We start from the raw sequence: 57,476 nt of genomic DNA on the forward strand, positions 1-57,476 counted from the left end.
ACCACGGGAATTTCTGCGCAGTCGGGTATCACAACCCTAAGCGGGAAAAAGTGTCTGGATCTATGGGGTCAAATCCAGACCGGACCCTTAGCCATTGTGCCACCAGCGTTAATTACCATCCTTCAAATCTTTTGTCGGTTGGGCTCAATTTCTTTCTGCGCACCCCCTCAACCCCCTCCATAGACTGGCCATGAATCATCCACCTCGTAGGAGAACACCATGAACAAGCGTATCAGTGCACAGCCCTTCGATTTCACCTTCGACCCGGCCACCACAGCCCTCATCGTGATCGACATGCAGCGTGATTTCGTCGAACCAAATGGATTTGGTCATGCCCTCGGTAACGATGTTTCCCTCGTGCGCCGGGCTATCGAGCCCTGCCGCAAAGTACTGGATGCGGCTCGAGCCAAAGGCATGTTGGTCATCCACACACGTGAAGGTCATCGTCCAGATCTGACCGACTGTCTGCCTGCCAAGCTGGTCCGTGGCGGCAAGCGTTTCATCGGGGAGCCAGGCGCCATGGGTCGCATCCTGGTGCAAGGTGAAGCGGGCCACGACATTATCCCCGAGCTCTACCCCATCGCTGGCGAACCGGTGATCGACAAGCCGGGCAAGGGGGCGTTTTACTCCACCGACCTGCACCTGATCTTGCAAGCCCGCGGCATTCGCTCCCTCATCATCTGCGGCGTCACCACCGAGGTCTGTGTGCAGACCACCGCCCGTGAAGCCAACGACCGTGGCTATGAGTTGGTGATCCCGGCAGATTGCTGCGCGTCCTACTTCCCCGAATTCCACAGGATCACCCTCGAGATGATCCAGGCCCAAGGCGCCATCGTCGGCTGGGTTAGCGACGCAGAACAACTGGTCGCAGCCCTAAAAGACTGACCCCCGGGGCCTATCGCCCCACCTTCTATTGACTGACAGAAGGCCCGTGACCGGGTCAGGGCCTTCTGCACCCGTTTACTACGGAAACGCTGACATGTTGCACTACAAAATCTATTCAAATCTCTACAAGGACTCTGTCTCGCTGATGCAGGTCTCCTCCCGTCTGAGTGGACTGGAGGGCGTGCGTCAGGCCTCCGTCGCTATGGCAACCGATGCCAACCTCGATCGGATGCGCGATGCAGGAATGGCGATCACTGTTGCGGCCAAACCCAGCGATCTGCTGATCGCCCTGCTGGCCGATGAGGCCGTTGGCGAACAGGCGCTGGCACTGGCCGACGAACTGCTGCGCCCTGCACCGGTTGACGACACCCCTGGAGCTGTCGGCCAGCGGCCTGCCACCGCTCTGGCCATGGGCAAGGAGCGTGACAACGACGCCAACCTCGCCCTCATCTCGGTACCCGGTCGTTACGCTGCCGCCGAAGCACTCAAGGCACTGCACCTTGGCATGAACGTCATGCTGTTTTCCGACAACGTGCCCGAAGCACAAGAGCTCGCCATCAAGGCGTTCGCCGCGCAGCGCGACTTGCTAGTGATGGGTCCCGACTGCGGCACCGCCATCGTTAATGGCATGCCGCTGGGGTTTGCCAATGTGGTACGCCGCGGCACCATTGGCCTGGTAGCGGCATCCGGCACAGGCCTGCAAGAGGTGAGCTGTCGCATTCATCATCTAGGCGAAGGAGTCTCCCAGGCACTCGGCACCGGAGGGCGCGACCTGCATGAAGAGATCGGCGGCCTGAGCATGCAACAGGCGATCCGGATACTGGCCGCCGATCCCGGCACCCGCCTTATCGTCCTGATATCCAAGCCGCCCTCAGAAGCCGTGAGCCAACAGGTGCTGACCCTGGCCCGTGAGTGCGGCAAGCCGGTGGTGGTGCATTTCCTTGGTGCCGACTGTACCGCCCTGGCAGAACAAGGCGTCCTCCCCGCCACCAGCCTGCAACATGCGGCCGATATGGCCGTGGCCACCCTGCATGGTGAGGTACTGCCCCCCTCTGCCTGCCTCGATGATGTGGCTCTTGAACAGGCGCAAAGTACCCTCGGCGCAATGACGCAAGGTCAGCGGGATATTCGCGGCATCTTTGCCGGCGGCACCTTCTGCTACGAAGCACAACTTGCCCTCATCGCTGCCGGTCTCGAGTGTGAATCCAACGCGCCGGTTAAAGGTGCCTCTGTGCTGCAAGATCCCACCCGTGGTTATGGCCACAGCTTGGTGGACATGGGTGATGACGAGTTCACCCAAGGCCGCCCTCACCCCATGATCGACCCAACCCTGCGCAACGCACGTCTGTTGCAGGAGGCCGCCGATCCCACTACCGCCATCTTGCTCTTTGATGTGGTACTGGGCTATGGCGCGAGCCTCGATCCCACTGGCGAACTACTCACCACGCTGGCGCATGCACGCCATAAGGCCGGGCAGGCTGGACGCCAATTCATCGCTATCGCCCACGTCTGCGGCACTGAGCTCGATCCCCAACCGCGCCAGCAGCAGATCGATCGTCTGCGCGAGGGGGGCGTGCTGATCGCCCAAAGCAACATGCAAGCCGCCCAGCTTGCCGCCCGACTGGCCCTGCAACTGAAGTGAGAACCAAGATGATCATTCAATCCGCCAACCCCCTGTTTCAACAACCGCTCCGGGTACTGGGTCTGGGCCTGCAGAGCTTTTCCGACAACCTGACCGATGCCGGCGGTCAAGTGCTGCATCTGGCCTGGCAACCGGTCGCCGAAGGAGATGATGCCGCCAACTGGACGCTGGCCACCCTACTGGAAGATCCGCGCATTCAGGCTGCCAACGAGCAGGCAATGCAACGCTACCTCGAAGCCCAACCCACCCTGATCGGCGTGAGCGTCGCCAGCCGAGAAATATCAGCCCTGAATGGCAAACGCCGCATCCTGCACGCTGGCCCTCCCATCGACTGGAGTGACATGTGCGGCCCGATGCAGGGCGCCATCGCAGGTGCCATTGTGTTCGAAGGCTGGGCCAGGGATGCCGACAGCGCCATGGACATGGCCGCACGGGGCGATATCGCACTCGAGCCCTGCCACCACTATCAGGCCGTCGGCCCCATGTCCGGCATCATCAGTCCTTCTATGCCCGTCTGGGTGGTAGAGAATCGTGCCCACGGCAACCGTGCGTTTTGCAACTTCAACGAAGGGCTCGGCAAGGTCCTGCGCTTTGGAGCCAACAGTGATGAGGTGCTGAACCGCCTGCGCTGGATGGGGGACGTACTGGCCCCGACCCTGGCCGCTGCACTCGAGCAATGCGGCGAAATTGAACTCAAGCCTCTAATCGCCCAAGCCTTGCATATGGGGGACGAGTGCCATAACCGTAATGCGGCAGCCAGCGGCCTGCTGTTCAAGCGCCTTGCTCCGACCCTTGCCAGACTTGATCGTGGACCAGAGGTGCTGGAGTTCATCGCTGCCAACGATCACTTCTTCCTCAACCTCTCGATGGCCGCCTGCAAGGTGATGCTCGATGCGGCGCACGGCGTGCCTCACAGCACCATGGTGACCGTGATGGCCCGTAACGGCGTCAACTTCGGCATCCGCCTCTCCGGCACTGGCGATCGCTGGTTCCAGGCTCCGGCCAACCCGGTAAACGGCCTCTTCTTCCCCGGCTACGGTGTCGATGACGCGGCCGCCGACCTCGGCGATTCCGCCATTACCGAAACGGCAGGGATCGGCGGGTTCGCCATGGCCGCTTCACCTGCCATCGTCAAGTTTGTCGGCGGTATCCCGGCTGATGCCATCGGTCACAGCATGGCGATGCAGCAGATCACGCTGACCCAGCATCCAGCCTTTACCCTGCCGGCACTCAACTTTTCCGGTTCAGCAACCTGTATCGATGCCCGCAAGGTCGTGGATCGCAACATCCTGCCTGTCATCAACACCGGCATCGCTCACAAGCAGGCTGGCGTTGGCCAGATTGGTGCAGGGATCACCACAGCCCCGCTCGCCTGCTTTGTCAGCGCTCTCTCGGCCATCGCCGGCAATCTGGAGGAATAAGCATGCAGAAGAAGAAACTTGCAGTCGTTGCTGTTGGCGGCAATGCCCTGATCCGAAGCAGTGACGAAGTATCACTCGACCAGCAATACGATGCGGTAGTCGAAACAGCACGCCATGTGGCGGACCTGATTGCTGCGGGCTGGCAGGTGGTGTTGACCCACGGCAATGGACCACAGGTGGGCTTTATCCTGCGCCGAAGCGAGCTGGCCAGTGCGCAAGTGCCGACCGTGCCGCTCGAGTACGCCGTTGGCGATACCCAGGGCGCTATTGGTTTTATGTTCCAAAACGCCCTCGGTAACGAGTTGCGGCGCCGCGGACTGGCAGACACCAAGGTCATCACGCTGGTCACCCAGACCCTGATCGATCGCTGCGACCCGGCCTTTACTCATCCCGACAAACCCATCGGTGCGCACATGAGTCAGCCGATCGCCGAGCAGCTAGCCGCAGAGCAGGGGTGGCAGATTGCCGAAGATGCCGGGCGCGGCTGGCGACGAGTGGTCGCCTCCCCAGCACCACTTGGCATCGTTGAAACTCCCACCATACGAGTCCTACTCGAGCAGGATGCGCTTGTCATTGCCTGTGGCGGTGGCGGCATTCCTGTGGTTAGGGAAAAAGACGGTTCCCTGCAGGCCGCACAAGCGGTCATCGACAAAGATCGCGCCTCAGCCCTGCTCGCGATCGAGCTGCAAGCCGACATGCTGTTAATTCCGACCGGTGTCGAACAGGTCGCCATCCATTTCGAAACACCAGAACAACGCTGGCTCGAGACCCTGAACCTTGCAGAGGCAACTCAACTGCTAGCCGACGGCCACTTCGGTGCCGGCAGCATGGGCCCCAAAGTAGAAGCCATGTTGAGGTACCTCAAGGGATGTCCTGATGGAGTGGGTCTTATCACTAATCCGCCTTCCATGGGCAAGGCTGTGCTTGGCCTCGCCGGAACCCGTTTTCTGGGTCACTGATGACAAGCGGGGCTGGGTGCCCCGCTGCAAGAAACACATCACCACGTTATTTAAGGAGTACTCATGTCTGACAACAAGGTTCTGCTCGCAGTCAACGGCACGCTGATGCGCGGCTTTGAACTGAATCCCAACATGCTGGCCGTCGACGCCGAGTTTGTCGCCGAGTCAACCACCACCGCGGATTACCGCTGCTGGAGCATCGGCGATCGCCACCCCGGCATGATCCGCTTCCCTGGTGAAGGTGCCGAGATTGCACTGGAGCTTTGGGCCGTACCGCCCGCAGGGCTTGGCAACATCCTGCAAAAAGAGCCGGCGGGCCTCTCGATTGGCAAAGTCACCCTCAAAGATGGTCAGGAAGTGCTGGGCGTGCTGGCTGAGCCTTGGCTAGTTGAGGGCGAACGGGAGATCACCGAAACCGGCGGCTGGCGTAATTACACAGGTCACCACCACATCAACTAAGCAAAGGAGAGCATCATGCGCAAAACCGAAACGAGCCCGGGAACGGCATCCGGCCTGCATATCACCATGATCCTGCTGGGTATCGCGATGACCCCAGTGCTACTCTCATCATCCAGCTTGGGTAACCAGTTGCTGGAGGGGCAGCTGATAAGTGTTGTGGCGTTGGGGGGCGCTATCCTGGCCATCCTCTCCGCCATCACCATCAGCGTGGGAGAAAAGGCCCGACTACCAACCTATGGCATAGTCAAATTTTCTTTTGGCAATAAGGGCGCCATTGCCATCAACATTCTGATGGCCATCAGCCTGTTTGGTTGGATCTCGGTCACCGCCAACATGTTTGGACATTCGGTACAAGATCTGCTCGCCCAGCAGGGCCTGTCGGTCCCGGCTCCTCTGCTGGTCGCGATGGGATGTGTGATCTTCACCGTATCGACTGCTTTCGGTTTTGCCGTGCTTGGCAAGGTGGCTCAGTTGGCCGTGCCTGTGATTGCACTGATGCTCTGCTATATCCTCAGCGTGGTACTCGATACCCCGCCTGCACCGCTGACCTCGGCCCTGAGCGGTATGGAGACCGGTGTCGCAGTGTCGAGTGTGGTAGGCACCATCATAGTGTTGGTGGCGACCCTGCCCGATTTCGGCAGCTTCGTACATAACCGCAAGCATGCCCTGATCGCCGCAGCACTCACCTTTATGGTTGCCTACCCGCTCCTGTTCTGGGCCGGGGCTACCCCGAGCAACATCACCGGGCAAGGTTCCATGCTGGGTGCGATGGCGCCGCTCGGGGCAGCGCTGCCTGCGGCCCTACTGCTGATCTTTGCCTGCGTCACCGGTAACGCCGGCAATATGTTCCAGGGCACACTGGTCGTCTCAACCCTGCTTGAGCGTATCCCCAAATGGCAGATATCCATCGCTCTGGGCGTGCTGGCAACGCTGGTTGGAAGCATGGACATTATGAGCTGGTTTATCCCTTTCCTGCTCTTCTTGGGTATCGCAACACCGCCGGTGGCCGGCATCTACATCGCCGACTTCCTGCGCTATCGCAGCCAGGGGTATGACGAGCGACTGCTGGCCCAAGAGCCGGCGATCAAATGGATCACCTTTGTAGTCTGGATCCTCGGCTCGCTAGTCGGCTTTTTGACCGCCAACAGCGTCATCACACTGACCATGATCCCGTCGCTGGACTCCATACTGGTCGCCAGTCTGGGTTACCTGGCCCTGAGCCGCCGTCCGGCCCTCATGGTCAGCAAGCGGACAAGCTGAGTTCCGCATATAGTCAAAAGGCCGCATCTGCGGCCTTTTTTATGAACAGATCGGCACTAGCCAAGTGGCCCAAGCAAGCCTTGCAGCAAGGCCGGATCGCGTAATTGCTGTAACCACCAGCTAAAACAGGGGCGCGTGTGCTGACGCTGCCAGGCCAGGAACAGAGGCGTGGATTGCTTCGGAGATTCCACCGTCATCACCTGCAGGCGACCATCATCAATCAACGGCTGGCCAAAATGACGCGGCACAAAACCAATACCAACCCCTTCTGATTGCAGAGTGAGCTTGCTATGAAAATCGGGCACCTGCAGCGCTTTCTGGCCACGCAGTAGCCAAGCCTCTTGGGGTTTGAGCTGGACTGAGGTATCTCGAATGCAAATTGCCGGATAACGACGCAGGTTGCGATCCGTCAGGGGCTGGGGCAAATTGGCCACCGGATGACTCGGGCTCACAGCAAAGACCCACTCCACCATTCCCATCGGTTCTGCACCTATTTCACTATTGGCAATCACCTGGTTGGGCGCACCTACAGCAATATCGGCACGTTTGCCCAACAGGGCATCCCACACCCCATCGTGAACATCAATGGCGAGCTGAATTTCAGTTTGGGGGAAAAGCCGCTCGCATTCATGCAGCAAGGGGGTGAGCGGCGCCAGCGAGAGGATGTTGTTAAAAGAGAGGCGGATCGAGGGCTCAACTCCCATGGCAATCAGGCGAGTCGAGTCTTCAAGACTGTTAAGTTCTCCCAAGATCAACTCACCACGTTTGATAAAGTGGTAGCCTGCCTCCGTAAGCACCAACTGCTTTCCCTGACGTTCGAACAGACTGACACCGAGAGAGTCTTCAAGTTTGTGCAGGGTGTAACTGAGCGCGCTCGGTACCTTGTGCAGTTCTTGGGAGGCGGCGGCAAAGCTGCCACAGCGGGCAATGACAATAACAACTTTGATCGCGTCGGCAGTGATTACCATGAAGTACAGCTCCTTTTTGGGGATGCATTGTAACATCTCCCTCACTTCGCAACGGGACAATGAATACTGGGGGGGATTCAAAATACTTGATTAACCATGTTGCCACTTGCCTTCTTGAGCGGTACCAACGCAATTAATCATTGGCTTCATCACGGCTATAGTTCCAACTGCCGCATTAATAGACCTGATTAGTCTGCTATCAGTGCGATTGAAAAGTAACTCAGATAGATATCATCAGGAGACACCAAGCAAAGATCGCCGTAAGTCCGCTTGGGAGCACCATTGCGGCCTCCCAAGTTATCGGTCCTGGTATCCCATCGGTCTGTCATCGATGCGCACTGTGAGTCATTAAGGCGCCAGTCGCGCCACCAGCTTATCAACCACCTCCAGCACCAGCGCTCTGTCAGCTGTATCGAGTTTGGCCAACTGTTGGCTGAGCACAATGCCTTGTTCGGTAGGGCGGTTGCTGGTCTCACGCAGGAAGTCTGCGAGCTCACAGCCAAACAGCTGAGCCAGCTCAGCGAGCCGCACGACGGTCGGCACCACGAGACCTCGCTCCATCCGGGAGACGGCTTCCATACCTATCTTTAAGTGCTCTGCCACTTGCTCCTGAGTCAGTCCTGCCAGCTGGCGTTGGCGTCCAATCGCTTTGCCCACGCTCTTGGCCAGCTCTTCAGAGTTGATGCTTGTCATAAGTCCTCCAGTCAACCCTGATAGTTGACTATGGACTTTCATTGACATTAAGGACCCTTTGCGATGAGGATCACCCTATTAGATCTAATTCACTGGAATAGTCACCCCAACATCGAAAGGAGTTCAACACGACCTAACCTCAATCTATCCCCTTGGTGGCATTTGGCTATCAGCCCTCACCACCATTAACCCATTACGTTTACACCCATTAGCCCGACAGGCTCGCCTCGTCGGTCAGGCATCCGTTTGCCATTTTTATTAAGGAGAGATCATGAATCGCACACTGTTTTATCCCTTACTGCTGGCTTGTGGCCTATCACTGAGCGCTTGCGATACAGCATCCGCTAATAGCCCAGAATTCAGTCTGGAAGTGGAATACACCGCTATCGGGCGACCTCAGATAGTCGTCACCTCGCTCAACGATCAAGTCACTATTCAGAAGGTGCTGATTAATGGCGGCAAGAGTAAATGCCGGGTGATGCTGCGCAATGACATCGGTGGTCAGCTTGGGGGGACCCATTTCCCGTTCAAGCTCAATTACACCGAAAGCTGGCGGCTGGTCATGACCGAGCCGTGCCGATTGAGAGAGGTCACCCTTTTCACCAATCTGGGCAATGCCTCTTACACCATTGAATAAGTCGTCTGGAGAGTGACATGACAGAAAACATCAAACTGGCCCTGTGGTGCACATGGTTATCGCTGTTTGCCTTACCGGCCTGGGCTGCGCCCCAGTTCACTGTGCCAACGGTCACTAAACGGGTACCGGCCAACGTTGATGGTACCCTCAATTTCGCCAGCATGCAGTTTTGGATAGAGACCTCGAAAGGGGAACGAATCATGCTGATGCCGCTGGATGAAGATGAGCCAAGGCTCATACCCAGGGTCAGCCAGCCGGTTTCACTGAACGGTTTTATGCTGACCTATTCAGATGGCAGTCGTTACTTCGAGCCCTCCTTTGCACCTGCGTCAGTTGCATCAAGTACCACGTCATTTACCATCGTGAAAAATGACGAGGACAGTATCGTCATCCGGTATGGGGATGACGTGCTGCTGCGCACCGATGAATATGACGCCATCAAGCTCACGCACCGATTGCCGCTGGCCAACGGGCAGGCGGTCTTGTTTGAGCTACACAGTGGCGGAGTGGCATGCCCGGTGCTCTATCAGTTGGCTGTCGCCCAGACGGGTGTGTTGACCATGCTTTCACAGCCCTTTGGTACCTGTAGTGATGAAGGCAAGCTGACCCCCGCCCCCAACGGTTTCACCCTCGACCTGCCCGGCAATCCTCGTCAGCGCTGGGTATGGGATACCAACAGCTTGACGCTGCGCAAGCAGTCCTGACCACCAGCCTCCACACATTCACCACCATCAGGGCACCCGAAGGTGCCCTCTGTTTTATGCCGCATTTTATTTAAGGAACTGTTCATGTCATTACCACAACCGGGGGACCACCTCGTTTCACTCCGCACAGGTTACCAGCACCACGGTCTCTATCTAGGGGGCCATCAGGTCATCCACTACCAGGGGGTCAGTGCCGGTATACATTCCGGTCAGATAGCTATCACCACGCTTGCCGAGTTTAGCCAAGGGCGGGGCTATCGCATCCAGCACCATAGCGCACGAGCCTTCAACCGGGAGGAGAGTATCGACCGTGCTTACTCCCGCCTAGGAGAGGCACACTACAGCACACTCTTTAACAACTGCGAGCACTTTGTGCTTTGGTGCATCGAGGGCTTTCACTACAGCAAGCAGATAAACCAACTCATTGCCACGGGGTGTATCGCACATCAGGCACTTCGCACTGTGGCTCGGCAGCCTACCCTTACGGCCCTGCCTGGCATGGCCACCAACACGGTACTGACCCCGTCAGCAACTACCGCTGTGACCGCTGCAGTAGGTACGTTGCTGGGAAGCTCAGCCACCTCGCTGGCGGCCCCCTTGGCAGCCACCTACGGCCTCTACCGCGTCTGGCGCTGGCTCAGGGATTAACGGTTCTCACATTCGATACGAAAGGACACACCATGATGACCATGCCATTTCACCTGGCAGGGATGGCCCTGCCGATTTCTCCCGAACTGTCTGACTTGCTGCGCAGCGTCGTGCGGGAACAACGGCTCGACCTCACCCACCTCTCGACACTGACTTTTAACTTTCGCAGCCCCGGCTACAGTGCCGAAACAGGTGGCATCCATCCGTTAGAGCTGCGACTGATCCGGGGGTTGCACGGCTGGGTCTTCGATTACATCACTGACTTCAGTTATCAGAGGCTGGGCCAGGATGCCGAGCTCTGCAAGGAACTCGACTTCAACTTCTCTTGCGACAAGCACTATCTGCAGGGCTGGGGACCACTGCCCGGCGTGGAAGCACGGGAACTGTTTACCCTGTGGCAGCGCAATTTCATTAGCTACGCCCAGTTGGGGTATTTCACCGTCACGGTCAGCGGAGATTAGGAGGTGTGTAATGACTAACAAACTGCCGCTCTCCTACTACTCATGCCAGTGGCTAGGGCTGGTCGCCGCCAAAGCCAAGCTGCAACCAACTCGCCAAGGCGAGCGCTGGTTGCTGCACCTCACCCCTGGTAGTCCAAATGCCCGCACCGTCACACTGCATCTGTGCTGGTCTGGCGTGCAGTGGCAACTGTTATCCCTCACCAATGCCGAGGACTGGCACACCATGAGCCAGCCTATAGATGAAATCTGTGTGGACCCTCAGCGTCGCTGTTTCTGGCGCTGTCAGGCAGGTCCAGTCCCGCTCTCTGACCAGCCCCGTGTATTGGGGAGCTTTTTGAGCAACCTGCAGCGCACCTGCATTCATCACGGTTATCGCGTGGAGAGTGACCCCTTACCCCAAGAGGAGGCGCACGATGCCCAAACAACCGATAGCCGTTGAGCTGGAAGATGGCGAGACGCAGGTGGTGCGTGACAGTGGCCTAACCGTACAAGGCACCTGCGTGCAGTGGAAACCAGCGGGCTGGCCTTGGCCACCTGGGTCGCTGACTACGACGCCATCGGTACCGCCTACCAACTGGCGGAACGGCTGAGCGTTGCGCTCGCAGCCCCCTCACCGTGCAGGTCCCCGGCATCGCTGATACCGATGAAGCAGGAACCCACCGCTAGGGAAGGCGTCACCACCCAGGCCAACTGAACTACCTTCAAAGTGAACCAACAACCTCTTTGCATTTAGCCCCGGGATGCCTCGCGCTGCCGGGGTTTTTCTTTTTCTGGAGACCACCATGCGTTACCACAAACTCAAAGCTGGGGAATGCCCCGGCACTTATGTCGTCACCGAGCCGGTGACCGAGCAAGACCTGCTGCGTATCGCCAACCAGATTGCTCGCAAGCGACTGGCCAAAGGCACCGCCATCACCAACACCACCGAGGCCGCCAAGCGGCTGCAAACCCTGCTGCAGGACCGGGAGCACGAAGTGTTTGGCGCACTGTTCCTTGACTCCCAGTATCGCATACTGGCTTTTGAGGAGCTGTTTCGTGGCACCTTGGACAGTACCAGCATCTACCCACGGGAAGTGGTCAAGCGTGCCCTGCGACTCAATTGCGGGGCCATCATCGCAGTCCACAATCACCCCAGCGGTGACCCGGAGCCCAGTCACTCAGACCGGGTCTTCACCCAAGCCCTCAAAGAGGCCTTGGCGCTGGTCGATGTACGATTGCTTGACCATCTGGTGGTCGGTGCCGAGGGAGTCGTCTCGCTGGTCGAGCGAGGTCTGCTATGAACCTTACTTCAGCGAAATCACACCTCACCGCCCTCGATATCCTCATCGAGTTGCGCTGTTGGTTGACAGACAACGTCGAGATGCAAGCAGAACCCACCATCGTGGCTCATCAGCCCAATTGCTACCGGCTCACCCAGGCTGACTGTATCGAGGCCATTGATGCACAGCTCCATCAGCTGCGCCAAGAAGAGACAAACACCATGCGATTACCCAATCCCTATTCTCTGGAGGAAACCCTAGGCAAACTGCGTCATAGCCTGGCAGCCGCCAGCAACGAGGAGGCGTTGACATTGCTGGAGAAGGCCGTCACCAAGGCCTGTGACGACGAGGTTTATGCCAAGCAGTTTGAAGAGACCTTGCCGCGGGGATCCACCATCGAGATCCGTGACTGCCTCAGTTACTTTGGCGACTACTTCGAGCGATCCCGAGACACACCGCCCTATTTCCCGCACCACGATGCCGTCAATGGCATTGATTGTGCATTCTACGCCATCCTGTTCGATGTGGCTCACCCAAGCGCAGTACTGGTGCACGAATAACGCCAGCATCCCCAAACCTGGATCATCAGCGCCACAATCCGGATATCCCGATATCACCTAAAGGGCCACCTCACTGCAGGTGGCCTTTTGCATTTCAAGGAGCTATTACCATGTCTGCCTTCATGATCGACCGCCAGGATTACCTGGCCTTTGCCGTACAGTTGCACCGCTTTTGCAATGCTCCCATGCCACCGCACTACACCCTTGAGTTGCTGCGATCCTTCTGGTGGCTGCCGCCAGCAGGCACGACCAGTACCTGGACGTGGCGGGTTGACCGGTTAGTGCGACTGATGATGCTCGCCAATCGGCGGGCGGTCTGGCATCGCTATCAGCTAGGACGTCAGCAGGAACGCAAGGAACCGCGCCAGCACCGTTCAAACAAGCTGAGTCCGCTTAAACCTGCCCATCATTACCACCAGGAATCGCTCACCGATAGCGAGCTGGTGGCGCTGTACAAATTCACCTGCTGCACCCTGTACCAATCGAGCGAATGGAGTGGGAGCACCGAGCAGGCTCCCCGGCTTGTAAAAGTAATACAGCAGTTGCAGCAGGCGCTGGCGCAAGACGTGCTGACCCGGCTGTCACTGTGGGAGCAAGCACCCTGGGGAGAGATGTAATGGTTCTCTCCATCACCCTGACGGTGACAAGCTCACTATCGAACTCAAGCGCCCACCTGGCTCAGCGCATCGCCGATGACATGGCACACCTGCATCATCGTCTGGGAGATGCGGTGAGCGATGAACTGGGCATCAATATCAGTTATCTGGTCGAACAGTTTGCGCTGCTTGCAGCGGCCTACCGTTCACCAGCTGAAATGGAGAAACAACAATGATTGAGTTCAACGACAGCTTTAGCCAAGCCGCCGTAGCGGAGGCCATGTGTGCCCATTCAGGACTCGCCAAGCTCATCAGTCAGCAGTTGATGCTGCCGGGCTTTGCCTATGCCCACGATGTGGAGGGGCGGCGTATTGCAGGCCCGCTGGTGGCGCCCAACCCGGTGTTGCACAAGACCACGCTCTTTGTCAGCCCACGGGATATGCGTGAGCACCTGCCACGAGAGATTAACTTCGCACGCTTTCGCTGCTCCTGTAATGCAGCGGGTCAGCCGGTCGGTGAGTGGCAACGGGTAATTGTCGGGGCCTACGTCAACCACGGTAGTAATGACAAGCCGGATTGGAGTAGTCACACCTGAGCCACGGCCACCAGCACAAACAAGACCCCATACAACCCCTCACTCCGAGGGGCTGTTTGCATTTTAAGGAAACCCCACCATGCATGACTTACGTGATTACAACACCCTGTCCGCTCGGCAGATCACTGCTGCCATCGGTCAGCTCAACCACAACACCGCCCCGAAGATAATGACCCACTTGGCATTGCGGGCCACACAACCACACTCGCTAGGTAATGGCCGTAGCAGAGCCAAAGCCCTCAAGCTACTGCACCGGGTCAAGAAGGCCCGCAAGGCGGGCTGTATCCCGTTTGAACTCACCGTGACGGGTTGCCGCATCGACCGAGGGAGCCATCAGGCAGACCGCTACTACTACGACCGAACACTACTGGCCCAGGGCTGGCAGCAATACGACACCGAGGAAGATGCATGGTATTTCGGCATCTGGATTCACACAGAGAAGCTCGAAACCTTTACCTACGCCGAAGGGGATACCTGCCATGTGATAGCACCGAACGTCGAGGCGTTTCGCTCTGAACTGGCGCGGCTCTACCAGTACTACCAGCAAGCCCCTGCGTTTATCAGTATCGACCCGGACGTAGGCGTTGTGACCCACCACTTTGAAGCCAAACCGGAGGTGTGAGATGGCAAAGAACATCACTATCAAGGTGCCCGGCAAACATCCGCAAACCGGGGAACACACTACCTTCGAGCTCAAGGGGCAACGCATGGATATCGACATCGGCGGCCAGGCCGTGCCCTTCCTGATTCACGGGAGGGGCATAGGGACGTCGCTCACCCACATCCCGAGCGGCCACCGCATCGCCCTGCTCGGTGGCTGGCTCACAGCGCGTTACGAAATACCTGAAAATAAGCCCAGCAGAACGGCCTGCGCCCAGACTGATTGGTGGCCCAGTACGGCTCACTGCTCTTGCTGGACCGGCTCAATGGCTAGCGGTTATTAATGAGACGACTGACATCGCTCGTTGACACCCCTCCGTCTCGTTTATCCCCAAACAGCATAAAGGGCCAGCCCTCATAGGCTGGCCCTTTGCATCATTGGGGTCACCGAACACAACCTGCCTTATCAACAGGCTCGAGGTGCATCGCGATGCCCCCGAGCATAACAGGCTGCATCTGCTCAACCTATGGCCATGCCCCATCCCACATGTCCTGCCACACACATTCACATTCCTGAGATCCAAGCTTTCACACTGCCTTCCAGCATCAGCTGGGGTCTGCCGCATGAGATCTCACCACGCTTTGGCGATCGTCTGATACAGAGCCGCTACCGATTCGATTTTTTATCCGAGCGAACCAGTCTGATCGGCAAATAGACTAAAGGAAATATAGATAGGCTCGACAATGCCTTTGCAGTCATTATCAAACAACTGGAGACCAAGTTACTGGCCGGTGAACTGGACGCCCAACGTCAGCAATGCATCACAATCAAGCATGATGGGGTCCCCTGTGAAGCTGATACCTTCTGCAGCCATAGTTACCTCTATATCGTAATTGGCTCTATTGAGTAATATTATTTCAATTGTTCTCATCCATTCATGGCATTAATACACATATTTGAGCTCATCCAAGTAATTGGTATCCATTTTGAGAAACAATCCAAGCAAGTGTGCACTGGCGCCATAAAAGCCAAACTGGTCGGCAGCGCGACAGGCGCTTTCGAACTTGTCGAACCACCCCAGCAGGTGGCCGTGCAGCAGCGCTTCCTGCTCGTCGAGCCAGCGTTCCCGCTCGGCCGCGCTCTTGGCTTCCGCCGCGCGGATGATGAGATTGCCCATCAGATCCAGCTCGATGGCCAGATGATCCGCAGGCTCTTTGTATTTATCGCTGACATTGATACCAAGGCGATCGAGGCGGGCTTGCATCTCGGTCATCGGGGCCTGCATCAGCAACTTGGCCTCGCCGCGGTAGAGCGATTCGTAGGGCAGGGCGCCCTGTTTGGGATCCACCAGAAACAGGCCGGCGAAGTCGGCGGCCAGTTCCAGCTGGCGATCCGGGCGCACCAGCAGGCGCGCGATGGCGTCGTTGAGTTCGGCCACGGCTTCGCGCATTGGATCCTGGGTGGAGAGGCTTTTCAGGAAGCTTCGTACATCATAGGTGTCATATTCGGCGATCTGCTCATCACTGAGCTCGGCGGCGAACAGGGTGGAGAACCACCAGTAGAGTTCGGCCCGGCGTTCGCTGGTAGCCATAAATTCCTGCATTTTTCCTCCGTGGATGGCAATCAGGAGCCATAGAGGCTCCCGATTCTAACGACGTTAAAAATAAAGAAAACTCAAGGGGGCGCTTTCGTCCCTTTGGGGTCAGAGTGCCGGGAACATGGGGTCGATGCCCTTGGCAGATTCCGGCGCGCCGAAGGCAGTGACGGCGGGAGCCTGTCCGCGGAACTTCTCGATCTCCACCAGCGCGGTATGGGCCGTGGTGGCCTGCGCCAGGCTGGAGGAGCCGATGTCGGCAGTCAGCACGTTGGGATCGCCGTAGGTACAGAGCGTACCTACTTTGCCGCCTTCTTGCGGACCATACCAGGCACCTTCCTGAATGCGTACCACGCCGGGGGCGTAATCATCGCTTACCACCAGACCAGCCAATACCTGACCGCGGCCGTTGAATACCCGCACCAGATCGCCGTCCTTGAGGCCACGGGATTTGGCATCCTGTGGATTCATATAGACTGGCTCGCGACCCTGTACCGTGTAGGTGGCGCGGTAGTTGTCGGAGGAGCAGAGCTGGCTGTGCAGCCGCTTGTCCGGGTGGCAGGATTGCAGGTGCAGCGGATACTGTTTGCTGCCCGGCCCGCCGTGAGAGCGCTCGTAGGGCTCGATCCAGACCGGGTGACCCGGACAATCCCCATAGCCGTAGTCAGCGATGGTCTTGGAGTAGATCTCGATAAGGCCGGACGGGGTGCCGAGCGGTTCTAGATCCGGCTCCTGACGGAACGACTCGTGGCGTACCCAGGGTTGGCCCGCCGGGAAGGTGACGAAGCCTTCCCCGTGCCAGAACTGGCTGAAACGGGGCAGACGAATGCCGATGCCGCGGCCCTGCAGGCGGGCGTCGTCATAGATGCTCTGGATCCACTCCAGCTTGCTCTTGCCACCGGTGAACTCGGCCTCGCGACCGAAGCGACGGCAGAGATCGGCAAAGATGTCGTAGTCATCGCGCGCCTCGAACAGCGGCTCCACTACCTTGTACATGGCCAGAATGCCCGCGTTGGAGTGGGAGCCCCACTGCTCGATGTCATCGCGCTCATAGGTGGTGGTGGCGGGCAGCACGATGTCGGCGAAGCGGCAGCTGGCAGTCCACTGGTGATCGATGCTGACCACGGTTTCCAGCTTGCGCCAGGCGGCGACCATCTTGTTGCGATCCTGCTGGTGGTGGAACGGGTTGTTGCCGCAGAACACCGCCATCTTCATGTGGGGGTAGGTGATGGTCTGGCCGTTGAAGGCGATCTGCTTGCCCGGATTGAGGATGCAGTCGATGAAACGGGCCACCGGAATGAATTTGGAGTAGCCCTTCCAGTCGCCGTCATGGCGCGGCTTGACCCCGGGAATGACCGAGCTGAAACCGGACATGATGGGGCCGCTGGAGGTGATGGTACCTGCCCCGTTGTAGTGCCAGCCAAAGCCGTAACCACCGCCTGGCAGACCGATCTGGCCAATCATCGAGGCCAGAACCACCAGCATCCAGGCGTACTGCTCGCCGTGGTGCATGCGCTGCACGCACCAGCCGCCGATAAGCTGGGTACGGCCGCTGCTCATGGTGCGGGCCAGCTCGCGAATGGTCTCGGCAGGGACGCCACAGATGGCGGCGGCCCACTCGGCATCCTTCACCTGACCATCGCTGGTGCCCAGCAGGTAGGGCAAGAACTTGTCAAAGCCGGTGGTGTAGTCTTTCAGGAACTTCTCGTCGTGACGCTTCTCGCTGTAGAGGGTGTGGGCGATGCCCAGCATCAGCGGCACATCGGTCTGCGGATTCAGGGTCACCTGATCGCAATTGAGGTACTTCTGGGTCTTTGATTTGACCGGATCGATGCTGATGACCCGGATCTCGCCTTTGGCCACCTTCTCTTTCAGCTGCGCCCAGTAGTCGTAGACGCTGTGATCCGGCACCAGCCAGCCCACCTGCAGGTTTTTGACGGGGTCGGAGCCCCAGATGACGATGGTCTTGCTGTGCTCCAGCACCAGCGGCCAGGAGGTCTGCTGCTCGTACACCTCCATGGCGCCCGCCACGTGGGGCAGGATCACCTGAGCGGCGCCGGTGGAGTAGTCACCGGCCTTGGCCAGATAGGTGCCATGCAGGTTCATAGCGCGTCCCAGCATGGCGCCAGCGGAGTGCAGTTTGCCCACCGACTGCCAGCCGGAGTGACCGGCGTAGAGGGCGCTCGGGCCATAGATTTTCTGCACCCGCTCCAGCTCGTGATAGAAAAAATCGAGCGCCTGTGACCAGGTGACCCGCACAAAGCGGTTCTGGCCGCGTTCGCTGGTGTCGGACTGGTGGCCCTTACGCAACCAGTCCAGTCGCACCATGGGGTAGCGGATGCGGGAGGGGTTGTAGACCACTTCACTCAAGGCCTTGAGCATCTCGGTGGGGTGCTTGTCATGCTCGAATGGCAGGGTCTCGACCCAGCGGCCATCGACCACCCGGGCGCGGAAGGCACCCCAGTGGGAACCGGACTGCACCAGCTTGTCGCCGGACTCGGCGGCCATCACGGCGCGACCGAGCAGGGAGGGGCCGATCAGGGCAGAGGCGCCGCTGGCCAGCAAGCCGCCCAGAAAACCACGACGGGAAATATTGATCATCTTGTTATTCCTCTTTCGAATCCGGACTTAGTGGCTGCCCTGACCACCGGTATCGGCGGCATGGTTTTGCAGGTATTTGAGCAGGGTGCGCTCCTCTTCCTTGCTCAGGCGATAGTAGGCAGACATCGCCTTGAGTCCCGAGATCCAGCCGTTGGCAGTGAAGTGAGCGGGATCCGGTGCGCCGTGGCAGGAGTTGCAGGTGGATTTGTACATCTCGCCGGCGTAATCCCAGATCGGTTTGAGCGAGGATTCAAAGCCCTTGCCATCGACCCAAGCCTGCACCTGAACCTGTTCCCACTTGATATGGGTGGCGCTGTCGGTCTCCTGCTTGAGCACTTTCTCGCTCGCTTTCAGTTCGTCACGGATGGTGGCGACGAAGACCCGCTTGCCCATGTATTCGCTCAGCACCCGGCCCTTGCCGTCGCTCTCGCGCCACCCTTCGATGGTCACCTTGAGGCGATCGCCGCTGCGGTCTACGACGTCGATGCGGGAGGCTGGCAGCAGTTTGCCGACCGGGTCGGTGCTCTGTTCGCTGGCATAGAGATCTTTTTCACCCAAGTTGTAGAGGGTCTCGGCGGCTGGCGCCTCTTGCGCGTCGTTGACCAAGGTGGCGTAAGTGGCCCGGAAGCCGCCCGCCATGTTGGGCAGTTCGTGGGCGATCCCCTTGTGGCACTCGATGCAGTTCATGTTCTTCGCCGCCGCATCTTTCATCGCCAGCGCTGCTGCCGGGGACTGCTTGGCGTGATCCATGTTGTCGTAGCTGTGGCAGGACTTGCAGGTCTTGGAGTTCTGGCTGCTCATCCGAGCCCACACCTTCTCGGCCAGATGCAGGCGCCGGTCCTCGAACTTCTCCTGGGTGTCGATGCTGTGGCCTATGTACTCCTGATAGAGGTCGTTGGCTGCCTCCATCTTGCGGGCCACCTTGCCGACAAAGTCCTTCGGCTGGTGACAGTCGGTACAGACCGCCTGTACCCCGGAGGCATTCTTGAAGTGGATGGACTCCTTGTACTCCGGATAGACGGTGTCTTTCATGGAGTGGCAGGAGATACAGAATTCGAGGCTGCTGGTTTTCTCAAAACCATAGTGCAGGCCGACGGTACCCGCGAGGGTGACGCCGACGCCCACCAGAAGTAGCGCCAGTACCGACCAGCGACGGCTGGGGGTGCGCAGGAAGTGCCACAGTTTTTTCATCATGCTCTCTCACATCACTTTTTTGATGGGAGCCATGATAGGGAGGTGTTGTGAACAGGGTTACCGCCACAAATTAATGAAATAGGGGTATTTATGACAAAATGTGAATAGAATAATCCTCCCTTGTCGACCTTCGTGAACCCTGCCCATGAGCTACCACATTCTGGTTGTTGAAGATGATGCGGTGACCCGCGAGAAGCTGACCGGCTATTTCGAGCGGGAGGGTTATCGGGTGACTGCGGTCGAAAACGGCCAGGAGATGCGCGCCGTGCTGGCGGAACAGACGGTCGATCTGGTGATGCTGGATATCAATCTGCCGGGGGAAGATGGTCTGCTGCTAACCCGTGAACTGCGGGCGCGCAGCACGGTGGGGATCATTCTGGTCACCGGCCGCAGTGATGCGGTGGACCGGATTGTCGGCCTCGAGATGGGGGCCGACGACTATGTCACCAAGCCGTTCGAGCTCAGGGAACTGCTGGTGCGGGTCAAGAATCTGCTGTGGCGGATCTCGCTGTCGGCCGCCGCGCCGAGCGAGCCTGCGGTCGTTGACGATGCGGTGCGCTTCGGCCCCTGGCGTTTTGACATTCCCCGCCGCCAGCTCAGCAAGGATGGGGTGCCGGTGCGTCTGACCAAGGCTGAATATGAAGTGCTGGTGGCCTTTGTCGCCCATGCCGGGCGGGTGCTCAGTCGGGAGCGGATCCTGACTCTCATCAGCCATCGTGGCGATGGCCCGAGCGATCGTACCATAGACGTGTTGATCCGGCGGCTGCGCGGCAAGATGGAAGTAGATCCGCGAGATCCCCAGCTGTTTGTCACCATCCACGGTGAAGGCTATCTGTTTGCCGGCGAGATAGCCTCCTGACCCCGTTGCGGTGGCCTTGGCCTGTTTGGCCGGGTATCAGACCGGCGGGCGAGTTTCAAATTGCGGGCAGTCGTCGCCAATCTGGTGCCAGGGGGCCTTGGAGCCGACAAAGATGTGAAACGCGGGCCGCTGGCTCGGCACATCGTCCAGCACCCCGAGGCGCAGGTTGATCTTGCCGCTGCTGCTCTTCTGGCTGAACAGGCTGGAGCCGCAGTGACGACAGAAGGCCAGGGTGGTCTCTGCCGATTTCCGGTAGCGGCCGATGGCCTCTTCCCCCTTCACTATGGTGACCTTGTTGCCATCCAGTCCGCCGACCGAGGCGTAATCACCCCCTGAAAACTTGCGGCATTCGCTGCAGTGGCAGTTCCCCATATAGTCGAACTGATCCGGCAGGGTCAGGGCGACGGCGCCGCACAGGCAGCTGGCATGTAACTCTTTCATCTCTTCTCCTTGAGTGTGCTAATCGGATTTTGGACGGCTATTCGACCCGATAAACGGGACGAAAAGCGCCATCCGAGAGGGAATCGGCGGGATCAGCCAGTGGTGCAGACAGCGTCAGAATGGGTGGCCCCATCACCCGCGGGCACTGCTCGGCACTGGCATCAGGGTGTTGCAGCAGGCAGGCCGCCTGAGCCACTGCAAGGCGCCCCTGCAGCCGCATCTGATCGCTGTTGGCGGCCAGGATTTTGCCCCGGCGCAAGCCCCGCTGTACGCCGTGGCTGAAGTAAGTGCTCAGCACCTGGGGCCTGTCGAGATGGCGCTGTGCCAGCTCGTTGACCGCCACTTCGGCGGCGATGGCGCCCCCCACCAGATAGTCGAGGTCGGAATAGCGGGCCAGCATCTTCTGCACCAGGGTACGCTGGATTTCCCGGCTGTTGTCGCCGCGCTCGGTGGTGACCAGCTTGATGGCGCTCCCCTTGATGGCATCGGCAAAGCCCGGCTCGACGAAGTTGTTGCCGCCGCTCGCTTGCGGGCCGGGGAAGAGGGCGACCGAGACCGGTTTGCTGCCTGCGGGGTGGCGCTGCGCCAGCCAGTGGCCAATCTGCCACCCCATCTGGTACCAGGAGACCCCCACCTTCGCCTGCACCAGACCGCTGGGTAGATCGTTGACCAACCCAAAGACCGGCAGCGGCGTGACCTTGATTGCCTCGCGCAAGCCCTGATAGCTCACCGCGCCGAGCAAGATGGCGTCGCTCCCTTCCTGCACGCAGCGCTGCAACTGCTGGCGCTGCTCGGCGAGGGCGCCATAGCCCCCCGCTTCATGGATCTGCAACTTGACTCCCAGCCGCTTCGCCTCGTCCACCATGCCCTGATTGACCGAGAGCCAGTAGGCGTCGCGCAGATGGGGGTAGAGGGCACAGAGGGTCAGTGGTTTGGTTGCGGCGGCGGGTTCCGGCCACTGCTGGCGTACCGGTTGGCCGCTGAATTCACCGCTGGGCCAGAGATCCACCGCAAAGGCGAGAGTGGCTCGGGGAAGCATTAGCAACCAGATCAGCAACAACGGGGAGAGATAGACGCTTCGCATGGTCAGAGGTTTTGTTAAAGTGTTGGGCCATATTATCCGGTCAAAGCCGACCACAACCAAGGGACTTACCGTGAGAATCTTTTCCGGCCTGGGTGGCAAGTTGCTGCTGGCCTTCTCCCTGATGGCATTACTCACACTGAGTGCCTCCCTGCTGGGTTGGGTGGGGCTTAGCCATCTGCGCCAGCTGGAGCAAGGGGTGCAGCAGACTCTGGCCGACCAGGAGCTGGCGCGCACGCTCTCTCGTCTCAGCAGCGAGGTCCAGAGCGCGTCGCGGCTGCTGGCCACCGCGACCAGCGAGCAGGAGCGGGAGCATCAGGGGCGCTTGCTCACCCTGCAGGGACAACAGCTACAACAGGTACTGGCACAACTTGGCCGTGGGCAGGGTTCAACAAGCCTCGATCAGCTCAGTCAGAGCATCATCGGCAATCTGGGTCAGCAGGGCTGGCTGGTGGGAGAGCGCCTGACCCTGATGACGCAGGGGGAGGCGCAGCGGGCCCGTCTGGTGGCGGCGGCCGGACAGATTGCCGAGCTGGCACGCAGCCAGATGGAGAACGCCGAAACCGTGATGGTGGCGGGATTGGGTTCCCTCTACCAACAGCAAGGCGTGCAGGCGGCCCGGACGCTGGACCGCCTGCTGGAGCAGGATCTCGACTGGCAGGAGCAGATGACCGAGCTGCGTCATCGCACCCTGATGCAGCAACAGCGCATCGAAGAGATGTGGCGCAGCGATCGACAAGAACAATTGCAAACGCTATTGCAAGAGGGGCTGCGGGAGTTGGCCATCTTGCAACTGCGGGCCGGAGCGGTGACCGATCCGGCTCGCCGGCAGGCGGTGGAACAGGCGCTGACCGTGCTGGCGCAGAGCGACAAGCTGGTGCAACTGCGCAGTGACTGGCTCGGCAAGGGGGAGGCGCTGCAGGTGCTGGCCAATGCCAATGAAGCCCTGATGAGCAGCCTCAACCAGCAGGTCGGTGAGCTGGTCAGCCGTGCCCGCGATTCGCTGGGGCAGAGCCAGCAGGCGTTAAGTCAGCGCCTCAGGCTGCTGGAGCAGGCGCTGATGGGCATTGGCCTGTTTACGCTGGTACTGCTGATGCTGTTGATGTGGCGCATGGTCTATGGCCGGATCGTCTGGCCGCTGCAACGGGCGGTGGCGGGGATGAGCCGGTTGGCGCGCGGAGATCTGGCTCCCCTTGAGCCGATCGCCAGCACCGGGCGTGATGAGCTGGCGGAGCTGGGACGGGCCCTGCAGGTGTTTCGTGACAATGCGGTGGAACTGGGCCGCTATCAGCGAGAGCTGGAGTCGTGGGTCGAGGAGCGCACAGGCCAGCTCAGCCACGCCAACGAGCGGCTCAATGAGGAGGTGGAGAAGCAGCGGCAGGCCCGCGCCGAGGCCGAGCAGGCCAACCGGGCCAAGTCGGTGTTTCTCGCCACCATGAGCCACGAGATCCGCACCCCCATGAACGGCATTCTGGGCGGTCTGACGCTGCTGGAAGATACCCACCTCAGCGAGCCCCAGCAGCGCTATCTGGCCGCCATCGAGCATAGCGGCGAATCCCTGCTGGAGATCCTCAACGACATTCTCGACTACTCCAAGATCGAGGCAGGCCATGTGGAGGCACGCCGTGAACCCTTCCCCCTGTTCCAGCTGGTGAATGAGCTCAGCGCGTTGTTTCGGCCAAAGGCAGCGGCCAAGGGGGTCACCCTGGCGCTGGAATATGCACCCGAGCTGGCGCCTGTGGTCGAGGGGGATCTGGGCAAGCTGCGGCAGGTGCTCGGTAACTTACTCGGCAATGCAGTCAAGTTTACCGCCCGTGGCCAGATTACCCTGATGGTAGCGCCGCTTGTCTGCCAAGGCCCTTGCGCCGAGCCCTGCATCCGCTTCGTGGTGCGCGATACCGGCCCCGGCATTCCGGCCGATGAACAGGAGGCGGTGTTCGAGGCGTTTCACCAGCGCAAGCGCGATATGGGCCATCAGGGCGGCACCGGGCTGGGACTGGCGATCAGCCGCAAGCTGGTGGCCGCCATGGGGGGCGAGCTTATCCTAGCTAGCGAACCGGACAAGGGGAGTGAATTCAGCTTCAGCCTACCCTTGCAACGCTCGAGCGCCCAGCTGCCTGCCGAGGCGCAACCGCTGCACCTTGGTCAGTCCCGCGACATCCTGCTGGTGGAGGATAACGAGATCAACCGGTTGGTGGCGCACGGCATGCTGACCCGCCTCGGCCATCGCGTCACCCTGGCGGAGGATGGTCGCAGCGCGCTGGCGCTGGTGACCGAGCGCCCCTTCGAGCTGGCGCTGCTCGATATCAACCTGCCCGATATGGACGGGATGACCCTGCGCGAGGATCTGGCTGCCATCAGTGAAGAGATGCATGAGCGCCCGTTGCCTGCAATCGCCATCTCGGCCCAGATGTATCCGGAGGATATCCGCCGCTGCCTTGCAGCCGGGTTTGTCGATTTTGTCGGCAAGCCGGTGCGGCTGGCCGCATTGGCAACAGCCATTGTTCGTCAGTTTCAGGATAAGAGTTTACCACAGGCCAAAATGGCGCCGGTCGAGACCAATCCTATGAGGCACTGGAACATCAATCCAGTGTTGGATACCGACTTGCCTCTGCTCGGTATGGTGAAAATAAGGGAACTCATCGAGTTATTTGAAACACAAGGTACGATTATTATTGCTGAAATTATAGCAAGCGAGCCTAAAGAACGGGCATCACTGATACACAAACTTAAAGGAAGCGCCTTAAGCCTTGGTCTTGATATGTTTGCGAAACATTGCTCAGACTTAGAATCAGCTATTGGAAATCCTGTCGAACTGGAAACAACATTTAAAGTAGCCGTCAGAAACTTAGAATGTTGGCTCGAAGCAAATCATGAAGCCCCATAAATTAGGCTATGTCCCAATTACGTGTTGCATGGGGTGCCCCAGCGCCTCATGCAAGCAACGTGAGATATTCACTTCCCGCCCATAGCGCTCCAACATCCTGCGCCAACCCAGATAATTCCTCAGATAGTGGGTCGCTACCCCATGGAACCGCTCCATCCACTCCTTCAATCGCCTGTGGTACCCGTTCACATGTTGGATGTGATATGCACCCACCACCCGCTCTCCTGCACGATTGCGCACCACTTGGTGTGTTATCCCCAGTCCCTCGCTGAAACTCGCATACACCCCCGGCACCATCGCTGCACAGGACGGCATACGGGGCGATAAGCGGCTGAAGCACCGCCTTCACTTGCCCTGGCATTCAGCCGTTCCAACTGGAAGTCAGCCAGGTGGCCTACTCGGTCTTGCACCACCATGACTGGGATGTAATCCGGCCCTGTCCCCCGGGTACGGCCTTTGTCTCCACGATGGCGGGCCGGGCGGGGTAATCCGGCTGTCCTTTGAACGACTCAAAAGTGTCTAGAGAGGCCGGGGCGATTCACAACGCCAGCAGTGCATTACTACACAACACTAAGGGTTCACTTCAGGATTGGCGGGCTTTTTCATGCTGGCAGGCGTCCTCAGGCGGCGACCAACGACTCCAGATCGCGCCGGCTCAGGCGCTTGCTGTCCACCTTCACATAGACGGAGCGCTCGGAAGCGGCCAGCAGCACGTCGCTCACCCCCTCGCAGGCGCGGATCTTCTGCTCGAGCGCCGTGTCGGCCTCCACCCCTTCCGGCAACACGATGCGCAGGCTGCTCACATAGGGGGGCTCGGCCATGGTCAGGCTCACCCCGAGCCAGACCAGCGCCAGCACGGCGCAGCCGCCAAACACCAGGGGGCCGCCACCCAGGCTGTAGAGCAGGCCGCCGAGGCTGCCGCCGATGGCCACCCCGATGAACTGGCTGGTGGAGTAGATCCCCATGGCGGTGCCCTTGTAGCCGGGGGGCGACTCCTTGCTGATAAGAGAGGGCAGCAGCGCCTCCATCACGTTGAAACCGATGAAGAAGATCTGCAGGCCGGCGAGCAGGCCCCACAGCTGCAGGCCACTTTGCCAGAGCACCAGCTCGGCAACGAGCATCACTAGCACGCAGATCTGGAACACCCGCTTCATCTTTCTGCGCTTCTCGGCATAGATGATGAACGGCACCACGCTGACGAAGGCGATCAGCATGGTGACCAGATAGGCCTGCCACTGACTGTCGCGGGGCAAGCCCGCGCGCTCCAGCAGCGGTGGCAGCGCCACGAAGCTCGACATCAGCAGGGTGTGCACGCAGAGGATGCCGAAGTTGAGCTTGAGCAGGCGCGGGTTGGTCAGCACGGTGCGCATCCCCCCCTTCACCATGCCGGACTCGCGATTGAGCAAATGGCCGCTCGGGGTCGGCACCAGCCAGAGGGTAACAGCGATACCCCCAAGTGCCAGCAGCGCGATCAGCCAGAACAGGCCGGAGAGCCCAAGCGCATGGGTGATGAGGGGGCCGGTCACCATGGCGATGGCGAAGGTGATGCCAAAGCTCACCCCGATGAAGGCCATCGCCTTGGTGCGGTTCTGCTCGCGGGTGAGATCCGACAAGAGCGCCATCACGGCAGCCGAGATGGCGCCGCTGCCCTGCAGGGCGCGGCCGAGGATCACGCCCCAGATGGAGTGGGTCAGCGCCGCGATCACGCTGCCGAGGGCAAACATCAGCAGTCCGCCGACGATGAGGGGCTTGCGGCCCACCTTGTCGGAGAGCAGGCCGAACGGGATCTGGAACAGCGCCTGGGTCATGCCGTAGATGCCGATGGCCAGGCCGATGAGCGCCTCGGAGGCCCCCGCGAGAGACATGCCGTAGGTGGTCAGCACCGGCAGCACCATAAACATGCCGAGCATGCGCAACGAGAAGACGGAGCCGAGCGCCCAGGTGGCACGGCGCTCGCCCCTCGTCATGGTGAAATCATTCATGATGGCCTCGATAGGTCAGGGAAAAGGAAGACTCAAGGGGTGGCCGACACGCGCCATGCCACACCCGACAGAGGGGAAAAGTGCCCGACGGGGCGGCCCCATAATAACAGAGCCGGGAAGGTTCCCGGCTCTGGATTCTATTGATTTTCCCGCGTCGCATCACAACACGGAGCATGACAGGTATGCACCTTAGGGCAGCATGCTCACCAGCACCGCAGGCTCGGCCTCCGGCTGGAAGTCCACCGACATCATCACGCTGAGACAAGTGATGGTGACGATGGAGAACATGAACAGCTTGCGCGCCCAGAGGGAGTCATCCACCGCCGCCTTGTAGCCAGACAGCGCCATCCCCAGCCACCAGACGCTCACTGCGGTGGCCACCACCAGATACTTGTAACCGGCGTAACCGCCGAGGAACAGCATCAGGGTCGGCACCATGAAGGCCAGGATGTAGAGGGTGATGTGGAGCTTGGCCACCGGGATCCCCTTCACCACCGGCAGTACCGGGATGTTGGCCGCCTGGTAATCCTTGAAGCGGAAGATGGCGATCGCATAGGAGTGCGGCATCTGCCACAGGCTGAAGATCGCCAACAGGATCAAGGCGCCAGAGTCGAACTGACCGCTCACCGCGCAGTAGCCGATGACCGGCGGCGCGGCACCGGAAAGGCTGCCGACCAGGGTGCCGTAGACCGAGTGACGCTTCATGTAGAGGCTGTAGACCCCCACATAGACAATGAAGCCCAGCACCGCCAGCAAGGCGGCCAACGGATTGGCCGCAAAGTAGAGCAGTGCAATGCCCGCAATGCCGAGCGCGGTGGCGTACCAGAGCGATACGCCGGGGGCGATCAGACCCTTCACCAGAGCACGGTTCTTGGTGCGCTCCATGATGCAGTCGATGTCCCGGTCGATGTAGTTGTTGAACACGCAACCGGAGGCGACCACCAGTGATACACCAGCCATGGTCAGAATGAACAGGGGCACATCCAGGCTCCCCTTGGAGGCCAGCAGGAACCCTCCGATAACCGAGATGAGGTTACCGAAGATGATGCCCGGCTTGGTCACTTGCAGGTATTGCTTCATCATCATTGCCAACCTGCTCAGTGAACCATCATGTTGATGTTGAGGTTGTACATGATCCACAGGGAACCCACGACCACGATGGCGATGATGAGCACGGTAAAGATCAGTGCCACCAGGTTCCAGCGCTCCTCGGACGAGGTGTTCATGTGCAGGAAGTAGACCAGGTGCACGAAGATCTGCACCACCGCCATGCCGACCACGGTGGCCAGCACAGTGGTGTGGGAGGCGGAGCCATCCATCACCATCCAGAACGGCACCGCGGTCAGGATCAGGGACAGCACGAAGCCGATCAGGTAGCTCTTGGCGCTGCCGTGGCTGGCGCCGTGATTGTCAACGGAATGACTCATTTACATGACCCCCATCAGATAGACCACGGTGAAAACGCAGATCCACACCACGTCCAGGAAGTGCCAGAACAGGCTCAGGCACATCAGACGGGTACGGTTGCGATCGGTCAGCCCCTTCTTGGCGACCAGCACCATCATCACGATGATCCAGACAAGACCGCTGGTCACGTGGATACCGTGGGTGCCGACCAGGGTGAAGAAGGCAGAGAGGAAGCCACTGCGATCCGGACCATAGCCCTCGGCAATCAGGTGATGGAATTCATAGATCTCCATCGCGATGAAGCCGGCGCCGAACAGGAAGGTGATGAACAGCCAGGTGTTGACCGCTGCTACCTTGTTCTTGTTCATGGCCAGCATGCCGAAGCCGAAGGTGATGGAGCTCAGCAGCAGCAGCATGGTTTCGGCAAACACGAACGGCAGTTCGAAGATGTCCTTGCCGCTCGGACCGCCGGCAGTGCCGTTGACCAGGACCGCATAGGTCGCGAACAGGGTCGCGAACAGGATGCAGTCACTCATCAGGTAGATCCAGAAGCCGAATACCTTGTTGGCACCGGCATCGTGGTGCCCATCCTCATGGGCACCCTGGGTGTGATGTAGAACGTCAGTCGCCATGGAATTAAGCCACCTTGTTGATATTTTCAAAATGCTGACGCTCGATCCGCTCGATCTCGTCAATCTGCACGTAGTAGTCCACGTCGTCGTTGAAGCTGTGGATGATCCAGGTGGCGATCATGCCGACGAAGCCGGCGATGGCCATCCACCAGATGTGCCAGATCATGGCGAAGCCGAACACCACGCTGAAGGCGGCGATGATGACGCCGGCACCGGAGTTTTTCGGCATGTGGATCGGGTCATAGTGCTTGGGCTGCTGATAAGCGGAACCGTCCTGCTTGGCTTCCCAGAACGCATCCAGTCCCTTGATCTTCGGCTCGATGGCGAAGTTGTAGAAGGGAGGCGGCGAGGAAGTGGACCACTCCAGGGTACGACCGCCCCAGGGATCGCCAGTCAGATCGCGGTTCTTCTCGCGGTCGCGGATGCTGACCACGATCTGGATCACCTGGCACAGTACGCCCAGCGCGATGAGGCCGGCGCCGCAGGCAGCCACCACCAGCCAGCCGTGGAACTCGGGATCGATGTTCTGGCTGACGCGACGGGTCATGCCCATGAAGCCCAGTACGTAGAGCGGCATGAAGGCGACGAAGAAACCGGTGATCCAGCACCAGAAGGCACGCTTGCCCCAGACGTCATCCAGCTTGAAGCCGAACGCTTTCGGGAACCAGTAGGTGATACCGGCGAAGCAACCGAACACCACGCCGCCGATGATGACGTTGTGGAAGTGGGCGATCAGGAACAGGCTGTTGTGCAGCACGAAGTTGGCGGCCGGCACGGAGAGCAATACCCCGGTCATGCCACCCACGGTGAAGGTGATGATGAAACCGACGGTCCACAGCATGGGCGAGGTGAACTCGATGCGACCGCGGTACATGGTGAACAGCCAGTTGAAGATCTTCACCCCGGTCGGGATGGAGATGATCATGGTGGTGATGCCGAAGAAGGCATTCACGTTGGCGCCCGACCCCATGGTAAAGAAGTGGTGCAGCCAGACGATGAAGGATAGCACGGTAATGGCGATGGTCGCCCACACCAGTGAGGTGTAACCGAACAGCTTCTTCTTGCAGAAGGTGGCCACCACTTCGGAGAAGATCCCGAATACCGGCAGTACCAGGATGTACACCTCGGGGTGACCCCAGGCCCAGATCAGGTTGATGTACATCATCATGTTGCCACCCATGTCATTGGTAAAGAAATGGGTACCCAGATAACGGTCTGCGGTGAGCAGGGCGATGGTGACGGTCAGGATCGGGAAGGAGGCGATGATCAGCACGTTGGCGCACAGGGCGGTCCAGGTGAACACCGGCAGGCGCATCATGGTCATGCCAGGGGCGCGCATCTTGATGATGGTGGCGAAGAAGTTCACGCCGGTCAGCAGGGTTCCCAGACCCGAGATCTGCAGACTCCAGATCCAGTAATCGACCCCGACCCCCGGACTGAACTCCAACCCCGACAAGGGCGGATAGGCCAGCCAGCCGGTCTGGGCGAACTCACCGACCCCGAGGGAGACGTTGATCAGCACCACGGCCGCGGCGGTGAACCAGAAGCTCAGGTTGTTCAGGAAGGGGAAGGCGACGTCACGGGCACCGATCTGCAGCGGCACTACTATGTTCATCAGACCGATCACCAGCGGCATGGCCACGAAGAAGATCATGATGACGCCGTGGGCGGTGAAGATCTGGTCGTAGTGGTGCGGTGGCAGTATGCCCTCGCCGCCAGCCGAGGCCATGACCTGCTGGGTACGCATCATCACCGCATCGGCAAAGCCGCGCAGCAGCATCACCATGCCGAGGATGAGATACATGATACCGAGGCGCTTGTGGTCCACCGAGGTGAGCCACTCTTTCCACAGATATTGCCACTTGCCGAAATAGGTGATGAGCCCGGCGACGGCCAGGCCCCCCAGAATGATACCGGCTATCGTGACCATGATGATGGGTTCATGGTACGGAATAGCGTCGAGTGTTAATTTTCCAAACATCAGTTAGTACCCGCTTTCACAGTCTTGTCTGCCGGCATGTGGCCGGCGTGGTCCATCTGCTCGTCCTGGGCCTCATGGTGCATGGCATCGCCCTGCTCCATGCCTGCGTGGTTCATGGAGGCATCATGCTCCATCCCCTCGTGGCTCATGGACTCGTCATGGGACATCGCGGCCTGCTTTTCGCCGTGTTGCATGGCGGCTTGCTCGCCGTGCTTCATGTCGCCCATGAACTTGTTGATGATGTTGACGAACAGCTTGGGATCGGCGCTGGCGAAATACTCCACCGGGTGATTTTCGCTCTTCTTGGCCAGGGCATTGAACTCATCCATGGTGTTGAGCGCCTTGGAGGAGGCCTTCACCTTGGCAACCCAGGCGTCGAAACCGGCTTGATCCTGGGTCGCAATGGCGTTGAACTTCATGCCTGAGAAACCGGCGCCGCTGTAGCCGCCCGAGATACCCTTGTACTGGCCTGCCTCGTTGGCGATCAGGTGCAGCTTGGTCTGCATGCCCGCCATGGCGTAGATCTGGCCGCCCAGCTGGGGAATGAAGAAGGAGTTCATCACGGTGTCAGACGTCACCCGGAAATTGACCGGGGTGTTGACCGGGAATGCCAGCTCGTTGACCGAGGCGATGCCCAGTTCCGGATAGACAAACAACCATTTCCAGTCAAGGGAGATGACATCGACCTGGATCGGTTTCACCTCGGATTCCAACGGTTTGTAGGGATCCAGAGAATGGGAGGTTTTCCAGGTGATCACCGCCAGGATGGCGACAATAATGACGGGTACGGTCCAGACGACCGCTTCAATCTTGTTGGAGTGGGCCCAGTCCGGTGCATAGGTGGCCTTGGTGTTGGACGCTCGGTATTTGTAAGCGAACGCCACCGCCATCACAATCACCGGCACCACCACGATCAGCATCAAGCCGAGTGCGGTCAGTATCAGTGACTTCTGCTCCAGACCAACTTGTCCCTTGGGGCTCATCAGAGCCATGTCGCAGCCGCTCAGCAAGCCGGCAGTCGCGAGCAACAGCAAAGCGCCCAAGCCCCTCTTTACATCAAAAGGTCTCATGCAATGTCCTCATCTTCGCAGGGCTAAAGTTGTAAGAAAAACGCAGCATTCTATTTCACCCGGGGGGGATGTGAACAACATGAAAAATTAATCTTTCACTTGTGTGTGAATTGCGATTTCTGTGTGTTGCATGTTAATGCCTTGACGTCATGAAAATTATCAAAACCACCTCGACCCCCTTTCATCGCCAGCTGGTGCCATTTCACCCTGTATCTGTTTATTAAACAGACACTCCGTGATTTAACCATTTACTTAACAAGGACAAATGACACCCCTTTGTGGCTAGTCGACGAAATTCCGGGCTGAAATCCGTGCACATTTGGCCGCTCAGGACCGAACAATAAAGGGACTCGAAATTAACCATAATTAATCAAATTAATTTTCAATTAATTCCATGATGTTGGTGCGGTTTTACCCGCAAACATGCACGCCACATGCATCTCATGAGGTCTCGCCGATCACAGGGTCCATCATTTTGTTTAATAAGTTATTATCAAACCCATGGACTCCATCCGGATATGGCGGTAGGTTGCGCCCCTTCGTTACTCGCCAGTCACGAATTCAACCTTATCCCATTTCTCACTCGACTCTTCATACACAGGGATTGCCATGAGCATCACACGCAGAGACTTTCTCAACGGCGTCGCCATTACCATTGCGGCCGGGGTTGCCCCCATCAAGCTGCTGCAAGCGGCCGAAGGCGGCACGGAGCTGGCTGAAAAAACGCTTGTCTACCCGCCCGCCCTCACCGGGCTGCGCGGCAACCACCCAGGATCCTTCGAACCGGCCCACAGCATCGCCCGCGACGGCAAGCAGTATGACTTCGCCAACATTCCCCTCGAGGGCGAATACGATCTGGTGATCGTCGGCGCCGGCATCAGCGGTCTGGCGGCCGCCTGCTTCTATCAGCAACTGCTCGGCGCGGACAAAAAGATCCTGCTGCTCGACAACCACGACGACTTCGGCGGCCATGCCAAGCGCAACGAGTTCACCACCCCCGACGGCCTGCGGCTGGGTTACGGCGGCAGCGAATCCCTGCAATCGCCGCGCTCTGTCTACAGCCCGGTGGCACTGGGGCTGCTCAAGGCGCTCGAGGTCAACATCGACGAGCTGGCCAAAGGCTTCCAGCAGACCTTCTACCCGGATCTGGGCCTGAGCCGCGGCGTCTACTTCGACGAGAAACACTTTGGCGTCAACAAGGTGGTGAGCGGCGACCCTGGCCACAACGTGGCCGACGACATCCCGCGCGATCGCCTGAACGGCCGGCCGCTGGCAGAGTTTATCGGCGACTTCCCGCTCGATGAGAGCGACAAGGCGGCCCTGCTGGCGCTGCACGAGGAGAAGACCGACTACCTGAACGGCATGACCCAGGCGGAAAAAGACCTCTGGATGACCGGCAACAGCTACACCACCTTCCTGCGCGACAAGGTGGGCCTGAGCGAGCGGGCCATCACCTACTTCCAGCAACGCACCAACGACTTCCAGGCGGTCGGCATCGACGCCACCGCCTGCGCCGACGCACGCCTGTGCGCCCTGCCCGGTTTCGGTGGCATGAACCTGACCCCGCTCGATGCCGAAGAGCAGGCGGAGCTGGACGACCCCTATATCTTCCACTTCCCGGACGGCAACGCCGGCCTGACCCGCTTGATGGTGCGCAAGCTCATCCCGCAGGTGGCCCCCGGCCACACCATGCAGGACGTGGTGCTGGCCAAGTTTGACTACAGCAAGCTCGACCTGCCCGAGCACAAGGTGCAGCTGCGCCTTGGCAGCACGGCGCTGCAGGCCAAAAACGTGCCGCTCAAAGACGGCAAACAGGGAGTGGATGTCACTTACATCAAGGAGGGGAAACTGCACCGGGTGCGGGCCAAGCAGTCCATCATGGCCGGCTACAACATGATGATCCCCTACATGGTGCCCGAGATGGCAGAGCCCCAGAAGGAGGCGCTGCGCCAGAACGTCAAGGCGCCGCTGGTCTACACCAAGGTGGTGATCAAGAACTGGCAATCCTTCGTCAAGCTGGGGGTGCACGAGGTCTACTCCCCGGCCGCCCCCTACAGCAGGGTCAAGCTCGACTACCCGGTCAACCTCGGCGGCTACGAGCATCCCAAGAACCCGGACCAACCCATGTGCCTGCACATGGTCTACGTGCCGACCCTGCCGGGCAGCGGCCTGTCGGCCCGCGAGCAGTCCCGCAAGGGGCGCGCCATGATCCTCGGCATGCCGTTCGAGCAGCACGAGCAGATGATCCGCGAACAGTTGCAGGGGATGCTGGGCGGCGCCGGTTTCAACCATGAGCAGGATATCCTCGCCATCACGGTCAACCGCTGGTCCCACGGCTACTCCTACATCACCAACACCCTGTTCGATGACGAGGAGCAGTGCGACAAGTGGATCGAGCTGGGTCGCCAGCCGGTCGGCAACATCACCATCGCCAACTCCGACTCGGACTGGAGCCCCTACGCCCACTCCGCCATCGATCAGGCCTGGCGCGCCGTCAACGAGCTGGTTGCCATGCACAAGGGAGGTGCCAAATGATCCGTTCCCTGACCCTGACAGCCAGCGCCGTGCTGCTGGCCCTGCCCGCCTTCACCCTGCAGGCTGCGCCTGCCATGTCGGCTGGCGAATACGTGGCCAAGCTGGGGGACTGCGCCGCCTGCCATACCAGCGAGGCAAGCAAGCCGCTGGCGGGCGGCAAGGGCTTCCCCACCCCCATCGGCACCGTCTATGCCACCAACATCACCCCCGACAAGACCCACGGCATCGGCAACTACAGCCTGCCCAAGTTCATCAAGGTGATGCGCGAGGGGATCACCCGCAGCGGCGATCCCCTCTACCCGGCCATGCCCTACACCGCCTACGCCAAGATGAGCGATGAAGATCTCACCGCACTCTACCACTACCTGATGCAGGATGTGCAGCCGCAGGCTGTTGCCAACAAGGAGAGCGACATCCCCTGGCCGCTCAACATGCGCTGGCCGCTCAACGGCTGGAACTGGGTCTATCACGATGACAGTCGCTTTACCCCGGTGGCCGGCAAGAGCGAGGCGTGGAATCGCGGCGCCTATCTGGTGCAGGGGGCGGGTCACTGCGGCAGCTGCCACACCCCGCGCGGGCTCGGCATGCAGGAAAAGGCCCTGACCGAGGCGGATCCCCTCTATCTGAGCGGCGCCACCCTGGATGGCTGGTATGCCCCCAACATTCGCGGCACCCGCTACGACAAGCAGGCGCTGATCGACCTGCTGAAAACTGGCCGCAGCCAGCATCAGGCCGTCAGCGGCCCCATGGCGGAAGTGATCACGCACAGCAGCCAGTATTTCAGCGACGCCGATCTGGCCAGCATCGCCACCTACCTGACCGAACTCGACGACGATGCGGCGGCCAGCAAGGGCAACCGGGCCTACGCCAGCGCTGGCGGCAAGGCGGACTACGCCATGTACTGCTCCACCTGCCACGGGGTCAACGGCCAGGGCAATGACCACGTCATCCCCTCCCTGGTGGGCAACCAGACCGTGCTGGCCGAGGACCCGAGCAGTCTGCTCAACGTGCTGCTGCACGGCGCCGAGACCCCGGTCACCCAGGGCAACATCGGCTACCACATGCCGGGCTATGGCTGGACCCTCAACGATCAGCAGATCGCCGAGCTGGTCAACACCCTGCGTGCCTCCTGGGGCAATGAAGGGGTCGCCATCAAGCCGGAGACGGTCAAGGCCCAGCGCGCCCTGCACCAATAACTCGCGCCGACCATATCGAAACGGGCCTCCAGTGGAGGCCCGTTTGCTATGTGAGTGACGACTCACCCCTTGCGCGGTTTGGAGCCGGAGAGCGGCACCGCCCCCAACCGGTAGTCACCATAGGGGAAGATATTGCGAAAGCGCTGGGCTACCGGCTCGGGGATGGAGCGGGAGAAGACCAGCTTGACCCCGTCGCCATCGCGCTGACCCAGGATGCGCCCGCGCACCGTCTCGTGGCGCAGGATCTGCCTGGCCTGCTCAATGAACGCCGGCGACACCTTGCCCCGCTTGACCTGCACCTTGCCTGGCGCAAGCCGGATCTCGAACAGGGCGCCACGCCCCAGCTTCATCAACCACCAGATGAGGGCGATCGCCACCAGCAACGACAACCAGGCCATCCTGTTTCTCCTTCTTCACACGGTTGCGGACAGTATAAGCCGCAACTGGCCCCCGATTGTTTGGCGCGGATCACAGCCGCGCCTCAAGCCCGGCCGCAAGCCACCCTGCTCGCCAAGCGCCCCTAGCGGCTGCGGCCCCAGGCCACCAGCGTCTCCCGATAGAGCGCCAGCAACGCCTGATCCCGCACCGCCACCCCGACCTGCTGGGCACGATAATCGGCCCAGCCGTCGTGGGGGTGGGACTTGCCGTCAAATTTCTGCAGGGTGTGACCGATGGCGGGCCCCTCGTTGATGACCCGCACCGGCCCCTCGCGCAGAGTGAACAGGGTCGGATCGATCACGTAGGCGATGGCGGACGGGTCGTGCACGTGGCAGCCGTCGAGCCCGATCCGCTCGGAGTAGAATCGCAGATAGAAGCGGCTCACATCCCACAGGAAGCGCCCCGGCTCGCCCGCGTCGTCGCGCAGCGCGTCGAGATAGGCGCTGCTGAAGAAGCTCTGCTGGGTCACGTCCAGCCCGATGATCACCACCGGCCAGTCGGCGGTGAACACCCGGTCGGCGGCATCCGGATCGTCGTGGATGTTGGCCTCGGCATAGGGAGTCACATTGCCGCGATGGCCGTTGACACCAAAGGCGCCCCCCATCACCACCACCTGCTTCACCAGGCCGGTGATCTCGGGAGCCTCTTGCAGCGCCAGTGCCAGGTTGGTGAGCGGACCTATGGTGACCAGGGTGATCTCGCCGGGGGCGGCCTTCACCGCCTCGACGATATACTGCCAGGCCGGCCGGGGATCCGGCGCCAGGGCCACCTCCCCCGCCGTCACGTCACCAAATCCGCTCGGCCCGTGCACCACGGTCGTCGGGCCCACCGGTTCGCGCCGCAGCGGGGCGGCCGCCCCCTGTGCAACGTCTGCCTTCATGCCGTATTGCTGCTTGAGCCAGAGGGCGTTGTGGGTGCCGTTCTCGATGGTGGCATTGCCAAATACCGTGGTGATGGCGAGCAGCTCGATGGCGGGGTGGGCTTCGGCAAACAGAATTGCCATGGCGTCATCGATACCGGGATCGGTATCCAGAATGATCTTGTGAGTCATGGGGCCTCCTTGGGCAACAGAGCAGCCAGTGTAGCGAGCCGCCGCCGCTTTAACAGCGCCGGGATCACAGCCTGAGGCTTTGCCCTTGCCCGCCTTGCCCAACTGGCGGCATTTCATACAGGGATGACGACGCGGCAGAAGACAAAGCGGGGCGAAGCGGGTGGCATCGGCGAAATAGTGGGCAAGCGGATGGCCGGCGACGGCGGCAACCTTGTGGAGCGGCGGGTTGGGTGGTATCACTGGCCACACGATTCACCCCGCTCACCACCTGCCGAGGCGCCATTGATCACCCTGATAAAAGAGTCCGACCAACTGAAGATGCCCTGGAAGAACAAGCAGGGCACCACAGCCCAGATCCTCATCTCCCCTGCCGGCACCAGCCTCGACAAGCTCGATTTTGCCTACCGGCTGAGCTCGGCGCCTATCAAGGGGGCCGGCCCCTTCTCGAAATTTCCCGGCTATCAGCGCATCCTGCTGCCCATCAGCGGGGCCGGCTTCGTGCTCAACGGCCACCCCTACGCCACCTTCGAGGCGGCCCACTTCAGCGGGGATGACGAAACCCACTGCGAACTGCTGAAAAAAGAGGTGACGGATCTGGGGCTCATCTATGATCCGGCCCGCCTCAGCGCCAACGTGCGGGTGCTCAACCTGCCCTTCCCGCTCACCCTCACCCTGGAAGCGGACAAGACCTATCTCTGTTACCTGTTGAGCGGCCAGCTCGCGGCGGCGGGCCACCCCATGGCGGTCAACGACACCCTGCTGATCAGCGGCGAGCAGAGCATCCACTTCGACTGTCAGAAGAAGAGCGCCATCGCCTTCTTTACCCTGCAGCCCATTATTTGAAGAAACTTTCCTATATTAGCCGTGCTCAAAAAACACCCTCCAATATTGAATATCATCAATATTGGAGGGTAGTATGGGTCTCATTGCTTTCATGTAATGAGAGGCCCTATGCAATACACTCTTGAAGGATTCGAGGCGCCACCAGAACTGACCTCGGAAGAAGAAAAAAGCAATCAACAACTACAGACCAAAATAAGAGAAATTCTTATTGAATTTCAGTATGTTGAAGACAGTAAAATGTCTGCGCCAAAAACATTCAAATGCCGTGTTCCTTATGAAGATTTATACGGTCTTAAAGCCATTAGCGCTTTTGTAATTAACCATCCTCTATATGGCCTCACTCGAATTGAGCCCCACCAACAACAGGTATCTGGCTCTGTTGACCGTAAGTTCCCTTTCTTCCTACAAAGTGCCTATAAGGCGCCTGAACCTAATGTCATTATTTTGATAGAAGGACAAGGACATAAAAAAGCAGCCTTTGAATGGTTAAAGACTGAGTCAGCCAAATGCACAACTAAAAACATCCGATGTTTTGACTTGGCCGATTTCGCACTTTGGATTTGATATCTCTGTGTAGTAATCAGCGTTTGGGCGCCCGTCCGCCGCTGTCGAGACAGGCCTGCATGGAGTCGTAGGGGGTGTAGTGCTTGGTGCGGCTGTAATAGGTGCCGCCCTGGGGATGGCAGATGCCGTTTCTGCTCTTCTTGACCGGCGGCTCCGCTGCCAGCGCGATGGCGCACACCAGCAGCAGGCAACCGCTGATCATCCATTTCATGGCTTTCATGACGACCTTGCTTCCTCTCGAGCGGGCCCAGCAGGCCCGAAAGGCGCCTATTTTACCCGCTCACTCCCCCGCTCACCCGGCGCCGGATCATAAAACGGCGCGCCATAGCGCCCGCACTGACATCCAACTGACGCCGCAAGCGGGCACAAAAAAGCCGGGCAGTGCCCGGCTTCTGGGTCGACAAGCTGTGTTTAACCGACCTTGAAGGTGCCCTTCATCATGGCGAAGTGGCCGGGGAAGGAGCAGAAGAAGGTGAGATCTTTGCCGGCCAGGCCGTCGGTCTTGAAGGTGACGCTGGTGCTCTCGCCGCCGCCCACCAGTTTGGTGTGGGCCAGCACGCGCGGGTCATCCTTGGGCAGGTAGTTGTTGTCAGCACCGGCGCTCATGCCAGCAGTAGCCACGGCCTGATAGTCGGCGGTGTTGGCCAGCGCCCAGTTGTGGCCCATGGCGGTCACCGGCATCTTGCCGGTATGGTTCAGGGTCACGGTTACCTCTTTGCAGGTGGCCGGGACGCTCATCTCCTTGAGGTTGTACTGCATGGCATCATTGCCTTCGATGACCAACGCGCACTCATCGGCCAGAGCCGGGGCCGCCAGGGTGCTCAGAAACAGCAGGGTAATCGCCTTTTTCATCATCCTCTCCTTTGATTGGCAATAGATGGCAACACAATTGCCTGCGGGCTCGCACCATGGCTGGCAAACATGCTGTCAAAATCGACCTTATTCTACTCAACTGTCGTCATTCGGCTATGTCTTTAGCGCAAAGCTGCGGGTCAGGTCACCAGATTGCCCCCGTTTTTTGTCTGGACGAACCGGCCGCGCCACCCACTAACCACTCTTTGTTTAATTATCCCCCGCACTTTTGTCCAGCCGCGACTCGCCCACCGCCGCCCCCTTGGCTAAGCTGGCGACCCCGGCACGCTTGCGTTCCGTGCCATCCGTTTCAGCCAAAGAGATCCGTCATGTCGCTTCTTGCTCGCCCGGCCCACCGTGGCCTGTTGTTGACCCTGCTGCTGATGCTGACCGCCTGTCAGCCGGCCCCGACCCAGACCCGCATTCAGGGCAAGACCATGGGTACCTTTTACGCGGTGACCCTGAGCGACCCCTTCCCGGGCGGCGAGCCGGCGCTGCAGCAAGAGGTCGATGCCCTGCTGGTGCGGATGAATCACGAGATCTCCACCTACGACCCGAACTCCCTCATCTCCCGCTTCAATCAGGGCAGCGGCCAGCCGCCCATGGCCATTCCCGCCACCATGGCCAACATCGTGCAGCAGGGCATCGACGCCGGCCATCTCACCGCAGGCAAGCTCGACGTCACCGTGGGTCCGCTGGTCAACCTGTGGGGATTCGGGCCGGACAAGCGGCCCGTCAAACGGCCCAGCGCCAAGCAGATTGCCAGCGCTCGCCACAAGGTGGGCATCGACCGGCTGACATTGGCACCCGAGGGGGATCACTTCCTGCTCGGCAAGCGCATCCCCGATCTCTACCTCGATCTCTCCACCCTGGGCGAGGGGGCGGCCTCTGACGAGATTGCCGGCCTGCTCGAGCAAAAAGGGGTGCACAACTACCTCATCGAGGTGGCCGGCGCCGTGCGCAGCAAGGGCAACAACGCCAAGGGCAAGCCATGGAGGGTGGCCATCGTCGAGCCGTCCGACCAGCCCGGCGCCTTCTCGGACGTGGTGATCCCCAACGGCATGGCCCTCAGCACCGCCGGCAGCTATCGCAACTACTACGAGCTCGACGGCAAGCGCTACTCCCACATCATCGACCCCGCCACCGGCCAGCCCATCAGCCACAAGCTGGTCTCCGCCAGCGTCATCACCCCGACCGCGCTCGAGGCCGACGCCCTCGACACCGCCCTCATGGTGATGGGGCCGGAGCAGGCGATGGCCTTTGCCAAGGCGCACGGTCTTGCGGTCTACCTCATCGTCAAGACCGAGCAGGGCTTCGCCGCCAGCCATACCCCCCAGTTCGCCCCCTATCTGGTGACCAAACAGCCATAAATCAGCCGCCATAACCCAGCCGTCATAAAAAGAGGCCCCGCACTGCGGGGCCTCCTTGTCTTCACGTCGGCGCGAGTCGATGGGAGTGCGCCGGAGCCACCGGCTGTTTGGCATCAGGCCAGTGACCACCGACCGGCTGCTTTCATGCTACTCCCCGCAGCCGGCCGAGTCGGCAGACGGACGCGCCACCCGGTTGCCCGCCCCATAGAGGAGAAACACCAGCACGCAAATCGCGGTCATCACGGCGAACAGGGCCGGGCCGCCCCACACCTGCAACAGCCAGCCCCCCAGCAGGGGCGAGAGCGCCCAGCCAAGCCCGGCCAGGGCGCTGGCCCCGAAGTAGCTCCCCTTGAGGTGGGCCGGCGCCATTTCGTCGATCAGCACGTTGAAGAGCGGGAACAGCACCGCCTCCCCCACGCTCAGCAAGAACACCGCCACCAGCCAGGGCCACAGCAGGGCCGGACTCGACAGGGCGAACAACACCTGGGCGGACGCCATCAGCAGGATGGAGAACTGCAGCCGCAGGCTCACCCGCCAGCGCCGGGTCAGGTGCAGCAGCGGAAACTGCAGGGTGATGATGGTCAGTGCATTGGTGGCCACCAGCAGGGCCACCAGGGTCTCCACCTCGGGGGCGCCGGCGCGGGTCAGGTACTGGATCAGCGGCGACTCCACCTGGGCGTAGACCAGCATCATCAGCAGGTTGGCGAGGATGAACAGCATGAAGGCCCGATCCCGCCCCACCACCCTCAGCATGGCCCTCAGGGTGAGGCCCGCATCCGGCCGGCCAGCGCACTCGCGGCGAAAACCGAGCAGGAAGGCGATGCCGAGCAGGCCATAGCTGGCGGCCGTCACCACGAAGGTCTCCTGGCGCGCGCCGAGCCCCACAATGACGCCGATGAGGGGCCCCACCCCCGCCCCCACGTTGAGCAGGAAGTAGCGCAGGTGCTGAGCCAGCTCCCGCTGCGCCTTCTCGGGCAGCAGATCCCCCATCAGCGCCTTGCCAGGCGTGTCGATGAAGGCGTAGGAGAGACCCGAGCCAAACACCCCGAGGGCGATGAGCCAGAGGGAGTGGCCAAACCCGAGCAGCAGGTAGGCGCCGCACGACAGGGCGCAGCCGAGCAGCAGTATGGTGCGCCGGCCGAGCCGGTCGGAGAGCCAGCCGACGTAGAAGCCGATGAGGCAGGAGAGCACGGCCGCGCCGCCCAGCAGCATCCCGATGCCGGACGCCGAGAGATCATACTCCCGGTAGAGCAGGATCGAGAGAAAGGGCCAGATCATGAAGAAACTGGTGCGTACCATGAAGGTGCCCAGGATCACGATCCAGACCAGCGGAGGAAAGGGGGGCAGGCGCATGGGAACTCCTTGTCGCGCAATGGCAGCTAATCCGCAGGGGAAAGCATTCAGTGGTATCAAAAGACACCTGAGCGCACAATCCCCGCCCAGAAAAAAACCGCCCGAGGGGGCGAGCTCGGCGCAGGTTTGTGGATGGCGGCGCCGTCCAGGCCAGGCTGGTGTTCGCCGCCTGCCCTCCCCCAATCTACCCCCTATTTGGTCCGGCAGAAGCCATGAACGGCGGGGCTTGGCGGAAAAACCGCGGCAGCGCCCCATGTTCAATTGCCTGTCTGCGCGCTTTGGTGGCACACTTCTGTTATCCGCCCGTAGCGCCCTGACCAGACAGATGCAGACACCGGAATCCGAGCCAGAGAAAAAAGCCCCACCCAAACCGAAGCGCATCCTGCTGGTCAACGAACAGCGCTCCTTTCAGGTGATGATGAAGGCGATGCTGATCAATATCGGCATCAGCCGCATCACCTATGCCAACTCGGCCGAAGAGGCGAGACGGCGCTGCCAGAAAGAGACCTTTGACATCTACCTGCTCGATTACGAGCTGGGGGTCGGCGAGAACGGCCGCCAGCTGCTGGAGAGCCTGCGGGACCAGAAGCTCATTCCGCCCCAGAGCGTGGTGATCATGGTGAGCGGCGACAGCTCCCGCGCCATGGTGCTGAGCGCGCTGGAGGCCGAGCCCGACGAATACCTGATGAAGCCCTTCTCCCAGGAGCAGTTTTCGTTTCGCCTCAAACGCGCCCTCGCCCGCCGTCAGGCGCTGGAGAGCGTGTTCAGCGCCCTTGCCAAAGAGGATCTGCCCGCCCTGCTCGCCGCCTGCGCCGAGCGGGCCGACGCGGTGCCGCGCTTTGCCAACTTCTGCCGCTGTCTGCAGGCTGACACCCAGCTCAAGCTGGGCCAGGCCAAGGAGGCCCGCAGCCTGATGCGCCAGCTGCTGGCCGGCCAGGAGAACAGCTGGGCCCGGCTCACCCTCGGCAAGGCGTGCCACACTCTGGGGCTGAACGAAGAGGCGGTGAGCCACCTGCAGGCCACCCTCAAGAACACCCCGCTGATGGTGGAGGCCCACCTCTGGCTGGCAGAGTCCCAGCTGGCGCTCGGCAATGACGAGCAGGCCCAGCAGGAGCTGAAGCGGGCGGTCGACATCTCGCCCCAGTCGGTGCAGCTCTCACGCCGGCTGGCGGAGGTGTGCCTGCTGCGCCACGACTACGCCCAGGCCAAGGACGTGTTGCTGTCGCTCATCGACCTGTCGCGCAACTCCATCCATCGCACCCCCCACTACCTGGGGGCTTATATCCAGTCGCTGACCCTCTACGCCCTCAACAGCAACGACATCTACCACATCGCCAACCTGCAAAAGCAGGTCAACTCGGCCCTGTCGCGCATCCGCGATTCGCTGATGATGTCGGAGTTCAACTACCCGGTGTTCGAGCAGATCTGCCAGGCCCGGGTGCAGATCGCCCTGGGCGAGCTGCTCAAGGGCAAGAAGATGCTCTACCGCGCCAACCAGAACTGGCTCGATCAGCCGGCCACCATGCCCCCCAGCCTGCTGGGCGAGACCATCCTCGCCCTCTACCAGCTCGGCGAGTTCGAATATGCCGAGAGCCTGCAGGCGCTGCTGGCCGAAGACGAGGATCGGCTGCTCACCACCTGCATCCAGGCCACCCGCGACGACAAGACGGTGCTCGAGCGTCGCCAGCGCTACCAGCAGCTCAACGAGCTGGGCATCAAGGCCTATCAGAGCGGCGAGCTGGAGCAGGCGCTCGGCCACTTTCGCGAAGCGCTGCGCCGGGCCCCGGCCAATACCGGCGCCGCCCTCAACAAGATCCAGGTGCTGCTGCAGCTGATGCAGAAAAACCGCAAGAGCCCGGAATTTGGCGCCGAGTGCAAGGAGACCCTGGAGGTGCTGGACGGCATCCCCCTCAATCCGGCCCAGCAGGATCGTTTTCGCAAGCTGCGTCAGGAATTTACCCAGCTCAGCTGACCAGGGCCCGCTCGCCTATGCTGATACTGACTCGGCAAAGGGAGGAGAGCGGCGATGGCCATGTGTCGATATCTGGTGGCGGACGGTCGCCACTGCAGCGAAGAGGCGGGGGACCATGATCTGTGCCGCTGGCACGATCCCCACGCCAATCATCAGGATCCCCACACCGCCCGCGAGCTGGAGCACTACATCCAGCAGGGCGGGCTGTGCCACGGCCTGCAACTGGCGCGCGCCAATCTGGCGGGTCTCAACCTGGTGAAAAAAGGGGCCCCGCAGGGGTTCCTGCTGGAGCAGTGCAACCTCTACCGCGCCAATCTGCAGGGGGCCCACCTCTACGGCATTCGCATCAAGGGCGGCAGCCTGATGAAGGCGGATCTCAGCGAAGCCAACCTGCACTGCGCCACCCTCGACGACGTCAATCTGCTCGGCATTCGCTGGCACAACACCCGCCTCGACAACCTGGATACCGGCAAGCGGCTGATGCAGGAGCGGCGCGGCCGCAAGGAGCGCGACCCGGTGCAGGCCCGCATCTGGCTGAAAGAGGCCGAAGAGACCTATCGCGATCTGCGCAAGGCCTCGGAGGCGCAGGGCATCTTCACCATGTCCGGCCGTTACATCCAGCAGGAGCTGACCATGCGCCGGCTGCAGCTGCCGTTCTGGTCGAGCCAGCGCTTCACCTCCTGGATCGTCGATCTGTTCTGCGGCTACGGCGAGGCCCCCATGCGGGTGGTGCTCTTCTCCCTGCTGCTCATCTTCATCTGCAGCATCTTCTACTTCTTCTTTGGCCTGAGCTTCAATGGCAACCACCTCATCTACCGGCCCGGCGCCCCTTTTGAGCAGAACGCCATCTTCCTGCTGGAGTGCCTCTACTACAGCGTGGTGACCTTCACCACCCTGGGTTATGGCGACTTCACCCCCATCGGCCTCTCACGGCTCTTCGCCGCCTTCGAGGCCTTCACCGGCAGCTTCACGCTGGCGCTGTTTGTGGTGGTGTTTGTCAAGAAGATGACCCGCTGACAACCTGCCCACGATCTTGCTGCGAGGCCGTGATCAAGGCTCATGTGCTGCTCGCTTATTTGTAACCAAGAGCTCTCACGTATATCTATACGCTCCGGTTCCTGCGCTGCGCTTCACCTTGCTGACAGCCTCTCGCGACAGCTCGTGAACAGGTTACCGAGCAGCTGCGCCAGTCACAGCCCTCGAACTTGCATCCACGGCGGATTCCTAGTCCAATAGCCACTTATAAAAATGACATGAGCATCCCGGACATGAAGATCATCTCTTTCAATATCAATGGCCTGCGCGCCCGCCTGCACCAGCTGCAAGCCATCATCGACAAGCATCAGCCGGATGTGATCGGCCTGCAGGAGATCAAGGTACACGACGAGGCCTTCCCGCTGGCCGACGTGGAGGCCATGGGCTATCACGTAGAGTTTCACGGCCAGAAGGCCCACTACGGGGTGGCCATCATGAGCAAGCAGAAGCCGGTCAAGGTGGAGAAAGGCTTCCCCACCGACGATGAAGAGGCCCAGCGCCGGATGATCATGGCCACCTTCGAGCGCGAAGACGGCTCCCTCATCAAGGTGATGAACGGCTACTTCCCGCAGGGTGAAAGCCAGGATCACGAGACCAAGTTCCCGGCCAAACAGAAGTTCTACGAGGATCTGCAGCACTACCTCGAGACCAACCACACGCCGAATGACCAGCTGGTGCTGATCGGGGATATGAATATTTCCCCCACCGATCTCGACATCGGCATCGGCGAAGCGAACCGCAAGCGCTGGCTGCGGGATGGCAAGTGCTCCTTCCTGCCCATCGAGCGCGAGTGGATGGAGCGCCTGAAAGGGTTCGGCCTGACCGACACCTTCCGCGCCGCCAACCCCACCGAGTGCGAGCGCTTCTCCTGGTTTGACTACCGCTCCAGGGGCTTTGACGAGAACCGGGGCCTGCGCATCGATCTCATCATGGCCTCCGACGCCCTCAAGGACACCGTGACCGAGACCGGCATCGACTACGAGCTGCGCGGCATCGACAAGCCTTCGGATCACGCCCCCATCTGGGCCTGCTTCGCCTGATAACGACAGCAGAGGGGGCATTTGAAGCCCCCTCTGTGACCAAGCCCCCACTTCCCCCGCTTTTTCCTTCTTATAATTCCCTCCGGGTCCCCTGCTCCCCTGCAAGGCCACGATGCAGGGTCTGCCAGACTGACACAAATTGTCGCGGCCCCCTCCGCCACTGCGCGATCGACACCGACAACTTTCAGTGTCGAGCAGCCTGGGTTCAATATTCGTGCTCTATCATTAGAAAACTGTCAGTAATCCAATGAGTTAAATTTGTAACCATGCAGTTAACCATGTTCATGAAGAAAAAGGCTGGGCGCGGCAATCGCGCACCATCCCACAGGAGTGTGATGATGAAGGTGCAATACGTCAGGGAAGAGATGTTCAAACGCGGCTGTATCGCCCTGGCACTGGCCAGCGCACTGACCGCCTGTGGTGATGAACCAACCGCCGGAGCCCAGGCACTGCCGCCGGTCCCCGTGGTGGTGGCCGAGGTCAAGCTGACCGACGTGCCGATGACCACCGAGATGGTGGGCGAGACCGCCGGTTTTCGCGAAATTGACGTGCGTTCCCGGGTGAGCGGCATCCTGCTCAAGCGCACCTACATCGAGGGGCAGCCGGTCACCGCCGGTCAGGCGCTGTTCCTGATCGACCCCGAGCCCTACAAGGTGGCGCTGGAGCAGGCCAAGGGCACCCTGGCCCAGGAGCAGGCCCGCCTCAACAAGGCCCGCGCCGACCGGGACCGCATCATCCCCCTGTTCAAGCGCCAGGTGGTGAGCCGCAAGGACTATGACGACACCATCGCCAACTACGAGGCCGCCATCGCCAGCCATCAGGCCGCCCAGGCCAAGGTGAAAGAGGCCGAACTGAACCTCAGCTACACCCAGGTCACCGCCCCCATCAACGGCATGGCGAGCAAGAGCTCCCAGTCCGAGGGCAGCCTCATCTCCACCAGCGGCGAAAACGGCCTGCTCACCACCATCACCCAGTTCGATCCCCTCTACGTCAACTTCTCCTACTCGGAGCAGGATCGCCTCAACTTCGAGAACTCGGTGAAAAAGGGATTGATTGAGGCCAAGGATGCCACCAACTGGCGCACCCACATCCGGCTGGCGGACGGCTCCGTCTATCCCGAGGCGGGCAAGCTCAACTTCTCCGACAACCGGGTCGACCCGCAGACCGGCACCATTCGGGCCCGTGCCATCTTCGACAACAAGGACGGCGTGCTGCTGCCAGGCCAGTTCGTGCGCATGACCATCGATCTGGGCACCCGAAAAAATGCCATCCTGGTGCCGCCGCGCGCCATCGTCCAGTCCCAGGCCGACCGCATGGTGATGGTGGTGGACAAAGAGAACAAGGTGGTGCCCCGTCCGGTCAAGCTGGGTTCCGTGGTCGACAGCGGCGTGCTGATCGACAGCGGCCTCGAGCCCGGTGAGCGCTACATCGTCGAGGGGCTGATGAAGGCCCGTCCCGGCGCCGTGGTCAAGCCCGTCTCTGCCGAAGAGATGAAGGCGATCACCACCAAGATGGTCGGCCAGAACGCGGCCAAGTAAGGAGTTCGTATGTTTTCCAAGTTCTTCATCGAACGCCCCATCTTCGCCAGCGTGATTTCGATCATCATAGTGCTGGGCGGGTTGGCGGCGATGCGATCGCTGCCCATCGAGCAGTACCCGCAGATCACCCCGCCGGTGGTGTCGGTCACCGCCTTCTATCCGGGCGCCACCCCCGAGGTGATCTCCCAGACGGTGGCCGCGCCGCTCGAGCAGCAGATCAACGGCGTGGAGCGGATGCTCTACATGCAGTCGGGTTCGGCCTCCAACGGCCAGATGAACCTCAACGTCTACTTCGAGATCGGCACCGATCCGGATCAGGCCACCATCAACGTCAACAACCGGGTCTCGGCCGCCATGGCCCAGCTGCCGGAAGAGGTGAAGAAGCAGGGGGTGACGGTCAAGAAGAAATCGACCTCGATCCTGCAGGTGGTCACCCTGCAATCGCCTAACGGCACCTTCGATACCACCTACCTGTCGAACTACGCCCTGCTCAACATCATCGACGAGCTCAAGCGCATTCCCGGGGTCGGTGACACCACCCTGTTCGGCGGCACCGACTACGCCATGCGCATCTGGCTGCGGCCGGATCGACTGGCCCAGCTTGAACTCACCCCGAGCGACGTGATCGGCGCCATCCGCGAGCAGAACACCCAGTTCGCGGCGGGCAAGATAGGCGCCCAGCCCACCACGGCCCCCATCGACTTCACCTACACGGTGCAGACCAAGGGACGGCTGGAGGATGTGCGCGAGTTCCAGAACATCATCATCCGCTCCATGCCGGACGGCTCGAAGATCCGGGTCAAGGACGTGGCCAGGGTAGAGCTCGGCGGCAAGGACTACGACCTGCTGGCCAAGGCCAACGGCAAGCCGGCCATCGGTATCGCCACCTATCTGCAACCGGGCGCCAACGCCGTGGCGGTGGCCGATCAGGTACACGCCACCATGCTGCGCCTCAAGGAGCGCTTCCCGCAGGACATCGAGTACCAGATCCCCTACGACACCACCGAGTTCGTGAAGATCTCCATCGAGGAGGTGGTACACACCCTGTTCGAGGCGATCGTGCTGGTGTTCGTGGTGGTCTACCTGTTCCTGCAGAACTTCCGCGCCACCCTGATCCCCTGTATCGCGGTGCCGGTGTCGCTCATCGGGACCTTCGCCGGCATGCTGGTGCTGGGCTTCTCCATCAACCTGCTGACCCTGTTCGGCATGGTGCTCGCCATCGGTATCGTGGTGGATGACGCCATCGTGGTGCTGGAGAACGTCGAGCGGATCATGCAGGAGAAGAAGTGCTCGCCCAAAGAGGCGGCCATCCTAGCCATGCAGGAGGTCTCCGGCCCGGTGGTCGCCATCGTGCTGGTGCTGTGCGCCGTGTTCCTGCCGGTCGCCTTCATGGGCGGCATGACCGGGGTCATGTACAAGCAGTTCGCCATCACGGTGGCGGTGTCGGTGGCCATCTCAGGTCTGGTGGCGCTGACCCTGTCGCCGGCCCTTTGTGCCGTGTTGCTCAAAGAGGGCCACCACAAGCCGGCCCGCTTCTTCGTCTGGTTCAACAACGCCTTCGACGGCCTCACCCGCCGTTACGTGCGCGGTGTCGCCTTCCTCAACCGCCGGGTCGGGGTGGCGTTCACCATCATCGCCTTCATCCTGGTCTCCATCTACGGCCTGCTGATGAAGGTACCGGGCGAGCTGGTGCCGAACGAAGACCAGGGCTACCTGCTCTCCGCCGTCATGCTGCCGGATGCGGCCTCCCTCACCCGCACCCAGGCGGTGGCGAACGACTTCGACCAGATGGCGATGGCCAACCCCAACGTGAAGGACGTCATCACCTTCTCGGGCTTTGACATCCTCTCCAACGCCATCATCAGCAACAGCGGCATCAGCTTCATCACCCTCAAGGACTGGAGCGAGCGGCAAGGTGCCGGGCAGGACTCCTTCTCCCTGGCCAAGACCTTCCAGGGCATGAGCCTGATGGGGCTGGCGGACGGCTTCGTCGCCTCCTTCAACCCGCCCCCCATCACCGGCATGTCCACCACCGGCGGGCTGGAGGCCTACCTGCAGAACCGCAGCACCGGCAATGCCCAGTCCTTCTCGGCCGAGGTGCAGCGCTTCCTCGAGGCGGCCAAGCAGCGCCCCGAGTTCGCCAGCGTGACCAGCACCTACCGCGCCAACGTGCCCCAGGTCTATCTCGATCTGGATCGCGAGAAGGCCAAGGCACTGGGGCTGCCCATCAACGCCGTGTTCGACACCATGCAGGCCACCTTCGGCCAGGTCTATGTCAACGACTTCAACCAGTTCGGCCGCACCTATCGGGTGCAGTTGCAGTCCGAGGCGGACTACCGCGCCAAGAAGAGCGACATCCGCAACGTCTATGTGCGCTCCGACAAGGGGGAGATGATCCCGCTCAGCAGCCTGGTGACGGTGCGTGATGCCACCGGCCCCGAACTGGTGGAGCGCTTCAACATCTTCCAGGCGGCCAAGATCATGGCGCAGCCGGCGCCGGGCTACAGCTCCGGCCAGGCCATCGCCGCGCTGGAAGCCGTGGCCGACGAGTCCCTCGGCAACGACGCCAAGCTGGAGTGGACCGGCTCCGCCTATCAGGAAAAAGCGGCCGCTGGCAGTGCGGGCACCGCGTTCGGCTTCGGCATCGTGATGATCTTCCTCATCCTGGCGGCCCAGTACGAACGCTGGAGCCTGCCGTTTGCGGTGATCACCGCCGTCCCGTTCGCCCTGTTCGGCGCCCTGCTAGCCACCTGGCTGGTGGGTCTGACCAACAACGTCTACTTCCAGATAGGGTTGGTGACCCTGGTGGGCCTGGCGGCCAAGAACGCCATCCTGATCGTGGAGTTCGCGGTGATGAAGCACGAGGAGGGAATGAGTCTCATCGAGTCGGCGCTGGAGGCTGCGCGGCTGCGTTTTCGCCCCATCGTCATGACCTCGCTCGCCTTCATCCTCGGCTGTGTGCCGCTGGTCACCTCCAGCGGCGCCGGGGCGGCGAGCCGCCATGCCCTCGGCTGGCCGGTCATCGGCGGCATGCTGGCGGCGACCTTCATCGCCATCTTCTTCATCCCGCTGTTCTTCCGCCTCATCATGCGGCGCTCGGAACGCGCCAGCGGCAAGACGGCGCAACCCAAATCGTAAGTCGTGAGTCACAGCCCCCGCCATGCGGGGGCTTTTTTTTATCCGCCAGAGGGGACAACACCTCGCAGCCGGGCCCGAGCCGCGAGCGGGATCACGCGGCCGGTATCCTGTGGCCCACATATCTTGACCTTGCTCTCAAGGTAAGGTTTACAGTGCCCCCAGTCATTGTCAGGATTTTCCCCATGCTCGTAGCGAGATTGCCCATCGAACGCATTGCCCGGCTGCTGCTGGGGCTGATGCTCGTCTGCAATCTCACCCTCTGCATCGGCTGGCACGGGGTGGATGCCCTCAACGCCGCCATGACTCACGGCAATCAGGCCATGAGCGACAGCGCCATGCAGGGGCTCTCCTGCCACGGGGCAAGCCCGGATGCGGGAGCGCAAGATGCTGCCAGCCAGGAGTGCCAGATGCACGGCGGGCTCACCTCGACCGGCACTCCCGGCCTGCCGCTGCTGGCAGCCCTGCTGACCTTGCTCGCTCTGCCGCTGTTGCTGCTGCCCCTCGGGACGGCGAGCAGCGTGCTGGACAACTGGTTGCGGGATCCCTTCCTGCGATCCCGCGGCACCCACCCTCCCTCCTGGCCGCGCCGACACCTGATGTTGTCGGTGCTGCGCCACTAGAAAGATCTTCTCTCGCGGCAGCGGCAAGCCTCGGCTTGCCTGTTTTCTGCCGCCTTGCCTGACCCTGCGCCTTGGTCAAACCGGCCCGCTCGCAGGGAGCCGTGCGCGCTGACACAGCTGCGCCCCGTTTGCCGCCTCGTGGTGATGCCCTGCCCGCACATACCACCACTCCGGCGGCCTGACAGAAGAGAAGAGATACCATGTCATCCACCCCCGTTACCCGGTCTGCCTGCGTGCAGCCGTGCCAGCCCTCCGTTCGCCTCCCGCGCGCCGGAGGCTTGTCATGAACAAGACGTTGTTGATGTCCGCCCTGCTGCTGGCCCTCGGCGCCGGTGGCGGCTACTGGGCCGCCAAACAGACCACTGCTGGCCCCACTGCCAAGGAGAAGACGCCCCTCTACTGGGTCAACCCCATGGATCCGCGCGACAAGCGCGATGCTCCGGCCAAGGACAACATGGGGATGGACTTTATCCCCGTCTATGAGGAAAAACAGGGCGGCTCGCCGGGCACCGTCACCATCAACCCCGAGATCCAGCAGAACCTGGGGGTGCGGCTCGCCAAGGTGGAGACGCTCCCCATCCACCAGCAGATCGAGACGGTGGGCTACGTTGGCTATGACGAGGACCGGCTGGAGGCGGTCAACGCCCGCATGGCAGGCTGGATCCGCACCCTCGCCATCAAGAGCGAGGGGCAGCAAGTGAGCAAAGGCAGCCTGATCTACGAGCTCTACGCCCCGGATCTGGTCAACGCCCAGCACGAGTACCTGCTCGCCCTCAACACCGCCAACCCCCTGCTGCTGCGCGCCGCCGAGGGCAAGCTCAAGTCCCTGCAGGTGCCGGCGGATCAGATAGCGGCCCTCAAACGCACCCGTCAGGTGCAGGAGACGGTGCGCATCTATGCCCCCAGCAGCGGCTATGTCTCCGAGCTGAAAGTGCGCGAAGGCCAGTATGTGGAGCCCGCCGCGGCGCTCTTTAACATCAGCACCCTCAAGCAGGTGTGGGTGAGTGCCGAGGTGTTCGAGCGCCAGGCGGCCCAGCTGAAGGTGGGCGATCCGGTCACCATGGCCCTGGACTATGCCCCCGGCCGCCACTGGCAGGGCCGGGTCGATTACCTCTACCCGACCCTGGATGCCGCCACCCGCACCCTCAAGGTGCGGCTGCGCTTTGCCAACCCGGACGAGTTTCTGAAACCCAATATGTTCGCCAAGGTGAGCATTCGCACCGGGCAGGGCGAACCCCGGTTGGTGGTACCGAGCGAAGCGGTGATCCGCACCGGCAGCCAGGACAGGCTGGTGCTGGCGCTGGGGGATGGCAGCTTCAAATCGGTCGCCGTCACCCTGGGCCCCCAGTTTGGCGACAAGGTCGCCATCAAGGCAGGGGTCGAAGCGGGGGACAGTATCGTCAGCTCGGCCCAGTTCCTGCTCGACTCCGAATCGGCCATCGATTCGGACTTCCAGCGCATGACGGCGGTGCGCCCTGCCCAGGTGTGGACCCAGGGCGAGGTTGAAAGCATCGATCTGGCCAACCGCACCCTGATGGTCTCCCACCAGCCCATCCCCGAGTGGCAGTGGCCCGCCATGGAGATGGAGTTCACCGTCGCCGACGGTGTGGACATCAGCAAGCTGACCGAGGGGCAAACCCTGCATCTGCAGGTGATGCAGGAGGGGGATGAGTACCGCATCACCAGTATCCATCAGGAGCAGGCACCCGCTACTGACGGCGACGCCAAGCCTGCGGCAGATGAGATGGAGAAGATGGAAGGCATGGACCATAGCCAGCACGATATGGGAGCCAAGTCATGATCCCTGCCATCATTTGCTACCTTGCCGACAACCAAGCCCCGCTCTCTGCGCAACATGAGCAAGGAGCCAGATCATGATCCCTTCGATTATTCGCTGGTCCGTGGGCAACCGCTTTCTGGTGCTGCTACTGACCGTCATGCTCACCGCCTGGGGGCTCTGGTCGGTCAAGCAGACCCCGGTGGACGCCCTGCCGGATCTCTCCGACGTCCAGGTGATCATCAAGACGGCCTACCCGGGCCAAGCGCCCCAGGTGGTGGAGGATCAGGTGACCTATCCGCTCACCACCGCCATGCTGGCGGTGCCGGGGGCCACCACGGTGCGCGGCTACTCCTTCTTCGGCGACTCCTTCGTCTATGTACTGTTTGACGACAACACCGATCTCTACTGGGCTCGCGCCCGGGTGCTGGAGTATTTGAGTCAGGTGGCCCCCAACCTGCCCGCCTCCGCCCGTCCCCAGCTCGGCCCCGATGCCACCGGGGTGGGCTGGGTCTATCAGTACGCGCTGGTGGACAGAACTGGCAAGCACGACCTCAGCCAGCTCACCTCGCTGCAAAACTGGTTCCTCAAGTACGAGTTGCAGACGGTGGAGGGGGTCTCCGAGGTTGCCACCGTGGGCGGCATGGTGCGCCAGTATCAGGTGCGGGTCGACCCGGACAAGCTGCGCGCCTACGGCATCCCGCTCTCCCTGATCGAGACCGCCATCAAGCAGGGCAATCAGGAGACCGGCGCCTCCGTCATCGAGATGGCGGAAGCGGAGTACATGGTGCGCTCCAACGGCTATCTGAAAAGCGTCGAGGATCTGAAGCAGATCCCGCTCGGTACCACTGTGCGCGGCGCCCCGCTGCTGCTGGGTGACGTGGCGGATGTGGTCACCGGGCCCCAGAGCCGGCGCGGTCTGGCCGAGCTCAACGGCGAGGGAGAAGTGGTGGGCGGCATCATCGTCATGCGCTATGGCGAGAATGCCCAGCACACCATCGACGGGGTCAAGGCGCGGCTGGCCCAGCTGAAAAGCAGCCTGCCGGAGGGGGTCGAGGTCGTCACCGTCTACGATCGCTCCGACCTTATCCAGCGCGCCATCGACAACCTCTCCGGCAAGCTGGTGGAGGAGTTCGCGGTGGTGGTACTGGTCTGCCTCGCCTTCCTGTTCCACCTGCGCTCATCGCTGGTGGTGGTCATCTCCCTCCCTATTGCGATTTTGACCGCCTTTATCGTCATGCACCTGCAGGGGATCAACGCCAACATCATGTCGCTGGGGGGCATCGCCATCGCCATCGGCGCCATGGTGGACGGTGCCATCGTGATGATCGAGAACGTCCACAAGCACATGGAACGGGAGGCGCTCACCGACAAGAACCGCTGGCGCATCATCACCGAGGCGAGCATAGAAGTGGGGCCCGCCATCTTCTTCTCCCTGCTGATCATCACCATCAGCTTCCTGCCGGTGTTCGCGCTGGAGGCGCAGGAGGGGCGGATGTTCCATCCCCTCGCCTACACCAAGACCTACGCCATGGCGGCGGCGGCCGGGCTCGCCATCACGCTGGTGCCGGTGATCATGGGTTACTTCATTCGTGGCAAGGTGCTGGCGGAGCAGGCCAATCCGCTCAACCGCTGGCTAAGCCAGGGCTATGTGCCACTGCTCAAAGCCGTGCTGGCCCGTCCGAAAACCACCCTGGCCATCGCCGCCGTGGTGACGGTGGCGGGCTTCTGGCCGCTCAAATACCTGGGCTCCGAGTTCATACCGCCGCTGGATGAAGGGGACATCATGTACATGCCCACCACAGCAGCCAATATCTCGGTGGGCAAGGCACGGGAGATTTTGCAGCAGACCGACAAGCTCATTCGTACCGTGCCCGAGGTGCAGAACGTGTTCGGCAAGGCGGGGCGCGCCGAATCGGCCACCGACCCCGCCGATCTGGTAATGATGGAGACCAGCATCCAGCTCAAGCCCCGCGACCAGTGGCGCCCCGGCATGACCCCGGAAAAGCTGAAAGAAGAGCTCGATTCCCTCATCCGCTTCCCCGGCCTCACCAACGCCTGGGTGCCTCCCATCAAGACCCGCATCGACATGCTGGCCACCGGCATCAAGACCCCGGTCGGCATCAAGATTGCGGGGCCGGACCTCAAGGTGATCCAGCAGCTCGGCCAGCAGCTGGAACAGATCGTCGGCAAGGTGGAGGGCGCCTCATCGGTCTACGCCGAGCGGGTCGCCGGTGGCCGCTACGTGAAGGTGGATATCGACCGGCTAAAAGCGGCCCGCTACGGCCTCAACATTGCCGACGTACAGGCGGTGCTCGCCACCGCGGTGGGCGGCATGGAGGTGGGCCAGACCATCGAGGGGCGCGAGCGCTACCCCATCAACCTGCGCTATCCCCAGAGCTATCGCGATTCGGTGGCGAGCCTCGAGCTGCTGCCGGTGGTGACTCCGAGCGGTGCGCGCATCGCGCTGGCGGACGTGGCTCGGGTCTACATCAGCGACGAGGCGCCCATGCTGCGCAGTGAAAACGCGCGCCTCAACGGCTGGGTCTACGTCGACATTCGCGGCCGCGACATCGGCTCTTTCGTGGCAGAGGCCAAGGCCGAGGTGGACAAGCAGCTGGTGCTGCCGGCGGGCTACGCCCTCACCTGGTCCGGTCAGTTCGAATACATGGAGCGGGCCAAGGCGCGCCTCGCCTACGTGGTGCCGCTCACGGTCGCCATCATCGTGCTGCTGCTCTATCTGGCGTTTCGCCGCTTCCAGGAGGTGCTGCTCATTCTCACCACCCTGCCGCTGGCGGTGGTGGGCGGGATCTGGACCCTCTGGCTGCTCGACTTCAACCTCTCGGTGGCAGTCGGGGTGGGCTTTATCGCCCTGGCCGGGGTGGCGGTGGAGACCGGCGTCCTGATGCTGGTCTACCTCAACCACGCCTGGGATGACCTCGTGGCCAGCGGCAAGCCGGACCAGGCGGGCCTGCACCGGGCGGTGATCCACGGCGCCGCCCTGCGCCTGCGCCCCAAGATGATGACGGTGGTCACCATCATCGCCGGCCTCTTGCCCATCATGTGGAGCCACGGTACCGGCTCCGAGGTGATGCAGCGCATCGCCGCCCCCATGATCGGCGGCATGGTGAGTGCGCTGGTACTGACCCTGCTGGTGCTGCCCGCCGCCTACTACCTGTGGCGTAGCCGGCACCTGGGCGCGGCCGAGCACCAACCCGCCGGCTAACCCGGTGGCAGCGCCCTTTTTGACAACCAAGAATCTGAATCAACGACGAGGAAACACCATGAACTACAAGACGCTGACCCTGACCCTGCTGCTTGGCCTTGCCACCCACACCAGCCTGCTGGCCGAGGAGATGATGAACCATGCCGGCCACGACATGGGCCAGATGAGCCAGATGGAAGGCATGAACGAGATGGGCGAGATGGCGATGACCCAGGGGGTCATCAGCCGCATCGACGCGGCCAACGGCAAGGTCGGCATCAAGCACGAGGCGATCGACAACCTCAAGATGCCCGCCATGACCATGGTCTTTCGGGTGGCCGATCCGGCCCTGCTCAAAGATCTGAAAGTGGGGGATGCGGTGCGCTTTCACGCCGAGAACCCGGCCGGCAAGCTCACCGTGACCGCCATCCAGAAACAGTAAGCGGAGTCATTGCAATAAAAGACGGCGGGATCATCCCGCCGTTTTCTTTTACTGCGCCATCTACTGCGCCATCTACTGCACCATCCGCTACTGCACTATCCGCTACTGCACTATCCGCCGAGCGGCCTCCTCAGCCGTTCGGATAAGCCTGAGCGATATTCGCCTGAGCTATCCCGAGCAACTGAACAGACATGTCCTGCAATACATAGAGGTCGCGGCGACGGGTCCAGGGTTGATCGGATTGCTCGTCATACCAGACGGGTAGTTCGATCCCCTCCGGGGCATGGCTCGTCACCTTGCGGGCACGGCAGGTGATGATGCAGCGTTTGACGTGGTCGCGGTGACCGATGACGGCCGCCGTGCCGAGGGCGGCAGCCTCTCCACCGGCGTAATCCCTGACGATGGCCTCCACCACCCCGTCCGTGCTGAG

Annotated in this window: 53 protein-coding genes and 2 pseudogenes (1 of these 55 running past the window's edge); 35 read left to right on the top strand and 20 right to left on the bottom strand. The window is 61.1% G+C overall.

The window, feature by feature from the left end:
- Positions 1-219: 219 nt before the first annotated feature.
- The 6 genes from PG899_RS11040 (at position 220) to PG899_RS11065 (ending at position 6,626) form a co-directional block, all read left to right on the top strand.
- Entirely contained in the window at positions 220-885 is a 666-nt protein-coding gene (locus PG899_RS11040) for a cysteine hydrolase family protein (RefSeq protein WP_016351399.1), read from the top strand.
- 94 nt (positions 886-979) lie between these two features.
- The gene (gene fdrA, locus PG899_RS11045; protein ID WP_016351400.1) at positions 980-2,527 is read left to right on the top strand and encodes an acyl-CoA synthetase FdrA; all 1,548 of its coding nucleotides are present in this window, start codon (positions 980-982) and stop codon (positions 2,525-2,527) included.
- An 8-nt stretch (positions 2,528-2,535) separates the two neighbouring features.
- Positions 2,536-3,948, top strand: coding sequence for a DUF1116 domain-containing protein (locus PG899_RS11050; protein ID WP_016351401.1), 1,413 nt, complete (start codon positions 2,536-2,538; stop codon positions 3,946-3,948).
- A gap of 2 nt (positions 3,949-3,950) precedes the next feature.
- Positions 3,951-4,907 (top strand): carbamate kinase, encoded by a 957-nt coding sequence (locus PG899_RS11055; RefSeq protein WP_016351402.1) that lies wholly within the window; start codon positions 3,951-3,953, stop codon positions 4,905-4,907.
- 63 nt (positions 4,908-4,970) lie between these two features.
- On the top strand, positions 4,971-5,366 hold the full coding sequence (locus PG899_RS11060; RefSeq protein ID WP_016351403.1) for an allophanate hydrolase-related protein: 396 nt from the start codon (positions 4,971-4,973) through the stop codon (positions 5,364-5,366).
- Positions 5,367-5,381: 15 nt separating this feature from the next.
- Entirely contained in the window at positions 5,382-6,626 is a 1,245-nt protein-coding gene (locus PG899_RS11065; RefSeq protein ID WP_016351404.1) for a cytosine permease, read from the top strand.
- 56 nt (positions 6,627-6,682) lie between these two features.
- Here the strand turns inward: PG899_RS11065 and PG899_RS11070 are convergent, their stop codons facing one another.
- Together PG899_RS11070 and PG899_RS11075 are read right to left on the bottom strand one after the other, a co-directional pair.
- Positions 6,683-7,594, bottom strand: a complete 912-nt coding sequence (locus PG899_RS11070) for a LysR substrate-binding domain-containing protein (RefSeq protein WP_016351405.1) — start codon at positions 7,592-7,594, stop codon at positions 6,683-6,685.
- 348 nt (positions 7,595-7,942) lie between these two features.
- On the bottom strand, positions 7,943-8,287 hold the full coding sequence (locus PG899_RS11075; RefSeq protein ID WP_016351406.1) for a helix-turn-helix domain-containing protein: 345 nt from the start codon (positions 8,285-8,287) through the stop codon (positions 7,943-7,945).
- 271 nt (positions 8,288-8,558) lie between these two features.
- On the opposite strand from PG899_RS11075, the gene PG899_RS11080 reads away from it, so the two are divergent.
- The 13 genes and pseudogenes from PG899_RS11080 to PG899_RS11140 all read left to right on the top strand — a co-directional run bounded on the left by PG899_RS11080 (position 8,559) and on the right by PG899_RS11140 (position 15,258).
- The gene (locus PG899_RS11080) at positions 8,559-8,924 is read left to right on the top strand and encodes a hypothetical protein (RefSeq protein ID WP_016351407.1); all 366 of its coding nucleotides are present in this window, start codon (positions 8,559-8,561) and stop codon (positions 8,922-8,924) included.
- Between the two features lie 17 nt (positions 8,925-8,941).
- Positions 8,942-9,628 (top strand): hypothetical protein, encoded by a 687-nt coding sequence (locus PG899_RS11085; protein ID WP_016351408.1) that lies wholly within the window; start codon positions 8,942-8,944, stop codon positions 9,626-9,628.
- A gap of 84 nt (positions 9,629-9,712) precedes the next feature.
- Positions 9,713-10,276, top strand: coding sequence for a lecithin retinol acyltransferase family protein (locus PG899_RS11090; protein WP_103828456.1), 564 nt, complete (start codon positions 9,713-9,715; stop codon positions 10,274-10,276).
- Positions 10,277-10,311: 35 nt separating this feature from the next.
- A complete protein-coding gene (locus PG899_RS11095; RefSeq protein WP_016351410.1) occupies positions 10,312-10,737 on the top strand; it encodes a DUF2787 family protein in 426 nt (141 codons plus the stop codon).
- 10 nt (positions 10,738-10,747) lie between these two features.
- On the top strand, positions 10,748-11,176 hold the full coding sequence (locus tag PG899_RS11100; protein WP_016351411.1) for a hypothetical protein: 429 nt from the start codon (positions 10,748-10,750) through the stop codon (positions 11,174-11,176).
- A 343-nt stretch (positions 11,177-11,519) separates the two neighbouring features.
- The gene (radC, locus tag PG899_RS11105) at positions 11,520-12,017 is read left to right on the top strand and encodes a RadC family protein (RefSeq protein ID WP_016351413.1); all 498 of its coding nucleotides are present in this window, start codon (positions 11,520-11,522) and stop codon (positions 12,015-12,017) included.
- On the top strand, positions 12,014-12,556 hold the full coding sequence (locus PG899_RS11110; protein ID WP_016351414.1) for a hypothetical protein: 543 nt from the start codon (positions 12,014-12,016) through the stop codon (positions 12,554-12,556). The genes radC and PG899_RS11110 overlap by 4 nt, the downstream gene beginning before the upstream one ends.
- A gap of 110 nt (positions 12,557-12,666) precedes the next feature.
- Positions 12,667-13,173 (top strand): hypothetical protein, encoded by a 507-nt coding sequence (locus tag PG899_RS11115; RefSeq protein ID WP_016351415.1) that lies wholly within the window; start codon positions 12,667-12,669, stop codon positions 13,171-13,173.
- Positions 13,173-13,388 (top strand): hypothetical protein, encoded by a 216-nt coding sequence (locus PG899_RS11120; protein WP_016351416.1) that lies wholly within the window; start codon positions 13,173-13,175, stop codon positions 13,386-13,388. The genes PG899_RS11115 and PG899_RS11120 overlap by 1 nt, the downstream gene beginning before the upstream one ends.
- Complete coding sequence (locus PG899_RS11125; protein ID WP_016351417.1) at positions 13,385-13,747, top strand: hypothetical protein; 363 nt, start codon at positions 13,385-13,387, stop codon at positions 13,745-13,747. The genes PG899_RS11120 and PG899_RS11125 overlap by 4 nt, the downstream gene beginning before the upstream one ends.
- A gap of 79 nt (positions 13,748-13,826) precedes the next feature.
- A complete protein-coding gene (locus tag PG899_RS11130; protein WP_016351418.1) occupies positions 13,827-14,369 on the top strand; it encodes a hypothetical protein in 543 nt (180 codons plus the stop codon).
- 1 nt (position 14,370) lies between these two features.
- On the top strand, positions 14,371-14,691 hold the full coding sequence (locus PG899_RS11135; RefSeq protein ID WP_115600526.1) for a hypothetical protein: 321 nt from the start codon (positions 14,371-14,373) through the stop codon (positions 14,689-14,691).
- 189 nt (positions 14,692-14,880) lie between these two features.
- Positions 14,881-15,258 (top strand): annotated as a pseudogene (locus PG899_RS11140) (type IV toxin-antitoxin system YeeU family antitoxin).
- Between the two features lie 33 nt (positions 15,259-15,291).
- On the opposite strand, the gene torD reads toward PG899_RS11140, so the two are convergent.
- From torD to torC, 3 genes are all read right to left on the bottom strand, one after another.
- Complete coding sequence (torD, locus tag PG899_RS11145; protein WP_024945044.1) at positions 15,292-15,951, bottom strand: molecular chaperone TorD; 660 nt, start codon at positions 15,949-15,951, stop codon at positions 15,292-15,294.
- Positions 15,952-16,050: 99 nt separating this feature from the next.
- Entirely contained in the window at positions 16,051-18,543 is a 2,493-nt protein-coding gene (gene torA / locus PG899_RS11150) for a trimethylamine-N-oxide reductase TorA (RefSeq protein ID WP_085735651.1), read from the bottom strand.
- Positions 18,544-18,570: 27 nt separating this feature from the next.
- The gene (gene torC, locus PG899_RS11155) at positions 18,571-19,737 is read right to left on the bottom strand and encodes a pentaheme c-type cytochrome TorC (RefSeq protein WP_005343495.1); all 1,167 of its coding nucleotides are present in this window, start codon (positions 19,735-19,737) and stop codon (positions 18,571-18,573) included.
- A 145-nt stretch (positions 19,738-19,882) separates the two neighbouring features.
- Here torC and torR point away from each other — a divergent pair, with 145 nt between their 5' ends.
- Positions 19,883-20,596, top strand: coding sequence for a two-component system response regulator TorR (gene torR, locus PG899_RS11160; protein ID WP_016351422.1), 714 nt, complete (start codon positions 19,883-19,885; stop codon positions 20,594-20,596).
- Positions 20,597-20,632: 36 nt separating this feature from the next.
- Here the strand turns inward: torR and PG899_RS11165 are convergent, their stop codons facing one another.
- A complete protein-coding gene (locus PG899_RS11165) occupies positions 20,633-21,037 on the bottom strand; it encodes a GFA family protein (RefSeq protein ID WP_016351423.1) in 405 nt (134 codons plus the stop codon).
- A 37-nt stretch (positions 21,038-21,074) separates the two neighbouring features.
- On the bottom strand, positions 21,075-22,121 hold the full coding sequence (gene torT / locus PG899_RS11170) for a TMAO reductase system periplasmic protein TorT (protein WP_024945047.1): 1,047 nt from the start codon (positions 22,119-22,121) through the stop codon (positions 21,075-21,077).
- 70 nt (positions 22,122-22,191) lie between these two features.
- Here torT and torS point away from each other — a divergent pair, with 70 nt between their 5' ends.
- Positions 22,192-25,005 carry a TMAO reductase system sensor histidine kinase/response regulator TorS gene (gene torS, locus PG899_RS11175; protein ID WP_270697364.1) on the top strand — a complete coding sequence of 938 codons (2,814 nt, stop codon included), beginning with the start codon at positions 22,192-22,194 and terminating at the stop codon, positions 25,003-25,005.
- A gap of 6 nt (positions 25,006-25,011) precedes the next feature.
- On the opposite strand, the pseudogene PG899_RS11180 reads toward torS, so the two are convergent.
- From PG899_RS11180 to cyoA, 7 genes and pseudogenes are all read right to left on the bottom strand, one after another.
- Positions 25,012-25,516: pseudogene (locus tag PG899_RS11180) on the bottom strand (IS1595 family transposase); the annotation flags it as partial.
- A 109-nt stretch (positions 25,517-25,625) separates the two neighbouring features.
- Positions 25,626-26,987, bottom strand: coding sequence for an MFS transporter (locus PG899_RS11185; RefSeq protein WP_252410834.1), 1,362 nt, complete (start codon positions 26,985-26,987; stop codon positions 25,626-25,628).
- Between the two features lie 189 nt (positions 26,988-27,176).
- On the bottom strand, positions 27,177-28,073 hold the full coding sequence (gene cyoE, locus PG899_RS11190; RefSeq protein WP_005302932.1) for a heme o synthase: 897 nt from the start codon (positions 28,071-28,073) through the stop codon (positions 27,177-27,179).
- 11 nt (positions 28,074-28,084) lie between these two features.
- The gene (locus PG899_RS11195; RefSeq protein ID WP_005302933.1) at positions 28,085-28,414 is read right to left on the bottom strand and encodes a cytochrome o ubiquinol oxidase subunit IV; all 330 of its coding nucleotides are present in this window, start codon (positions 28,412-28,414) and stop codon (positions 28,085-28,087) included.
- Positions 28,415-29,026 (bottom strand): cytochrome o ubiquinol oxidase subunit III, encoded by a 612-nt coding sequence (locus PG899_RS11200; RefSeq protein WP_016351429.1) that lies wholly within the window; start codon positions 29,024-29,026, stop codon positions 28,415-28,417.
- 4 nt (positions 29,027-29,030) lie between these two features.
- Complete coding sequence (cyoB, locus tag PG899_RS11205) at positions 29,031-31,007, bottom strand: cytochrome o ubiquinol oxidase subunit I (RefSeq protein ID WP_270697365.1); 1,977 nt, start codon at positions 31,005-31,007, stop codon at positions 29,031-29,033.
- A complete protein-coding gene (gene cyoA, locus PG899_RS11210) occupies positions 31,007-32,077 on the bottom strand; it encodes a cytochrome o ubiquinol oxidase subunit II (protein WP_270697366.1) in 1,071 nt (356 codons plus the stop codon). The genes cyoB and cyoA overlap by 1 nt, the downstream gene beginning before the upstream one ends.
- Positions 32,078-32,686: 609 nt before the next feature.
- Here cyoA and PG899_RS11215 point away from each other — a divergent pair.
- Together PG899_RS11215 and PG899_RS11220 are read left to right on the top strand one after the other, a co-directional pair.
- Complete coding sequence (locus tag PG899_RS11215) at positions 32,687-34,612, top strand: NAD(P)-binding protein (RefSeq protein ID WP_270697367.1); 1,926 nt, start codon at positions 32,687-32,689, stop codon at positions 34,610-34,612.
- Positions 34,609-35,808 carry a cytochrome c gene (locus PG899_RS11220; RefSeq protein ID WP_270697368.1) on the top strand — a complete coding sequence of 400 codons (1,200 nt, stop codon included), beginning with the start codon at positions 34,609-34,611 and terminating at the stop codon, positions 35,806-35,808. Before PG899_RS11215 ends, PG899_RS11220 begins: the two co-directional genes overlap by 4 nt.
- 62 nt (positions 35,809-35,870) lie before the next feature.
- On the opposite strand, the gene PG899_RS11225 is transcribed toward PG899_RS11220, so the two are convergent.
- Positions 35,871-36,206 carry a DUF3634 family protein gene (locus tag PG899_RS11225; protein WP_017410690.1) on the bottom strand — a complete coding sequence of 112 codons (336 nt, stop codon included), beginning with the start codon at positions 36,204-36,206 and terminating at the stop codon, positions 35,871-35,873.
- A 122-nt stretch (positions 36,207-36,328) separates the two neighbouring features.
- Entirely contained in the window at positions 36,329-37,297 is a 969-nt protein-coding gene (locus PG899_RS11230) for a nucleoside hydrolase (RefSeq protein WP_270697369.1), read from the bottom strand.
- Positions 37,298-37,579: 282 nt separating this feature from the next.
- On the opposite strand from PG899_RS11230, the gene PG899_RS11235 reads away from it, so the two are divergent.
- Both PG899_RS11235 and PG899_RS11240 read left to right on the top strand, forming a co-directional pair.
- Positions 37,580-38,140 carry a HutD family protein gene (locus tag PG899_RS11235; RefSeq protein WP_333563640.1) on the top strand — a complete coding sequence of 187 codons (561 nt, stop codon included), beginning with the start codon at positions 37,580-37,582 and terminating at the stop codon, positions 38,138-38,140.
- Between the two features lie 108 nt (positions 38,141-38,248).
- Positions 38,249-38,704: a PD-(D/E)XK nuclease superfamily protein gene (locus PG899_RS11240; protein ID WP_050490559.1), complete on the top strand. Its 456-nt coding sequence runs from the start codon at positions 38,249-38,251 to the stop codon at positions 38,702-38,704.
- A gap of 16 nt (positions 38,705-38,720) precedes the next feature.
- Here PG899_RS11240 and PG899_RS11245 read toward each other — a convergent pair whose 3' ends face one another.
- Complete coding sequence (locus PG899_RS11245; protein WP_039213405.1) at positions 38,721-38,924, bottom strand: hypothetical protein; 204 nt, start codon at positions 38,922-38,924, stop codon at positions 38,721-38,723.
- A 191-nt stretch (positions 38,925-39,115) separates the two neighbouring features.
- Positions 39,116-39,556: an azurin gene (gene azu, locus PG899_RS11250; RefSeq protein WP_016351438.1), complete on the bottom strand. Its 441-nt coding sequence runs from the start codon at positions 39,554-39,556 to the stop codon at positions 39,116-39,118.
- A 329-nt stretch (positions 39,557-39,885) separates the two neighbouring features.
- Here azu and PG899_RS11255 point away from each other — a divergent pair, with 329 nt between their 5' ends.
- Positions 39,886-40,926 carry an FAD:protein FMN transferase gene (locus PG899_RS11255; protein WP_270697371.1) on the top strand — a complete coding sequence of 347 codons (1,041 nt, stop codon included), beginning with the start codon at positions 39,886-39,888 and terminating at the stop codon, positions 40,924-40,926.
- A gap of 147 nt (positions 40,927-41,073) precedes the next feature.
- Here the strand turns inward: PG899_RS11255 and PG899_RS11260 are convergent, their stop codons facing one another.
- Positions 41,074-42,279 carry an MDR family MFS transporter gene (locus tag PG899_RS11260; RefSeq protein WP_270697372.1) on the bottom strand — a complete coding sequence of 402 codons (1,206 nt, stop codon included), beginning with the start codon at positions 42,277-42,279 and terminating at the stop codon, positions 41,074-41,076.
- A gap of 325 nt (positions 42,280-42,604) precedes the next feature.
- Here PG899_RS11260 and PG899_RS11265 point away from each other — a divergent pair, with 325 nt between their 5' ends.
- From PG899_RS11265 to PG899_RS11305, 9 genes are all read left to right on the top strand, one after another.
- On the top strand, positions 42,605-44,251 hold the full coding sequence (locus tag PG899_RS11265) for a tetratricopeptide repeat-containing response regulator (RefSeq protein WP_263708222.1): 1,647 nt from the start codon (positions 42,605-42,607) through the stop codon (positions 44,249-44,251).
- A gap of 54 nt (positions 44,252-44,305) precedes the next feature.
- Positions 44,306-45,268 carry an ion channel gene (locus PG899_RS11270; RefSeq protein ID WP_168966981.1) on the top strand — a complete coding sequence of 321 codons (963 nt, stop codon included), beginning with the start codon at positions 44,306-44,308 and terminating at the stop codon, positions 45,266-45,268.
- A gap of 251 nt (positions 45,269-45,519) precedes the next feature.
- Positions 45,520-46,326: an exodeoxyribonuclease III gene (xthA, locus tag PG899_RS11275; protein ID WP_029299636.1), complete on the top strand. Its 807-nt coding sequence runs from the start codon at positions 45,520-45,522 to the stop codon at positions 46,324-46,326.
- A gap of 338 nt (positions 46,327-46,664) precedes the next feature.
- Positions 46,665-47,864: an efflux RND transporter periplasmic adaptor subunit gene (locus tag PG899_RS11280; RefSeq protein WP_270697378.1), complete on the top strand. Its 1,200-nt coding sequence runs from the start codon at positions 46,665-46,667 to the stop codon at positions 47,862-47,864.
- Positions 47,865-47,873: 9 nt separating this feature from the next.
- Positions 47,874-51,002 carry an efflux RND transporter permease subunit gene (locus PG899_RS11285; RefSeq protein ID WP_077097198.1) on the top strand — a complete coding sequence of 1,043 codons (3,129 nt, stop codon included), beginning with the start codon at positions 47,874-47,876 and terminating at the stop codon, positions 51,000-51,002.
- 182 nt (positions 51,003-51,184) lie between these two features.
- Positions 51,185-51,622: a hypothetical protein gene (locus PG899_RS11290; RefSeq protein ID WP_024945065.1), complete on the top strand. Its 438-nt coding sequence runs from the start codon at positions 51,185-51,187 to the stop codon at positions 51,620-51,622.
- Positions 51,623-51,905: 283 nt separating this feature from the next.
- Entirely contained in the window at positions 51,906-53,423 is a 1,518-nt protein-coding gene (locus PG899_RS11295; protein ID WP_179101477.1) for an efflux RND transporter periplasmic adaptor subunit, read from the top strand.
- A 73-nt stretch (positions 53,424-53,496) separates the two neighbouring features.
- On the top strand, positions 53,497-56,625 hold the full coding sequence (locus tag PG899_RS11300; protein ID WP_077097196.1) for an efflux RND transporter permease subunit: 3,129 nt from the start codon (positions 53,497-53,499) through the stop codon (positions 56,623-56,625).
- Positions 56,626-56,683: 58 nt separating this feature from the next.
- Positions 56,684-57,046: a copper-binding protein gene (locus PG899_RS11305; protein WP_179101476.1), complete on the top strand. Its 363-nt coding sequence runs from the start codon at positions 56,684-56,686 to the stop codon at positions 57,044-57,046.
- 130 nt (positions 57,047-57,176) lie between these two features.
- Here the strand turns inward: PG899_RS11305 and PG899_RS11310 are convergent, their stop codons facing one another.
- On the bottom strand, positions 57,177-57,476 hold the final stretch of the coding sequence (locus PG899_RS11310; protein ID WP_077097192.1) for a hypothetical protein. The gene runs 489 nt beyond the window's last position; only the last 300 of its 789 coding nucleotides appear in the window; the start codon falls outside the window, past its right edge; the stop codon is at positions 57,177-57,179.

The organism is Aeromonas sp. QDB39, assembly GCF_027707585.1.
Taxonomy (GTDB): Bacteria; Pseudomonadota; Gammaproteobacteria; order Enterobacterales; family Aeromonadaceae; genus Aeromonas; species Aeromonas hydrophila.

Bases quoted from the DNA above. Each gene is read 5' to 3' on its own strand.
- PG899_RS11295 (WP_179101477.1), top strand. From the start codon at position 51,906: ATGAACAAGACGTTGTTGATGTCCGCCCTGCTGCTGGCCCTCGGCGCC.
- PG899_RS11240 (WP_050490559.1), top strand. From the start codon at position 38,249: ATGCAATACACTCTTGAAGGATTCGAGGCGCCACCAGAACTGACCTCG.
- PG899_RS11090 (WP_103828456.1), top strand. From the start codon at position 9,713: ATGTCATTACCACAACCGGGGGACCACCTCGTTTCACTCCGCACAGGT.
- PG899_RS11305 (WP_179101476.1), top strand. From the start codon at position 56,684: ATGAACTACAAGACGCTGACCCTGACCCTGCTGCTTGGCCTTGCCACC.
- radC (WP_016351413.1), top strand. From the start codon at position 11,520: ATGCGTTACCACAAACTCAAAGCTGGGGAATGCCCCGGCACTTATGTC.
- PG899_RS11165 (WP_016351423.1), bottom strand. From the start codon at position 21,037: ATGAAAGAGTTACATGCCAGCTGCCTGTGCGGCGCCGTCGCCCTGACC.
- PG899_RS11255 (WP_270697371.1), top strand. From the start codon at position 39,886: ATGTCGCTTCTTGCTCGCCCGGCCCACCGTGGCCTGTTGTTGACCCTG.
- PG899_RS11065 (WP_016351404.1), top strand. From the start codon at position 5,382: ATGCGCAAAACCGAAACGAGCCCGGGAACGGCATCCGGCCTGCATATC.
- PG899_RS11070 (WP_016351405.1), bottom strand. From the start codon at position 7,594: ATGGTAATCACTGCCGACGCGATCAAAGTTGTTATTGTCATTGCCCGC.
- PG899_RS11225 (WP_017410690.1), bottom strand. From the start codon at position 36,206: ATGGCCTGGTTGTCGTTGCTGGTGGCGATCGCCCTCATCTGGTGGTTG.
- PG899_RS11120 (WP_016351416.1), top strand. From the start codon at position 13,173: ATGGTTCTCTCCATCACCCTGACGGTGACAAGCTCACTATCGAACTCA.
- PG899_RS11230 (WP_270697369.1), bottom strand. From the start codon at position 37,297: ATGACTCACAAGATCATTCTGGATACCGATCCCGGTATCGATGACGCC.
- PG899_RS11135 (WP_115600526.1), top strand. From the start codon at position 14,371: ATGGCAAAGAACATCACTATCAAGGTGCCCGGCAAACATCCGCAAACC.
- azu (WP_016351438.1), bottom strand. From the start codon at position 39,556: ATGAAAAAGGCGATTACCCTGCTGTTTCTGAGCACCCTGGCGGCCCCG.
- PG899_RS11285 (WP_077097198.1), top strand. From the start codon at position 47,874: ATGTTTTCCAAGTTCTTCATCGAACGCCCCATCTTCGCCAGCGTGATT.
- PG899_RS11110 (WP_016351414.1), top strand. From the start codon at position 12,014: ATGAACCTTACTTCAGCGAAATCACACCTCACCGCCCTCGATATCCTC.
- cyoA (WP_270697366.1), bottom strand. From the start codon at position 32,077: ATGAGACCTTTTGATGTAAAGAGGGGCTTGGGCGCTTTGCTGTTGCTC.
- torA (WP_085735651.1), bottom strand. From the start codon at position 18,543: ATGATCAATATTTCCCGTCGTGGTTTTCTGGGCGGCTTGCTGGCCAGC.
- fdrA (WP_016351400.1), top strand. From the start codon at position 980: ATGTTGCACTACAAAATCTATTCAAATCTCTACAAGGACTCTGTCTCG.
- PG899_RS11075 (WP_016351406.1), bottom strand. From the start codon at position 8,287: ATGACAAGCATCAACTCTGAAGAGCTGGCCAAGAGCGTGGGCAAAGCG.
- cyoE (WP_005302932.1), bottom strand. From the start codon at position 28,073: ATGATGATGAAGCAATACCTGCAAGTGACCAAGCCGGGCATCATCTTC.
- torT (WP_024945047.1), bottom strand. From the start codon at position 22,121: ATGCGAAGCGTCTATCTCTCCCCGTTGTTGCTGATCTGGTTGCTAATG.
- PG899_RS11050 (WP_016351401.1), top strand. From the start codon at position 2,536: ATGATCATTCAATCCGCCAACCCCCTGTTTCAACAACCGCTCCGGGTA.
- PG899_RS11055 (WP_016351402.1), top strand. From the start codon at position 3,951: ATGCAGAAGAAGAAACTTGCAGTCGTTGCTGTTGGCGGCAATGCCCTG.
- PG899_RS11125 (WP_016351417.1), top strand. From the start codon at position 13,385: ATGATTGAGTTCAACGACAGCTTTAGCCAAGCCGCCGTAGCGGAGGCC.
- cyoB (WP_270697365.1), bottom strand. From the start codon at position 31,007: ATGTTTGGAAAATTAACACTCGACGCTATTCCGTACCATGAACCCATC.
- PG899_RS11080 (WP_016351407.1), top strand. From the start codon at position 8,559: ATGAATCGCACACTGTTTTATCCCTTACTGCTGGCTTGTGGCCTATCA.
- PG899_RS11280 (WP_270697378.1), top strand. From the start codon at position 46,665: ATGAAGGTGCAATACGTCAGGGAAGAGATGTTCAAACGCGGCTGTATC.
- PG899_RS11290 (WP_024945065.1), top strand. From the start codon at position 51,185: ATGCTCGTAGCGAGATTGCCCATCGAACGCATTGCCCGGCTGCTGCTG.
- PG899_RS11260 (WP_270697372.1), bottom strand. From the start codon at position 42,279: ATGCGCCTGCCCCCCTTTCCTCCGCTGGTCTGGATCGTGATCCTGGGC.
- PG899_RS11115 (WP_016351415.1), top strand. From the start codon at position 12,667: ATGTCTGCCTTCATGATCGACCGCCAGGATTACCTGGCCTTTGCCGTA.
- torC (WP_005343495.1), bottom strand. From the start codon at position 19,737: ATGATGAAAAAACTGTGGCACTTCCTGCGCACCCCCAGCCGTCGCTGG.
- PG899_RS11195 (WP_005302933.1), bottom strand. From the start codon at position 28,414: ATGAGTCATTCCGTTGACAATCACGGCGCCAGCCACGGCAGCGCCAAG.
- PG899_RS11300 (WP_077097196.1), top strand. From the start codon at position 53,497: ATGATCCCTTCGATTATTCGCTGGTCCGTGGGCAACCGCTTTCTGGTG.
- PG899_RS11130 (WP_016351418.1), top strand. From the start codon at position 13,827: ATGCATGACTTACGTGATTACAACACCCTGTCCGCTCGGCAGATCACT.
- PG899_RS11265 (WP_263708222.1), top strand. From the start codon at position 42,605: ATGCAGACACCGGAATCCGAGCCAGAGAAAAAAGCCCCACCCAAACCG.
- PG899_RS11095 (WP_016351410.1), top strand. From the start codon at position 10,312: ATGACCATGCCATTTCACCTGGCAGGGATGGCCCTGCCGATTTCTCCC.
- PG899_RS11100 (WP_016351411.1), top strand. From the start codon at position 10,748: ATGACTAACAAACTGCCGCTCTCCTACTACTCATGCCAGTGGCTAGGG.
- PG899_RS11220 (WP_270697368.1), top strand. From the start codon at position 34,609: ATGATCCGTTCCCTGACCCTGACAGCCAGCGCCGTGCTGCTGGCCCTG.
- PG899_RS11245 (WP_039213405.1), bottom strand. From the start codon at position 38,924: ATGAAAGCCATGAAATGGATGATCAGCGGTTGCCTGCTGCTGGTGTGC.
- PG899_RS11200 (WP_016351429.1), bottom strand. From the start codon at position 29,026: ATGGCGACTGACGTTCTACATCACACCCAGGGTGCCCATGAGGATGGG.
- PG899_RS11185 (WP_252410834.1), bottom strand. From the start codon at position 26,987: ATGAATGATTTCACCATGACGAGGGGCGAGCGCCGTGCCACCTGGGCG.
- torR (WP_016351422.1), top strand. From the start codon at position 19,883: ATGAGCTACCACATTCTGGTTGTTGAAGATGATGCGGTGACCCGCGAG.
- PG899_RS11215 (WP_270697367.1), top strand. From the start codon at position 32,687: ATGAGCATCACACGCAGAGACTTTCTCAACGGCGTCGCCATTACCATT.
- PG899_RS11270 (WP_168966981.1), top strand. From the start codon at position 44,306: ATGGCCATGTGTCGATATCTGGTGGCGGACGGTCGCCACTGCAGCGAA.
- PG899_RS11085 (WP_016351408.1), top strand. From the start codon at position 8,942: ATGACAGAAAACATCAAACTGGCCCTGTGGTGCACATGGTTATCGCTG.
- PG899_RS11040 (WP_016351399.1), top strand. From the start codon at position 220: ATGAACAAGCGTATCAGTGCACAGCCCTTCGATTTCACCTTCGACCCG.
- PG899_RS11060 (WP_016351403.1), top strand. From the start codon at position 4,971: ATGTCTGACAACAAGGTTCTGCTCGCAGTCAACGGCACGCTGATGCGC.
- xthA (WP_029299636.1), top strand. From the start codon at position 45,520: ATGAAGATCATCTCTTTCAATATCAATGGCCTGCGCGCCCGCCTGCAC.
- torD (WP_024945044.1), bottom strand. From the start codon at position 15,951: ATGCAGGAATTTATGGCTACCAGCGAACGCCGGGCCGAACTCTACTGG.